The organism is Halomonas icarae, from assembly GCF_009901955.1.
Taxonomy (GTDB): Bacteria; Pseudomonadota; Gammaproteobacteria; order Pseudomonadales; family Halomonadaceae; genus Halomonas; species Halomonas icarae.
On sequence record NZ_WUTS01000001.1, the window covers coordinates 1,864,488 to 1,922,158 of the forward strand.

Annotated in this window: 55 protein-coding genes (2 of these 55 cut by a window edge); 28 read left to right on the plus strand and 27 right to left on the minus strand. The window is 61.3% G+C overall.

Features of this window, described 5'->3' with window-relative positions; translation table 11 throughout:
• A protein-coding gene (locus tag GRB80_RS08580) for a GMC family oxidoreductase (protein WP_161423269.1) crosses the window boundary here: on the minus strand, positions 1-301 show its 5' portion. Its footprint begins 1,346 nt before the window's first position; the window shows 301 of its 1,647 coding nt (coding positions 1-301); it begins with the start codon at positions 299-301; the stop codon falls past the left edge of the window.
• A 64-nt stretch (positions 302-365) separates the two neighbouring features.
• On the opposite strand from GRB80_RS08580, the gene GRB80_RS08585 reads away from it, so the two are divergent.
• The gene (locus GRB80_RS08585; protein ID WP_132041843.1) at positions 366-935 is read left to right on the plus strand and encodes a gamma-glutamylcyclotransferase; all 570 of its coding nucleotides are present in this window, start codon (positions 366-368) and stop codon (positions 933-935) included.
• Positions 936-1,010: 75 nt separating this feature from the next.
• A complete protein-coding gene (locus GRB80_RS08590) occupies positions 1,011-2,666 on the plus strand; it encodes an FMN-binding glutamate synthase family protein (RefSeq protein ID WP_161423270.1) in 1,656 nt (551 codons plus the stop codon).
• 108 nt (positions 2,667-2,774) lie between these two features.
• Here the strand turns inward: GRB80_RS08590 and GRB80_RS08595 are convergent, their stop codons facing one another.
• Entirely contained in the window at positions 2,775-3,341 is a 567-nt protein-coding gene (locus GRB80_RS08595) for an NnrU family protein (protein WP_161423271.1), read from the minus strand.
• A gap of 134 nt (positions 3,342-3,475) precedes the next feature.
• Between GRB80_RS08595 and GRB80_RS08600 the strand changes: the two genes are divergently transcribed.
• Positions 3,476-5,407 (plus strand): alkaline phosphatase D family protein, encoded by a 1,932-nt coding sequence (locus tag GRB80_RS08600; protein WP_237561946.1) that lies wholly within the window; start codon positions 3,476-3,478, stop codon positions 5,405-5,407.
• Here GRB80_RS08600 and GRB80_RS08605 read toward each other — a convergent pair.
• The gene (locus GRB80_RS08605) at positions 5,392-5,865 is read right to left on the minus strand and encodes a phosphatidylglycerophosphatase A family protein (protein ID WP_161423273.1); all 474 of its coding nucleotides are present in this window, start codon (positions 5,863-5,865) and stop codon (positions 5,392-5,394) included. The two genes, GRB80_RS08600 and GRB80_RS08605, sit on opposite strands and share 16 nt — an antisense overlap.
• Complete coding sequence (locus GRB80_RS08610; protein ID WP_161423274.1) at positions 5,865-6,626, minus strand: tellurite resistance TerB family protein; 762 nt, start codon at positions 6,624-6,626, stop codon at positions 5,865-5,867. The genes GRB80_RS08605 and GRB80_RS08610 overlap by 1 nt, the downstream gene beginning before the upstream one ends.
• Before the next feature lie 133 nt (positions 6,627-6,759).
• Between GRB80_RS08610 and GRB80_RS08615 the strand changes: the two genes are divergently transcribed.
• From GRB80_RS08615 to GRB80_RS08685, 15 genes are all read left to right on the plus strand, one after another.
• Positions 6,760-8,043: a threonine ammonia-lyase gene (locus GRB80_RS08615; RefSeq protein ID WP_237561947.1), complete on the plus strand. Its 1,284-nt coding sequence runs from the start codon at positions 6,760-6,762 to the stop codon at positions 8,041-8,043.
• Positions 8,044-8,224: 181 nt separating this feature from the next.
• A complete protein-coding gene (locus tag GRB80_RS08620) occupies positions 8,225-9,958 on the plus strand; it encodes an isocitrate/isopropylmalate family dehydrogenase (protein ID WP_161423275.1) in 1,734 nt (577 codons plus the stop codon).
• Positions 9,959-10,097: 139 nt separating this feature from the next.
• Entirely contained in the window at positions 10,098-10,340 is a 243-nt protein-coding gene (locus tag GRB80_RS08625; RefSeq protein ID WP_161423276.1) for a hypothetical protein, read from the plus strand.
• 59 nt (positions 10,341-10,399) lie between these two features.
• Positions 10,400-10,708 carry a monooxygenase gene (locus tag GRB80_RS08630; protein ID WP_132041855.1) on the plus strand — a complete coding sequence of 103 codons (309 nt, stop codon included), beginning with the start codon at positions 10,400-10,402 and terminating at the stop codon, positions 10,706-10,708.
• A gap of 311 nt (positions 10,709-11,019) precedes the next feature.
• A complete protein-coding gene (gene gcvT / locus GRB80_RS08635; RefSeq protein ID WP_161423277.1) occupies positions 11,020-12,135 on the plus strand; it encodes a glycine cleavage system aminomethyltransferase GcvT in 1,116 nt (371 codons plus the stop codon).
• Positions 12,136-12,311: 176 nt separating this feature from the next.
• Positions 12,312-13,535 carry a serine/threonine transporter SstT gene (gene sstT / locus GRB80_RS08640; RefSeq protein ID WP_161423278.1) on the plus strand — a complete coding sequence of 408 codons (1,224 nt, stop codon included), beginning with the start codon at positions 12,312-12,314 and terminating at the stop codon, positions 13,533-13,535.
• 64 nt (positions 13,536-13,599) lie between these two features.
• Positions 13,600-14,979: an L-serine ammonia-lyase gene (locus GRB80_RS08645; protein WP_161423279.1), complete on the plus strand. Its 1,380-nt coding sequence runs from the start codon at positions 13,600-13,602 to the stop codon at positions 14,977-14,979.
• Positions 14,980-15,207: 228 nt separating this feature from the next.
• The gene (locus tag GRB80_RS08650; protein WP_161423280.1) at positions 15,208-15,957 is read left to right on the plus strand and encodes a GntR family transcriptional regulator; all 750 of its coding nucleotides are present in this window, start codon (positions 15,208-15,210) and stop codon (positions 15,955-15,957) included.
• Between the two features lie 24 nt (positions 15,958-15,981).
• Positions 15,982-16,938: a Bug family tripartite tricarboxylate transporter substrate binding protein gene (locus GRB80_RS08655; RefSeq protein WP_161423281.1), complete on the plus strand. Its 957-nt coding sequence runs from the start codon at positions 15,982-15,984 to the stop codon at positions 16,936-16,938.
• A gap of 72 nt (positions 16,939-17,010) precedes the next feature.
• Positions 17,011-17,493: a tripartite tricarboxylate transporter TctB family protein gene (locus GRB80_RS08660; protein WP_161423282.1), complete on the plus strand. Its 483-nt coding sequence runs from the start codon at positions 17,011-17,013 to the stop codon at positions 17,491-17,493.
• Between the two features lie 13 nt (positions 17,494-17,506).
• Complete coding sequence (locus tag GRB80_RS08665; RefSeq protein WP_161423283.1) at positions 17,507-19,006, plus strand: tripartite tricarboxylate transporter permease; 1,500 nt, start codon at positions 17,507-17,509, stop codon at positions 19,004-19,006.
• A 17-nt stretch (positions 19,007-19,023) separates the two neighbouring features.
• Complete coding sequence (locus GRB80_RS08670) at positions 19,024-20,307, plus strand: hypothetical protein (protein ID WP_161423284.1); 1,284 nt, start codon at positions 19,024-19,026, stop codon at positions 20,305-20,307.
• 471 nt (positions 20,308-20,778) lie between these two features.
• Positions 20,779-21,018, plus strand: coding sequence for a hypothetical protein (locus tag GRB80_RS08675; RefSeq protein WP_132041863.1), 240 nt, complete (start codon positions 20,779-20,781; stop codon positions 21,016-21,018).
• Between the two features lie 30 nt (positions 21,019-21,048).
• The gene (locus tag GRB80_RS08680) at positions 21,049-21,765 is read left to right on the plus strand and encodes an AzlC family ABC transporter permease (RefSeq protein ID WP_132041864.1); all 717 of its coding nucleotides are present in this window, start codon (positions 21,049-21,051) and stop codon (positions 21,763-21,765) included.
• The gene (locus GRB80_RS08685; protein ID WP_161423285.1) at positions 21,755-22,081 is read left to right on the plus strand and encodes an AzlD family protein; all 327 of its coding nucleotides are present in this window, start codon (positions 21,755-21,757) and stop codon (positions 22,079-22,081) included. Before GRB80_RS08680 ends, GRB80_RS08685 begins: the two co-directional genes overlap by 11 nt.
• A 237-nt stretch (positions 22,082-22,318) precedes the next feature.
• Here the strand turns inward: GRB80_RS08685 and GRB80_RS08690 are convergent, their stop codons facing one another.
• Positions 22,319-22,744 (minus strand): OsmC family protein, encoded by a 426-nt coding sequence (locus tag GRB80_RS08690; protein WP_132041307.1) that lies wholly within the window; start codon positions 22,742-22,744, stop codon positions 22,319-22,321.
• Between the two features lie 249 nt (positions 22,745-22,993).
• On the opposite strand from GRB80_RS08690, the gene GRB80_RS08695 reads away from it, so the two are divergent.
• The 7 genes from GRB80_RS08695 (at position 22,994) to GRB80_RS08725 (ending at position 32,177) form a co-directional block, all read left to right on the plus strand.
• Positions 22,994-24,295, plus strand: a complete 1,302-nt coding sequence (locus GRB80_RS08695; protein ID WP_161423286.1) for a DUF3100 domain-containing protein — start codon at positions 22,994-22,996, stop codon at positions 24,293-24,295.
• A gap of 11 nt (positions 24,296-24,306) precedes the next feature.
• Complete coding sequence (locus GRB80_RS08700; protein ID WP_161423287.1) at positions 24,307-25,485, plus strand: M20 aminoacylase family protein; 1,179 nt, start codon at positions 24,307-24,309, stop codon at positions 25,483-25,485.
• Positions 25,486-25,603: 118 nt separating this feature from the next.
• Positions 25,604-26,590: an NAD(P)-dependent oxidoreductase gene (locus GRB80_RS08705; RefSeq protein ID WP_272922933.1), complete on the plus strand. Its 987-nt coding sequence runs from the start codon at positions 25,604-25,606 to the stop codon at positions 26,588-26,590.
• Positions 26,587-28,164: an aldehyde dehydrogenase family protein gene (locus GRB80_RS08710; protein ID WP_161423288.1), complete on the plus strand. Its 1,578-nt coding sequence runs from the start codon at positions 26,587-26,589 to the stop codon at positions 28,162-28,164. The genes GRB80_RS08705 and GRB80_RS08710 overlap by 4 nt, the downstream gene beginning before the upstream one ends.
• A 248-nt stretch (positions 28,165-28,412) precedes the next feature.
• Complete coding sequence (locus tag GRB80_RS08715) at positions 28,413-29,675, plus strand: aminotransferase family protein (RefSeq protein ID WP_161423289.1); 1,263 nt, start codon at positions 28,413-28,415, stop codon at positions 29,673-29,675.
• 84 nt (positions 29,676-29,759) lie between these two features.
• Entirely contained in the window at positions 29,760-31,241 is a 1,482-nt protein-coding gene (locus GRB80_RS08720) for an NAD-dependent succinate-semialdehyde dehydrogenase (protein ID WP_161423290.1), read from the plus strand.
• 273 nt (positions 31,242-31,514) lie between these two features.
• Positions 31,515-32,177: a GntR family transcriptional regulator gene (locus GRB80_RS08725; RefSeq protein WP_161423291.1), complete on the plus strand. Its 663-nt coding sequence runs from the start codon at positions 31,515-31,517 to the stop codon at positions 32,175-32,177.
• A 65-nt stretch (positions 32,178-32,242) separates the two neighbouring features.
• Here GRB80_RS08725 and GRB80_RS08730 read toward each other — a convergent pair whose 3' ends face one another.
• The 5 genes from GRB80_RS08730 to GRB80_RS08750 all read right to left on the minus strand — a co-directional run bounded on the left by GRB80_RS08730 (position 32,243) and on the right by GRB80_RS08750 (position 37,653).
• Complete coding sequence (locus tag GRB80_RS08730; protein ID WP_161423292.1) at positions 32,243-33,433, minus strand: FAD-dependent oxidoreductase; 1,191 nt, start codon at positions 33,431-33,433, stop codon at positions 32,243-32,245.
• Between the two features lie 176 nt (positions 33,434-33,609).
• Positions 33,610-34,887, minus strand: a complete 1,278-nt coding sequence (locus GRB80_RS08735) for a TRAP transporter large permease (protein ID WP_161423293.1) — start codon at positions 34,885-34,887, stop codon at positions 33,610-33,612.
• A 2-nt stretch (positions 34,888-34,889) separates the two neighbouring features.
• Entirely contained in the window at positions 34,890-35,423 is a 534-nt protein-coding gene (locus tag GRB80_RS08740; protein WP_161423294.1) for a TRAP transporter small permease, read from the minus strand.
• A gap of 82 nt (positions 35,424-35,505) precedes the next feature.
• Positions 35,506-36,531 (minus strand): TRAP transporter substrate-binding protein, encoded by a 1,026-nt coding sequence (locus GRB80_RS08745; RefSeq protein WP_161423295.1) that lies wholly within the window; start codon positions 36,529-36,531, stop codon positions 35,506-35,508.
• 189 nt (positions 36,532-36,720) lie between these two features.
• A complete protein-coding gene (locus GRB80_RS08750; protein WP_161423296.1) occupies positions 36,721-37,653 on the minus strand; it encodes a LysR family transcriptional regulator in 933 nt (310 codons plus the stop codon).
• Between the two features lie 109 nt (positions 37,654-37,762).
• On the opposite strand from GRB80_RS08750, the gene GRB80_RS08755 reads away from it, so the two are divergent.
• Positions 37,763-38,836 carry a tartrate dehydrogenase gene (locus GRB80_RS08755; RefSeq protein ID WP_161423297.1) on the plus strand — a complete coding sequence of 358 codons (1,074 nt, stop codon included), beginning with the start codon at positions 37,763-37,765 and terminating at the stop codon, positions 38,834-38,836.
• 6 nt (positions 38,837-38,842) lie between these two features.
• On the opposite strand, the gene GRB80_RS08760 is transcribed toward GRB80_RS08755, so the two are convergent.
• From GRB80_RS08760 to ltnD, 11 genes are all read right to left on the minus strand, one after another.
• Positions 38,843-39,769, minus strand: a complete 927-nt coding sequence (locus tag GRB80_RS08760) for a DMT family transporter (RefSeq protein WP_337194367.1) — start codon at positions 39,767-39,769, stop codon at positions 38,843-38,845.
• Positions 39,769-40,647, minus strand: a complete 879-nt coding sequence (locus GRB80_RS08765; protein WP_161423298.1) for an NAD(P)-dependent oxidoreductase — start codon at positions 40,645-40,647, stop codon at positions 39,769-39,771. The genes GRB80_RS08760 and GRB80_RS08765 overlap by 1 nt, the downstream gene beginning before the upstream one ends.
• 29 nt (positions 40,648-40,676) lie before the next feature.
• On the minus strand, positions 40,677-42,137 hold the full coding sequence (locus GRB80_RS08770; RefSeq protein ID WP_237561948.1) for an aldehyde dehydrogenase family protein: 1,461 nt from the start codon (positions 42,135-42,137) through the stop codon (positions 40,677-40,679).
• A 28-nt stretch (positions 42,138-42,165) separates the two neighbouring features.
• The gene (locus GRB80_RS08775) at positions 42,166-43,440 is read right to left on the minus strand and encodes a TRAP transporter large permease (protein WP_161423299.1); all 1,275 of its coding nucleotides are present in this window, start codon (positions 43,438-43,440) and stop codon (positions 42,166-42,168) included.
• Entirely contained in the window at positions 43,437-43,985 is a 549-nt protein-coding gene (locus GRB80_RS08780) for a TRAP transporter small permease (protein WP_161423300.1), read from the minus strand. The genes GRB80_RS08775 and GRB80_RS08780 overlap by 4 nt, the downstream gene beginning before the upstream one ends.
• A 65-nt stretch (positions 43,986-44,050) precedes the next feature.
• Entirely contained in the window at positions 44,051-45,043 is a 993-nt protein-coding gene (locus tag GRB80_RS08785) for a TRAP transporter substrate-binding protein (RefSeq protein WP_161423301.1), read from the minus strand.
• Between the two features lie 47 nt (positions 45,044-45,090).
• A complete protein-coding gene (denD, locus tag GRB80_RS08790; protein ID WP_309663499.1) occupies positions 45,091-46,098 on the minus strand; it encodes a D-erythronate dehydrogenase in 1,008 nt (335 codons plus the stop codon).
• A gap of 35 nt (positions 46,099-46,133) precedes the next feature.
• The gene (gene otnI, locus GRB80_RS08795) at positions 46,134-46,931 is read right to left on the minus strand and encodes a 2-oxo-tetronate isomerase (RefSeq protein ID WP_161423302.1); all 798 of its coding nucleotides are present in this window, start codon (positions 46,929-46,931) and stop codon (positions 46,134-46,136) included.
• 10 nt (positions 46,932-46,941) lie between these two features.
• A complete protein-coding gene (gene otnC, locus GRB80_RS08800; RefSeq protein ID WP_161423303.1) occupies positions 46,942-47,589 on the minus strand; it encodes a 3-oxo-tetronate 4-phosphate decarboxylase in 648 nt (215 codons plus the stop codon).
• Positions 47,573-48,892 (minus strand): 3-oxo-tetronate kinase, encoded by a 1,320-nt coding sequence (gene otnK, locus GRB80_RS08805; RefSeq protein WP_161423304.1) that lies wholly within the window; start codon positions 48,890-48,892, stop codon positions 47,573-47,575. The genes otnC and otnK overlap by 17 nt, the downstream gene beginning before the upstream one ends.
• A gap of 2 nt (positions 48,893-48,894) precedes the next feature.
• A complete protein-coding gene (ltnD, locus tag GRB80_RS08810) occupies positions 48,895-49,824 on the minus strand; it encodes an L-threonate dehydrogenase (RefSeq protein ID WP_309663501.1) in 930 nt (309 codons plus the stop codon).
• A gap of 128 nt (positions 49,825-49,952) precedes the next feature.
• Here ltnD and GRB80_RS08815 point away from each other — a divergent pair, with 128 nt between their 5' ends.
• Both GRB80_RS08815 and GRB80_RS08820 read left to right on the plus strand, forming a co-directional pair.
• Positions 49,953-50,978: a LacI family DNA-binding transcriptional regulator gene (locus GRB80_RS08815; RefSeq protein WP_161423306.1), complete on the plus strand. Its 1,026-nt coding sequence runs from the start codon at positions 49,953-49,955 to the stop codon at positions 50,976-50,978.
• A 232-nt stretch (positions 50,979-51,210) separates the two neighbouring features.
• Positions 51,211-51,990, plus strand: coding sequence for a transporter substrate-binding domain-containing protein (locus GRB80_RS08820; protein ID WP_161423307.1), 780 nt, complete (start codon positions 51,211-51,213; stop codon positions 51,988-51,990).
• 60 nt (positions 51,991-52,050) lie between these two features.
• On the opposite strand, the gene GRB80_RS08825 is transcribed toward GRB80_RS08820, so the two are convergent.
• From GRB80_RS08825 to GRB80_RS08850, 6 genes are all read right to left on the minus strand, one after another.
• Positions 52,051-52,983, minus strand: coding sequence for a LysR family transcriptional regulator (locus GRB80_RS08825; protein WP_161423308.1), 933 nt, complete (start codon positions 52,981-52,983; stop codon positions 52,051-52,053).
• 74 nt (positions 52,984-53,057) lie between these two features.
• A complete protein-coding gene (locus GRB80_RS08830) occupies positions 53,058-54,008 on the minus strand; it encodes a CobW family GTP-binding protein (protein ID WP_161423309.1) in 951 nt (316 codons plus the stop codon).
• A 137-nt stretch (positions 54,009-54,145) separates the two neighbouring features.
• Positions 54,146-55,468 (minus strand): TRAP transporter large permease, encoded by a 1,323-nt coding sequence (locus tag GRB80_RS08835; protein ID WP_161423310.1) that lies wholly within the window; start codon positions 55,466-55,468, stop codon positions 54,146-54,148.
• Entirely contained in the window at positions 55,455-56,021 is a 567-nt protein-coding gene (locus GRB80_RS08840; RefSeq protein ID WP_161423311.1) for a TRAP transporter small permease subunit, read from the minus strand. Before GRB80_RS08840 ends, GRB80_RS08835 begins: the two co-directional genes overlap by 14 nt.
• A gap of 14 nt (positions 56,022-56,035) precedes the next feature.
• Entirely contained in the window at positions 56,036-57,082 is a 1,047-nt protein-coding gene (gene dctP / locus GRB80_RS08845; protein WP_161423312.1) for a TRAP transporter substrate-binding protein DctP, read from the minus strand.
• Positions 57,083-57,111: 29 nt separating this feature from the next.
• Positions 57,112-57,671 carry the end of a zinc-binding metallopeptidase family protein gene (locus GRB80_RS08850; RefSeq protein ID WP_161423313.1) on the minus strand. Its footprint extends 1,048 nt past the window's final position, so 560 of the gene's 1,608 nt are visible here — the last part of the coding sequence; the start codon falls outside the window, past its right edge; the stop codon is at positions 57,112-57,114.

The following is a 57,671-nucleotide window of genomic DNA, read 5'->3' on the forward strand; positions in this document are numbered from 1 at the left end:
GGCCGCGCATATAAATCATGCCGTTGATGCTCGAGCAGCCGCCCAGTGTCCTGCCGCGCGGATAGATCAGTGAACGGCCATTGAGGCCGGCATCGGGCTCGGTGCGAAAACGCCAGTCGGTTCGCGGGTTGTCGATACAGTAGAGATAGCCCACCGGGATATGGATCCAGTGGTAGTTGTCGCGCCCTCCCGCTTCGATCAACAGCACCCGGTTGGTGGGGTCAGCGCTCAGGCGGTTGGCCATCAGGCATCCGGCGGTGCCGGCGCCTACTACGATATAGTCGAATTCTTGTTCAGCCATGGCGTGAGTTGTCGCAATATGTTGTGGTCATTGTTAGGCAATTAAGCAAACCATAAGGAGCGCAATGAGTCACGACACCACCCGACTTAACCGCGAACGAAACCACTTCGCCGGCCACGAGGCCATCTGGCTGTTTGGCTATGGCTCACTGATCTGGAAGGCCGGCTTCCCCTATCTGGAGCGGCGCCCGGCACATATTCACGGCTGGGTGCGACGCTTCTGGCAAGGCTCCCACGACCATCGCGGTACCCAGGCGGCCCCGGGCCGCGTGGCCACCCTGGTGCGCGAACCGGAGGCGGTCTGCCACGGCATGGCCTACCGCATCACCCCGGAGGTGCTCGCGCCGCTCGATGTGCGCGAGAAGAACGGCTACCTGCGCGAGGTCACCACGCTGTGCTTCGACGATGAGCTCGGCGGCAGCACCCAGGGGCTGGTCTACCTGGCCGGCGCCGACAACGCCGCCTATCTCGGCGAGGCGCCACTGGATGCCATCGCCGAACAGATCGCCGCCTCTCATGGCCCCAGTGGCCCCAACCGCGACTACCTGGTCAACCTGGCCGCGGCACTGCGCGAGCTCGAGGTCGAGGATGAGCACGTCTTCGCCCTGGCCGCTCGTCTGCCTCCGGCCGATTGACGCTGCCCTTAATGTTGCCCTGCACGCCCCCTGCAGTGAGCTCCCTCACCGAATCACCGAAAACCGGAGTGCGTCATGTTCCGCCTGTCACCTCTCGCATCGTTTCCCCTGCGTTTCAGCGCCTACGCACTCAGCCTGCTTGGCCTGATCGTCAGCCTGATCGGCCTTACCTTCGCCGACGCCGACTGGGGATGGGGCGTGCTCGTCTTCGGTCTGCTCACGGCGCTGGGCACCTATGATGTGTGCCAGCGCGGCCGCACGGTCAGCCGTAACTACCCGATCCTGGCCCATCTGCGCTACAACCTGGAGTCGTTCGGCCCCGAGATACGCCAGTACTTTATCCAGAGTGATACCGAGGAGGTGCCCTTCTCTCGCGAACAGCGCCGGCTGATCTACCAGCGCGCCAAGAATGTCAGCGACAAGCGCCCCTTCGGCTCGCTTCACCATATGCGCCACCCCGGCTACGAATGGATGAGTCCCTCCCTGGCGCCGGCTCATATCGATCCTTCCAGCCTGCGTCTCACCGTGGGAGCAGAACGCGCCAAACCCTACTCGGCCAGCGTGTTCAATATCTCGGCGATGAGCTTCGGCGCGCTGTCCGCCAACGCCATCAGTGCCCTCAACGATGGCGCCTGCGAAGGCGGCTTCTATCACGACACCGGCGAAGGGGCCATCTCGCCCTATCATCGTCGCGGCGGCGACCTGGTGTGGGAGATTGGATCGGGTTACTTCGGCTGCCGCAACGAGGCCGGCGACTTCGACCCCGAGCGCTTCCGCGAGAACGCCCGAGACAACGCCGTCAGGATGATCGAGATCAAGCTTTCCCAGGGCGCCAAGCCGGGTCACGGCGGTATCCTGCCCGGCGCCAAGGTCACCGAGGAGATCGCCAGCACCCGTGGCGTCCCCCCGGGGCGCGACGTCATCTCCCCGGCGGCTCACACTGCCTTCACCACCCCTCGCGAGCTGATCGACTTTATCGTGCGGTTGCGTGAACTGGCCGGCGACAAGCCGGTGGGCATCAAGCTGGCCATCGGCCCCCCCTGGGAGTGGTTCGCCATCGTCAAGGCGATGCTCGACACCGGCGAGCACCCCGACTTCGTGGTGGTCGACGGCGGTGAAGGCGGCACCGGCGCCGCCCCCCTGGAGTTCATCAACCGCCTGGGAATGCCGCTGGACGAGGCCCTGCTGCTGGTCCACAACACCCTGGTGGGGGCCGGCCTGAGAGATCGCGTATGCCTGGCCGCGGCCGGCAAGCTGGTCAATGCCTTCGATATCGCCCGCGCCATGGCGCTGGGAGCCGACTGGTGCAACGCTGCCCGGGGCTTCATATTTGCCCTGGGCTGCATCCAGGCCCGCAGCTGCCACACCGACCGCTGCCCCAGCGGCGTGGCCACCCAGGATACCCTGCGCGGCAGCCGCCTGGACGTGCCGACCAAGGCGCACCGGGTAGCAAGCTTCCATGCCAACACCGTTGCCGCCCTGGCCGAGATGCTCGGCGCCGCGGGGCTTCACCACTCCTCCGAGCTGGGGCCCGAGCACATCTCACACCGCCTCACTCGCCACGAGGTAAAGAGTTTCGCCGAGCTCCACGACTTCCTGACCCCGGGCGAGCTGCTGGTGGGCGGTGCCGAACGCCACCCGGTATTTCGCGACTACTGGGAGAGTGCCAGCGCCGACAGCTTCGCCCCACCCGAGACGCTGGCGAAGCTGCGCGACAGCAAGCTCTACTAGCCCACTCCACCATCCGACAGGAGGGCCCGGCGTTTGATGCGCCGGGCCCTCTTCAGCATGCCTGCGTTGTCTGCCGGGCAGCGCGCTGCGCGAAGGCGAGTGAACGCCTTACATCACCGGCACGCCGATCAGCCAAGTGTGCAGGTAGAACGCGAACACGAGATAGGCCACCAGGCCGACTACCACGGTCGTGACGGTGCCCGCCGCACTTGGGGCCGCCATCTCTACACGTGGACGACGGCGAGCCGACCGAAAATCGAGGATCGCCCACACCAGGAAGGCGCCGAACAACACGATATCGCCCAGCCGCCCGTTGGCCAACAGATGAGCGAAGGCCCACAGCTTCACGCCCAGGATCATCGGATGACCCAGCCTCGCCTTGAGGTGATTGCGCGGCACATACGCCGCCGCCAGCAGCACGAAGGCGGGTATCATGAACAGCGCCACCACATGACGCAGCGCCACCGGCGGCTGCCAGATCCACACTGGATCCAGGCGCGTCTGCCCATAGCCCCAGATCACCAAGGCCAGACCAAGAATCGAAACTACCGAGTAGGCCGCCTTCCAGGGCAGCTCACCCATTCGCCGTATCCGGGCGCCTCGCCAGTCATCGGCCAGAATGCGCACCGAGTGCGTCCCGAGAAAGATCAACAGGCCGATCAGCAGCACTGTCATGGTCGTATCTCCATCAATGAAAAAGGGGCGGCGTGGAACAAAGCCGCAGCCAGCGTAGTCGGTTGACTTGGCTGGGGCCAGGGACATCGATCGCCGGGGCTCACCGAACAGACTGACATCAGCAAAGGATGGCCATGCCGCAAGATTCGACTCCCCTGCCCGATGTGCTCGCCGGCCCTCTGCTACGCCGCCTGGCTCCCGACCGCCTGGTACTGTGGCTGGCCACCAGCCGCTCCCTGTCGCTATCGCTCGAGCTGGCTCCAACGAATGAGCCGCCTCGCCGGCTAGCCATTGCCGAAGAGCATTGCCGCCGAGTGCCGGTGGGGCGACTCGCCTGGCTGTATCTGATCGACCTGCCGCTGGAGGACCCGCTGCCTCGGGATACCCTGATCGCCTACGACCTTCGCCTGCATAAGGGTGGTCAGGAGCACGGCATTGCCGACTGGGGCCCACAGCTGCTCGATGCCGATGGCGAACTGCCCACCTTCGTGCTCGCCAGTCGCCACCACCGGCTGCTGCATGGCTCCTGTCGCAAGCCCCACCACGACGGCGGCGACGGCCTGGTGCGCGCCGAGGCCTGGCTGGCCGAGCGTCTCGCGACACCCGAGGAGCGCCCCGCCTGGCTGCTGATGACCGGCGACCAGGTCTATGCCGATGATGTCGCCGGCCCCATGCTGGTGGCGATTCATGCACTGATTCATCGCCTGGAACTGTTCGACGAGCCGCTGAAGGGTGCCGTGGTGGCCGATAGCCGGGCGTTGCATGGCGACGCCGCTTACTACTACGACCGCGAGTCGCTGCTGCCCGATGTCGAGAGTTCGGAGAACCTGCGAGAGCGCTTCTTCGGCGGCGTGCGCAAGCCGATATTCACCTCGGCCAATGCTCACAACCACCTGGCCACCTTCGCCGAGATGATCGCCATGTATCTGCTGGTGTGGTCGCCGACGCCATGGGAGCTGGTCGAGGTGGGACCGCCGACGCTCGACGTCGAGCAGACGGCGCTGTTTTGCGAACAACAGACGGTGATCGAGCGCTTTGTAGCGGGACTGCCGGCCTGTGCGCGCCTGCTCGCGCGGCTGCCCACCCTGATGATCTTCGATGATCACGATATCACCGACGACTGGAACCTCACCGCCGACTGGGAGCACACCGCCTACGGCCACCCCTTCTCGCGGCGCATCATCGGCAACGCCCTGCTGGGCTACCTGCTGTGCCAGGGCTGGGGCAACGACCCCGAACGCCTGGCCGAGCCACTGGATGAGTGCACGCGTGTGCTCAGGGCTGCCAGGGCGAATGACGGCTGGCTCGACGGCGAGGCCCTGGATGCCCTGATCCAGCGTCTGCTGCGCTTCGAGGGGTGGGAGTACCAGGTGCCGGGGGAGCCACCCCTGGTGGTGCTCGATACCCGAACCCGGCGCTGGCGCAGCGAGCGCAGTCCCAAACGCCCCTCGGGGCTGATGGACTGGGAGGCGCTCAGCGACTTCCAGCAGGCGTTACTGGGCCACCCCTCGACGATCATCGTCTCGCCAGCGCCGATGTTCGGCGTCAAGCTGATCGAGGTGATCCAGAAGCTCTTTACCCTGGCCGGCAAGCCACTGGTGGTCGATGCCGAGAACTGGATGGCCCATCGCGGCGCCGCCAGCGTGCTGCTCAATATCTTCCGCCACTCGCGCACCCCGGGAAACTACGTCATCCTCTCCGGCGACGTGCATTACTCGTTCGCCTACGACATCCGCATCCGCCAGCGCAGCCACGGACCGCGGCTCTGGCAGATCACCTCCAGCGGCATCAAGAACGCCTTCCCCGATACGCTGCTCGACTGGTTCGACCGCCTGAATCGCTGGCTCTATGCCCCCTGGTCGCCGCTCAACTGGTTCACCAAGCGCAGGCGTCTGGCGATCACACCACGCGACCCGGATCGCGCCCGCGCCGGCGAGCGGCTCTGGAACGGCAGCGGGATCGGCCTGGTCGACTTCGATGAACGGGGCCGTCCCCGCGACATCCGCCAGCTCGATGCCCGCGGCTTCGAGGTGCACTTTCCACCGGGATCTCAGCAGGAAGCCTGACGCCTCCGCCAGAGCATCAAGCCGCCGGCCATCACCAGCCAGGTCATGGCCGCGGCGATCACGTCGTCGAGCACGATGCCGACACCACCGGGCATGGCCTCGACCAGGCTCACCGGCGGCGGCTTGGTGGCGTCGAACACACGATAGACCACGAAGGCGGACGCCAGCGCCAGGGGCTGACGCGCCGCCGCCTGACCCACTACCGCCACCGGAAAGGCGACGATCTCGTCGAGCACGATACGACCGTCATCCTTGCCGCCCAGCGCCTGCTCGGCCAGGTGACATACCGGCACCGCGGCCAGCAGCAGCGCCAGCGTGACCACGACCTGTATCCGCCGAGTGCGTCCCAGCAGCCACCAGGCCAGCGGCAAGCCGAGCAGCGAGCCCAGCGTGCCCGAGGCCCAGGGCGAGAGCCCCAGACCCAAGCCGGTGGCCAGGGTCATCAAGGGGTCGATCATCAACCGGCCTCCCGGGCCTGGTGCTCGAGCTCCGCGGTCACCTCCCCCGGCAGCGACAGCGCACGACCCAGCTGGTCGAGCCAGGCGCGCTCCATGGCGTTCTGCTCGTCGACCACCGCCACGCTGATCAGGTACATCTCACGGGCCGCCTGGGGTGAATCGACCTGCGCCGCCAGCGCCTCGGCGTCCAGCGGCGCCTGGAGCTGACGCTCCACCCAGGCATGCAACTCCTGGTCGGCCCCCAGGGCATCGATCTGGCCGGCGATCAACTCCCGCTCCTGCTCGTCGATATGACCGTCGGCGCGGGCGGCCATGATCATCGCCTGCAGCAGCTCCAGGCTGCGCCGCTCGCGCGCCTCTCCCCCCAGCTGCTCCACCGGCTCACCCTCGGCGGGCGCAGCACTGCCCTGCCAGCTCGACGGGGAGGAGCCGTCGCGCGAGCTCTGCCACGCCTTCCAGGCCAGCGCTCCCACGCCGGCGATGGCGCCGTACTTGAGCGCCTTGCCGCCCAGCTTGCGGCCCCGCTTGGAGCCCACCAGCAGCCCCAGGGCGCCACCGCCCAGCAGGCTCTTGACATCGATTCCCGAGCCACTGCCCCGATTATCGTCCTCCTGACGATCACCGCCCTGGCCACCGCCAAACTGACGGGAGAGGCCGTCGAGCATCCCCTTGATATCCAGGCCCTGGCCGCCCTCGTTCGACCGACTGCCGGAACCACCGGCCTGCTTCATCAGCTGCTCGAGTATTCTGCTGGCATTCATCGCGCTCTCCTCATGGCTGATCACTCGCCCCAAGGGGGCATGGGTCGACTCTATCCCAGACATCGACCTTGCAACATCCGTTTCGCTATCCATTTCGACATGCCTTTCGACATCCTCCCCCTGAGACCGCATCATGAAAACCGGACAAGAAACAGGAGCCACCCTGGCCATGAGCGTCACTCTCGATGATATTCGCACCGCCGCCGAACGCATCCGTGGCAGCGTGGAGCGTACTCCCTGCCTGCTCTCGCACACCCTGTCCCGCATCGCCGGCTGCGAGCTCTACATCAAGTTCGAGAACCATCAGTTCACCGCCGCTTTCAAGGAGCGCGGCGCACTCAACCACCTGCTGACGCTAAGCGAGCAGGAGCGACAACGCGGCGTCATCGCCATGTCCGCCGGTAACCACGCCCAGGCGGTGGCCTACCACGCGGCACGCCTGGGCATCCGTGCCACCATCGTCATGCCTCGCCATACGCCTAACCTCAAGGTGCACAACACCCGCAAGCTCGGGGCGGAAGTTCACCTCGAGGGCGAAGGAGTGGCCGAGGCCGGCGAATATGCCCACCGCCTGGCCGCCGAACGTGACCTGGTGTTCGTGCACCCCTACGACGACGAACGCATCATCGCCGGCCAGGGCACCATCGCTCTGGAGATGCTCGAGGACGCCCCCGATCTCGACACCCTGGTGATACCCATCGGCGGCGGCGGGCTGATCAGTGGCAATGCCATCGCCGCCACCGAGCTCAAGCCCGATATCGAGATCGTGGGGGTACAGACCCAGCGCTTCCCCGCCATGCAGCAGGCGCTGGCCGGAGAGGAGATCAACTGCGGCCTGGCCACCCTGGCCGAGGGCATTGCGGTCAAGCAGCCCGGCAAACTGACCCTGCCCATCGTGCGCGAGCGGGTGCGCGACATCGTGCTGGTGGACGAGCCGGAGATCGAGCGCGCCATCCTGCTGCTGCTGGAGATCGAGAAGAGCGTGGCGGAGGGCGCCGGCGCCGCCGGCCTGGCCGCCGTGCTCTCTGACCCCGAACGCTACCGTGGTCGCAAGGTGGGATTGGTGCTGTGCGGGGGCAATATCGACATGCTGGCCCTCTCCTCGGTGATTCAGCGCGGCCTGGTGCGCACCGGACGAATCGTGCGCGTGCGTGTGGCGATTCCCGACGTACCCGGCGCCCTGGCCGAGCTGACCCGGCAGCTTGCCGAGCAGCACGCCAACGTCATCCATATCGCCCACCATCGCACCTTTACCGACCTCTCGCTGCGCGCCACCGAGGTAGAGGCCACCCTGGAGACCCTGGGCAGCGACCACACCCACGAGGTGATCGAGGCGCTGCGACGCGACGGCTATGATCCAGTACTGCCGGCCAACGAGGTCCACCCGGACGAGCGTTGGGCCGGCAGCGGGAGCTGACCCGCAACGGGTCCGCCTGGTGTGACCACCCAACAGGTTGTTCCACGAGAAGCGCCAGACCTGCCCTGAGCGATGCAGCCAATCGACGATGGCCCTGCCCCCCCCCCTTGGAGGCATGGCGCCATCGTGCCTTCCGGCGTACCCTATATGCCCCTTCAAGTACGCTAAAAGAGGCGAGGCGATGAGCAGCAAGATCAAGGTCGAGGCCCCCCTGGTCATTCTCCACGGTGACGAGATGGCTCAGGTAGCCTTCGAGAAGATTCTCGACACCTTCGTGACCTCCCGACTAGAGATCCCGCTCGTCGAGATCGACCTCTCCGCCGAGAACCGCCTGGTGACCAACGGCCAGGTGGTGATCGATGCCGTGGAGGCCCTCAAACGTTACGGTGTAGGCATCAAGAATGCCGGCATGACGGTCAATCGCACGCAGCTCGGCGAACTGCTCGCCAAGCACCCCGACATCGACAGCGCTCGACTCCATCCGCTGGCTACCAAGTCCCCCAACGGGGCCATCCGCAAGGGGATCGGCGGCAACATCACCCGCGAGGACATCCAGTTCCGCAACCTGCTGGTCAAGCGCCCCGAGTGGGTCGGCCGCGATATCGTGGTCGACACCATGGAGAGTGGCGGCATCAAGGAGAGCTTCAACGAACTCTCCGGCGCTACCGGCGTGGTCAAGCTGATGTTCGTGGGCTCCAGCGGTGACCCGGTGGAGCTCCACCGCCGCGAGGTGCAGAAGGGCGATCCCTGGCTGCTGGCGACCAATGACCTGGAAGACGTCAGGGCCTGGGCACACCGTTTCTTCCAGCGCGCCGTCGACGAAAAGCGCGATATCTATCTTGGCCTCAAGGACACCGTCATCGCCGGCTACGATGGCGTGATGCGTGCCGCCATCGAGACCATCTATGAAGAGCACTACCGCGAGCAGGTCGAGGCCCTGGGACTCAGCTACTTCTATGAGCTGATCGACGCTCAGGCCGCGCGCCTGGTCGCCAACCCGCCCGAGCGTGCTATCTGGGGCGTGCCCGACAACAACACCGGACGCAAGCTCTACAAGCTGGTCGAGCAGCTCAAGCAGTTCGGCATTCCCGACCGCAAGGCCCAGGTCTCAATCTCGCGCATGAGTGCCGGTGGCGGGGACCAGTACGGCAGCTTCAATGCTCCCGCCGCGGAGGACGGCATCCTCAAGGTAATCGTCGACGGTGAGGAGAAGCACGCTCGCCATATCAGGAAGGGCGACCCCATCCTGCTGATGTCCAACGATCATGTGGCGATCCGGGATTGGGTGCTGCAGGTGTTCCGCGATGCCTCGCGCAAGAACAAGGAGGTCTACTTCGGTCTCAAGCGCGAGTACATGGAGTATGACGAGGTGTTCAGCACCGTGATCACCGACGTGCGTCGCAAGCTGGCCGAAAACGACACCGCGCCGCCCTCCTTCATGATCATGCGACCCTCCAGCCAGCTGATCAAGATGATCACCGATCCGCCCCGCAACGCGCTCTACCCGGCACAGAACCTGGACGGCGATATCTTCTCGGATATCTCCGCCGCCCTGGGGGGCAGCCTGGCCACCGCCAGCTCGATCATCGAGAGCAAGGACGGCACCATGCTGTTCGAGGCGCCCCACGGCACGGCCCACGATCTCTACCTCAAGTACCTGGAGAGCGATGGCAAGGAGGCTCACTTCAACTCCTCCGCCCTGCTGTTCGCCGTGGCCAATGCCCTGGAGACCCTAGGAGAGCGTGAAGCGAATGCCACGCTGGTGGAGTACGCCCAGCGCCTCAAGGAGGCGCTGATCGACACCGTTGCTGCCGGCGTCATTACCGGTGATCTCAAGGGCAAGACCAGCGACCCGGCCAATGAGACCCTGGTCGATATGCAGGGCTTCCTCGACGCCGTGGCCAGCCGGCTCTGACCGCCTGACATCGCCGTTCGACACCGCGTTTGACCCATACGGGGCCTGCCTTTGGGCAGGCCCCGCTGCGTTGTGCCACTCGCCTCTGGTGTCAAAAATGCCGATACTGATTACCACCCCACCAGCCGGAGACTGCCCCATGAGCGAGCACGAGCGCACCATCATGGCCTTCGACGATCAGGGCCGTGAGGTGATGATCGACATCCAGGTTAGCGTCAAGGAACTCGGCGAACTGACCCACGCCGGACCGGTCAGCGGCCCTCCCAGCCTGCGCACCCGCGAAGGTCATCCGGTCAACTACCTGGGGGGTGGCGAGTTCTCGGTGACACTACCCGGTGAGGAGGAAGCGATCTTTCGCAGCGACGACCCCGAGTTCGTCTGACCCACGTCACGACTCTACCTGCCAGCATTCATCGACTTCCCAACGAAAGGAGGCCAAAGATGGCCGTAATTCTGCAGGTACACTTCCCTTTCGAGGGCCCCTTCGGCAAGGCAATGGTCAAGGCAATGACACCACTGGCCAGGTCCATCAACGATGAACCCGGCCTGATCTGGAAGATCTGGACGGAAGACCCCCAGGCCGGTCTTGCCGGCGGCGTCTACCTGTTTGCCACCCGCGAGGACGCCGAAGCCTATCGACAGATGCATACCGCACGCCTGGAAGGCATGGGCGTGACGGGTATCGAGGCGCAGATCCTCGAGACCAATGAGGCACTATCCGCCATCAACGATGGTCCGGTAGAGGGCTGAGCATCAGCAGCATGACCACCACCCGGCGGCACAGTGTTTCCAATAAGAAAACTCGACACCAAGCCGCGACGTACCACTGCCCGCCTCCTTCTCAAGCCGGCTATCAGGCTCGTGCCAGCGTGTTTCACGGCGCTCGCCACCCCCTTGCCAAGAGTGACTCACCTGCTCCTCATGCTCCAGCCGAGCGGGTATTCTTCTTGCCGCCCATTGTTTCCAATAGGAAACATCGTCTACCCTAGATACCGTGCTATCCGGTTGCCGCTACCCTTGTGGCACCCCGCTTCGTTATTTCCTGTTATCGGAGGCCCCCCATGAGCGAGTTGAAGCGCACCCCTCTTTACGACCTGCACGTCGAGCTGGGCGCCAAGCTGGTCCCCTTTGCCGGCTACGAGATGCCGGTTCAGTACCCGTTGGGCGTAAAGAAGGAGCATGAGCACACGCGCACCGCCTGCGGGCTGTTCGATGTCTCGCACATGGGCCAGCTGCTGCTGCGCGGCCCCGCCCCCGCCGAGGCGCTGGAGACCCTGGTCCCCTCGGATATTGTCGGCCTGCCGGAGGGCATGCAGCGCTATGCGATGTTCACCAACGACGCCGGCGGCATCCTCGACGACCTGATGGTGGCCAATACCGGCGCCGAACTCTATCTGGTGGTCAATGCCGCCTGCCGCGACCAGGATATCGCCCACCTGCGCGGCAACCTGCCCGCGGGGCACGAGATCGAGGAGCTGGATCGCGGCCTGATCGCCATCCAGGGACCGCAGACCGCCGAGGTGATGAAACGCCTCTGCCCCGCCGCCACCGAGCTGGTCTTCATGCAGCATGGCCACTTCGAGATCGACGGCATTCCGGTCTGGATCAGCCGCAGCGGCTACACCGGTGAAGACGGTTTCGAGATCTCGATGCCCGCCGACCAGACCGACGCCCTGACTCGCCGCCTGCTGGCCGAGCCGGAGGTCGAGGCGATCGGCCTCGGCGCCCGTGACTCCCTGCGCCTGGAGGCCGGCCTGTGTCTCTACGGCCACGATATCGACACCACCACCCTGCCGGTTGAGGCCGGGCTGATCTGGGCCATCGCCAAGCCACGCCGCAACGACGGCGAGCGCCCCGGCGGTTTCCCGGGTGCCGAAGCGATCCTCCATCAGGTCGAGGCCAAGGACCACACCCGCAAGCGGGTCGGTCTGCTCGGCGAGGGGCGTGCTCCCGTGCGTGAAGGCGCCCCGCTGGTCGACGCCGACGGCAACACCATCGGCACCGTGACCTCCGGCGGTTTCGGCCCCAGCGTCGGCAAGCCGGTCGCCATGGGATATCTGCCCATCGCCCATGCCGAGATAGGCACCACCGTCTACGCCGAGGTGCGCGGCAAGCGCCTGCCCATGACCGTCAGCAAGACCCCGTTTATCACCCCGGGCTACTACCGTGGCAAATAACGATCGCAGCAACTGATTGATCTACGCGGCACCGGTAAGGCGAACAACGCCTTCGGCCGCCACAGCAGTACCGCCTCCTGCCCTGGCGCCACCGCGCCGGGGCAGGCTGCCATGCCAGGGCCGCGGATCCGGCCCAAGGGCAATCCAGCACGCTTCCAACCAGCGAGAGACCCTCGATGACTTCCACCCTGAAAGCCCTCTTCGGCCCCCTGATGCGCCTGGGCCTGATTACCCAGATTGCCATCGGAATCGTCTGCGGCATCCTGCTCGCCGCCCTCTCTCCGGAGCTCGCGCTCTCGTTTTCACTGCTCGGCGAGCTGTTCGTCTCGGCCCTCAAGGCCGTGGCCCCGATCCTGGTCTTCGTGCTGGTGGCGGCCGCCATTACCGGTCATCGCAAGGGACAGCCCACTCATATTCGCGGCGTGCTGCTGCTCTATGTGATCGGCACCCTGGTGGCGGCGCTGGTCGCCGTGGTGGCAAGCTTCACCTTCCCCACCACCCTGACGCTCGATATGCCAGAAGTCAGCGGCAACCCGCCGGGTGGCATCATCGAGATCCTGCGCAACCTGCTGCTCAACGCCGTTGCCAACCCGGTCAGCGCCCTGATGGAGGCCAACTTCATCGCCATCCTGGCCTGGGCCATCGGCCTCGGCCTGATGCTGCGCCACGCCAGCGACACCACCCGTAACACCCTCAACGATCTCTCCGAGGCGGTCTCGGGCATCGTGCGCGTGGTCATCCGTTTCGCCCCCTTGGGCATCTTCGGCCTGGTCGCCAACACTCTGGCACAGGCGGGACTGGGCGCCCTGCTCGAGTATGGCCAGCTGCTGGGCGTCATCGTCGGCTGCATGCTGTTCGTGGCACTGGTGACCAACCCGCTGATCGTCTTCTGGCAGACCCGTCGCAACCCCTACCCACTGGTCTTCGCCTGCCTGCGCGGCAGCGCCATCACCGCCTTCTTCACGCGCAGCTCGGCGGCGAACATCCCGGTCAACATGGCGCTCTGCGAGCGCCTCGACCTGGACCCCGACACCTACGCCATCTCCATCCCGCTGGGCGCCACCGTCAACATGGCCGGCGCGGCGATCACCATCTCGGTGATCACCCTGGCCGCGGCCAATACCCTGGGGATCAGCGTCGACTTCCCCACGGCCCTGCTGCTGTGTGTGGTCTCGGCACTGGCCGCCTGTGGCGTCTCGGGCGTCGCCGGCGGCTCGCTGCTGCTGATTCCCATGGCCGCCAGCCTGTTCGGCATCTCCACCGATGTGGCGATGCAGGTCGTCGCCATCGGCTTCGTGATCAGCGTGGTGCAGGACTCCACCGAAACCGCGCTGAACTCCTCCACCGACGTGCTGTTTACCGCGGCCGCCTGTCGAACCGCGGAAAACCGCCAGAACTGACCCGTGTCACTCGAACAGCCGTCACATATCAAGCGGTCACTCAGACAATAAAAGGTGAATGACTATGTCCATCAGCGTCTTTGACCTGTTCAAGATCGGCGTGGGGCCCTCGAGCTCACACACCGTGGGCCCAATGCGGGCCGCCTACGACTTCGTCGGCGAGCTCAATGAGCGTGATCTGCTGACCCGTGTGGCCCGCGTGGAGGTCCAGCTCTACGGTTCGCTCTCCGCCACCGGCATCGGCCACGGCACCGATCACGCGGTGATCATGGGCCTGATGGGCGAGCGCCCCGACAGCATCAATCCCGATATCATCGCGCCGGCCATCGAGGAGCTGAAGGAGTCGGAGGCACTGCTCCTGGATGACCGCCACAGCGTCTCCTTCCGATGGATCCGTGACATGCAGCTGCTCGAGGAGAACCTGCCCCACCACCCCAACGCCATGCGCCTGATCGCCCATGGACACGGCGATGAGCTCTACCGCAATACCTACTACTCGGTGGGCGGCGGCTTCGTCGTCGACGAGGCCCAGGCCGCCGAAGGGGAGCTGGATACCGACCGGACCGAGCTGCCCTTCGACTTCCAGACCGGCGACGAGCTGTTGCGCATGTGCCATGAGCACGGCCTGCGCATCAGCGAGCTGATGCTTGAGAACGAGAAGGCGTGGCGCAGCGAAGCGGAGATCCGTAAGGGTCTGCTGACCATCTGGACGGCGATGCAGGCATGCATCAAGAAGGGCATGGAAGCCGAAGGCGTGCTTCCCGGCGGACTCAACGTCAAGCGTCGCGCCAGGAACCTGCACCAGCGCATGCTGGCCAGCGAGGATGACCACTCGCTGATCGCCTCCACCATGTCGGCCATGGATTGGGTCAACCTCTATGCGCTGGCGGTCAACGAGGAGAACGCTGCCGGCGGGCGCATGGTCACCGCGCCTACCAACGGCGCGGCGGGCATCATCCCGGCGGTGCTCCAGTACTATATGCAGTTCCGCCAGGGCGCGTGCGAGCGCGACGTGGTCGACTTCCTGCTGGCGGCCGGCGCCGTGGGCATCCTGTGCAAGAAGAACGCCTCCATCTCCGGTGCCGAAGTGGGCTGCCAGGGCGAGGTGGGTTCGGCCTGCGCCATGGCCGCCGCCGGTCTCACCGAGGTGATGGGTGGCAGCGTCGACCAGGTGGAGAACGCCGCCGAGATCGGCCTGGAGCACAACCTGGGCCTGACCTGTGACCCGGTGGGCGGCCTGGTGCAGGTGCCCTGCATCGAGCGCAACGCCATCGCCTCGGTGAAGGCGATCAACGCCGCCCAGATGGCGCTGCGTGGTGACGGCAAGCAGTTCATCTCGCTGGACAAGGTGATCCGCACCATGCGTGACACCGGCGCCGACATGCAGGACAAATACAAGGAGACCTCGAAGGGCGGCCTCGCCGTCAACGCCATCGAGTGTTGAGGCACTGAGGCAAGGCTCCTCCCGAAATGCAGCAGGCCGCCCAAGGGCGGCCTGCTGCGTTCTGAATCGGATAAACCGCGTCAACGCCTCAGGCGGAGCTGCGACCAATGTCTAACGCTAGACACGTCACTATTCCCCATTGGGCGATTGACCCCACCGGGTGTGTCGCTTTACCTTAACGCAACTGGTACGGACGTCCTGACATAAGGACGTCATAAGGACTCCATCATGACTTACACGACCGTCGACAAAACCAGCCCCATACCGCTCTACCTGCAGCTTGCCGAGATCCTGCAACAGCATATTGACAGTGGCGAGCTGGCCCAGGGCGACCCTCTGCCTTCCGAGCGGGTGCTGCGCGAGACCTATGATGTCAGCCGCTCCACCGTGCGGGAGGCGGTGCTGCACCTCAAGCAGAAGGGTACCGTCGAAACACGACGCGGCTCGGGCAACTTCGTGAAAGTGATTCCCACCGTGGATCGTGACCTGCTGGGGATTCACGACTTCGACGTGCAGATCGAACAAGGCGGTCACAGCAACCAGGTTCAGATCCTCCACTTCACGGAGGAGCACCACTCGTCGCGAGTTTCGCAACTGCTGCAAGTGGAACCCGACGCACCGTTGATCAAGGTCACACGATTGCGCCTGGCCGATGGCGAACCGCTGTTCATCGAGAAGATCTATCTCGCGAGTGCCCGCTTTCCTCACATGAAGCGGGAGGACTTCAGTAACACCCAGGTATTCACCAAGAAGATCATCCAGGACTACGGGATGGACATCGACGAGGTGGTCATACAGCTCGAACCTATCCTGCTCAATCGCAAGGAGATCGAGAACCTGGGGGTTAAGCGGCATCCCGCCGCCGGATTACTCAACGAACGAACCACCTACAACAAACGAGGAGAACCGATCGTTTTTTCCAAGTGGGTCTTCAGCAGCAACCGCTGCCGTCACATGTTGAAAATAAAAGCCAAATAAACCGCACAAGGTGTCCCGATGAAAATGAAACTACTCGTTAGCGCACTTGCCGCCGCCACCCTGCTTCCCACCACCGCCGCCCTGGCAGATGGCTACCCGGAAAAGCCAATCACCATGGTCGTCGCCTACTCTCCCGGCGGTGGCAATGACACCGTATCGCGCCTGATGGCCAAGCATATCGAGCCTTATCTAGGCACTCGCATGGTCGTGGAGAACCATCCCGGCGCAGGCGGTCAGGTCGGTTTCACTCGACTGGCTCGCGCCGATGCCGATGGCTACACTATTGGCCTGCTCAGCTCGCCCTCGCTGTTCATGATCGAGATGCTGCGCGACGGCGTGGCCTACAGCCTGGATGACTTCCAGGCCGTGGCCAACATCCAGTCCGATCCGATCCTGCTGGCGGTGAACGCCTCCAGCGACTATGCCGACCTTGCCGCGCTGACCGACAATATCGCTGCTAACCCCGGCTATGTAAACGTTGGTGGCGACGGTCCGCAATCCAATGTGCACCTGCAGGCTGCAGCATTCGAGTCGGTCCTCGAGTTGGACACCAACTTCATCAGCTACAGCGGCTCCGGTCCCACTGCCACGGCGCTGCTTGGCGATGAGGTGGACGCCGCCCTGCTTAGCACAAGCTCAGCGCTACAGTTCATCGAAGCCGGACGTATTCGCCCGCTGGCGGTTTTCGACAGCGCCCGTCACCCAGCGCTGCCTGATGTGCCGACTCTGGCCGAGGCGGCCGGTGCGGAGGTTCCCAGCGTAGGCACAGCCGTCCGCGGCGTGGCCGGACCTGCCGGCATTCCCCAGGAGCGACTGGCCCACCTGGAGTCGGCCTTCGAGCAGCTGCTGCAGGATGACGAGTTCCAGGCTGCGGCCGCGAATCTGGGCATCGTCACTCACTACCTGGACAGCAACGACTTCACCGAGATGCTCGATGCGTCCCGCGAGGCCACTGCCCAGTACATCGACTTCATGCAATAACCCTCCCCCGGGTATCACGGCAGGCCGCCTCTTCAGTGGCCTGCCCTTCGCCCGTTTCCTGAGGACGCTCCCTTGACCAGCACCCGTAAAAATCTAGTCCTGTCCAGCGCCTTTCTCGTGCTGGGCCTGGCGATCACCTGGGAAACATTCGACTACGGTGCCAAATCCGCGGTCTTTCTGCGCGGCCTTGCCGTGGCCTTGAGCCTGATGGCGTTGAGCTATCTGGCCATCAACCTGCTGCGCCGGCAACACCACAACTCCGACCAGCCGGACACCTCATCTCGGCCGTCGTGGCTGGCCAACCACGGCAATGCGCTCCTGATCTTCGGTGTGGTCGGTGGCTACGTCGCGCTCATGCAGATAGTGGGCTTTCTGCTCTCGACAATGCTGTTTGGTTATCTCACCCAGCTGGCTATCGCCCGCCGCCACCGCCTGCTCCATGTCGTCTATACGGTGCTGATGTCGGCCGCCATCTATCTGATCTTCTTCAAGCTCCTGGGGATCGCAGCGCCCGAAAGCCTCCTCTCCCTGGATCAAACGCTCAAGTTCCTGTAACGAGACTCCAGTCATGTTCGAAGCCATGTCGCTCGGCCTTGCCACCGCCTTTCAACCGGCAATGCTGCTCGCCGTTCTTGTCGGGGTCACGGCGGGCGTATTCATCGGGATGCTGCCCGGCCTGACCAGTACCATGGGGGTGGCACTGCTGATCCCCGTGACCTTCTCCTTTCCCCCTGCAGTGGGCCTTTCGCTACTCGGCGGCATTTATCTCGCCTCTACATTCAGTGGCTCAATCAGTGCCATTCTGCTGAACATACCCGGTACACCCTCGGCCGTGGCCACCTGCCAGGACGGCTTCCCCATGACCCAGCAGGGCAAGGCGGGGCGGGCCATCGGTCTGTCGGTGTATGCCTCCAGCCTGGGCGGCATCTTCAGTACTCTGGTGCTGCTGTTCATGGCCCCAGCCCTCTCCGAGCTGTCATTGATGCTGGGCGCGCCAGAATATTTCCTGTTGGCACTGTTCGGCGTCACCATCATCGCCTCCCTATCCGAGGGCGACATGCTCAAAAGCATGATGGGCGGCGTACTGGGGCTGATCATCAGCCTGGTGGGAATGCACCCCATGACCGGCGAAATGCGCCTTACCTTCGGCCTTCCGGCGCTCTACGACGGCATCCCGCTAGTGATCTCGCTAATCGGGCTCTACTCCATCCCCGAGGTGATCAGCATGCTCAATGCTGACGGCAAGGCCGAGCAGGAGACCCGCTCCAGCTTTACAGGCGCATTGTCATCGCTTCGCGACGTAGTGGCCCAGAAGGTCAACCTGATTCGCTCCTCCATTATCGGCACCATCGTCGGAATCGTGCCAGGCGCCGGCTCCAGCATCGCCAGCTTCATCGCCTACGACTCTGCCAAGCGCGCCTCGCGTCAACCGCAAATGTTTGGCAAGGGGTCCGAGGAAGGGCTGATTGCTGCAGAGTCGGCCAACAACGCCGTCACCGGCGGATCTCTGGTACCTCTACTAACCCTGGGCGTACCCGGAAACCCAGTGACTGCCGTGCTGATGGGCGGCCTGATCATTCATGGCCTGGCACCTGGCCCTGCGCTGTTCGAAAACACCCCCGACATCGCCTACGGCTTCATCTTCAGTCTGGTACTGAGCAACCTAATCTTCATCCCCATCGGGCTGCTGGTGGCCAAGTACTGCGTGAAGGTAATCCTTCTGCCCCGCGAAATTCTCGCCACGACGATCCTGGCGCTGGCGATTATCGGTGCATTCGCTCTTCGTGGTCAGGTCGGCGACGTATTGATGATGCTGGGCATTGGCATCGTCGGCTACCTGTTCACGGTGTTCTCCGTCTCTCGGGCACCCATGGTGCTGGGGCTGGTGTTGGGCGCCATGGCCGAATCGAACTTGTCCCGCGCGCTGATGCTGGTGCGTGGCGATACCGGCGAGCTGATTCTGCAGTTCCTCACCCGTCCGTTCTCCATCGGCCTGGTGCTGCTCTGCCTGCTCTCCATCTATCTGGGTTTCCGCAAAGGAAAGGTGGCCAAGCCCACCGCTCAATGAAAGCTAAAGGAATACGCATGACACGCTCTTCTTCCGCCATCGCCGCAATCCCCTGCTCCATCGCCAAGTTGGGCCGTGATGGCATGCACTATTTCTTCGGGTACTACAACAAAAGTACCTGGAACGCCCAGGGTACCCAGATCCTTGCCAATCGCGTGCCCTACATGGACCGCGACCTGACCCCCGAGCTCGAAGCCGAGGTGGGTTATTTCGACTCGGTGGGCGGTGACTTCCACACGATCGGAACTACCAGCGCCTGGAACTGGCAGATGGGCTGTCAATTACAGTGGCTGGAGGGGCAAGGCAAGCGCCAGGTCATCTACAACGTTCGACATACCACGCCCCAGGGAAAGTACCCGAATTTCGGCTCAGTTATTCATGATCTGGACAGCGGCGAGTCGCGGACCCTCGCCGACCCGATCTACTCGGTAGCGCCGGACAGTTCCTATGCGATCACCGTCGATTACCGTCGCCTCTACATCACTCATGAGACGATCGGCTACGCCGAGATTGAAGGCGAGAAGCTGCCCGTGGAGCACTGCCCGGCTGACGACGGTGTCTGCCGTGTGGACCTGGATACCGGCGACCTTCAGGTACTGGTAAGCTACGACGAGCTGAAGAACTTCCATTACCGCGACTCCATGGCCAACGCCATTCACTGGGTCAGCCATATCGAGATCAATCCGGCCTCGAACCGCATCCTGTTCCTGCATCGCTGGACCGAGCGCGTGGAAGACGAGACCTGCTTTCTCCACCGCTTGATCACCATCAACTCCGACGGCAGCGACATGCGACTGCTGGAGTGCTCCGACCACCCGCTGCCACAACTGGCTGAGGACTTCGACCCCAACGCCGTGGGCACCTACGACTACGAAAAGTCGGAGTATCAGATCTCCCACCCGCTGTGGAAAAGCGATGACGAGATCATCGTCTGGGGACCGCATGACGGAGAGATCCACTATCATCTCTATCATGACGCCCCCAATGGAAAAGTCAGCGTGGTCGGTCGCGGCATCCTCACCGAGAACGGCCACATGAGCTACTCTCCGGTGAACTCACGCTGGCTGTTAACCGATACCTACCCGGACGCTGAAACCAACATCCGTAAGCTGCTGATCTTCGATACCCAGGAGGAGCGAGCCATCGAGATCGGCGAGTTCTACACCTCGGATCTCAAGAAGGAGAACCGCTGCGACCTGCACCCTCGCTGGAATCATCAGGGCACTCAGGTCTGCATCGACTCCGTACATGACAACGAACGCCAGATGTACATCATCGACGTCACCCCCGTGATCAACTAAACACCAGCCTCTCAGGCAGCATGACAGCCTGATCCACTGCCCCCGGAAGCCCCCGGGGGCAATCCGTTCAAGCCCCCGGCACTGCACAAACTTGGTGACGCTGGCGCAGAACAAGCTCACCTCCTTCCCCCAATCACCGCCGCAAGCCCGCTCATGAGACAATGAAGGCACCCAGGCGCCTTCAAGGCAGCCATTGACAGCTCCTTACCACCGCCGTACTGTGAACTCAGCGCCGATTTGACTATCAGCTTGCGGGCGCTCTACAAGTTCCGCTAAAGCGACGCCCAGAGCCCGCTTTAGCCCATGCAAAGCGGGTTTTCTGTTTCTGGCCCTCGGGCCACCGCCGATTTAAGCACCAACTTGCGGGCGGAATATAAATGCAGCTAAAGCGGCGCACGGCTCCACTCCCCTGGGTCGGCGCTTGCCGACTACGCCAACCATCGTCTTACAGGGGAATGGGAGACCACCATCATGACCTACTCGATACAGACCACCGCTAAACGGCCCTCGAACACCCCGCGCGCCTGCCTCGCGGCACTGGACCTGACTCAGGAAGACCTCGTCCGTCCGGAGCTGCGCGACGATGTCATCCTCGCCAAGCGACTGCCGCGTCATGGAAACACCATCACCGGCCGGCATGATCCGCTGGTTGGCGGCCATCGAACCGGACGAACGGCTCTTGCTGTAACATCAACCAATCTAAATACCTGATCCGAGTACCAGGGCGTAGAGGAGCATGACATGGCACGCAAGGAGGCGACATTGCACCGGCTGGATCGAGCGCTGGTGTGGGATGGATTCAAGGCGCTGCTGCCCATCTCGCTATTCGTCACCATCTTCGGCATCGCCTTCGGCCTGGCCGCCACCCAGGCCGGGCTCGGTGACGGCACCATCATGCTGATGAGCACCCTGGTGTTCGCCGGCGCCTCCCAGTTTGCCGCCCTGGAGCTGTGGGAGCCGCAGATCCCGCTGTTCACCATGATGGTGACCGTCTTCGCCATCAATGCTCGACACCTGCTGATGGGGGCTACCCTCTACCCCTGGCTCGAACCGCTCCCGCCTGCCAAGCGCTACGGCATCATGCTGGTCGCCTCCGACGCCAACTGGGCCATGGCCACCCAGGCGTTCACCCGCGGCCGCCCTGGGCTCGGCCTGATGCTGGGTGGCGGCATCGCCCTGTGGTGTTTCTGGGTTCTCGGCACCTGGCTCGGCCTCAACGTGGGGGGTGCCATAAGCGATCCCGCCAGCCTGGGACTCGACATGGTGATGGGCTGCTTCCTGCTGGCCATGGTGGTGGGCGGCGAGAAGAACCTGCGCATGCTGCTGATCTGGGCGGTGGCCGCCGGCGCCTCGCTGCTCGCCTTCTACTATCTCCCGGACAACAGCCACGTGGTGGTGGGAGCCATCGCCGGTGGCCTGGCCGGCCTGACCTGGGGGAAGCGTGACCATGAGCATTGAGGCAACCGGTCTGGGAACCGTGATCATTATCCTGGCCATGGCGCTGGTCACTCTGGCGACTCGCTGGGGCGGTGTATTCGTGATGTCCTTCGTCCCCATCGGCTACCGCGTCAGGCGCTTCATCCACGCCATGTCGGGCTCTGTGCTGGTGGCGCTGCTCGCCCCACTGGCGGTAAGTGGCGACAACGGCGCCCGCCTGGCCCTGCTGACCACCGCGGTGATCATGCTGACGCTGAAGAAGCCGCTGCCGGCCATTGCCGGGGGCATCCTGGTGGCAGCGCTGTTCCGACAGCTCTGGCCCGCACTAAGTGCCTGATCTGAAGTTTTCGTGTAGTGTCGGTGTTTGGATCACTGACACGGATGAACCCATGGCAAGGCGCCCCATGTGCTTCATTGGTCGGACTGGCGACGAAAGCACCAGTACCGGGCTTGGCGGTGCCACTGTCGGCAGCAGCAAGCCCGGATGGCAATGCATGAACGATCACGGCATTAGTTACGACTGTAGTACTAAGCAGTAACTATGTCTCGCGGAAGGTTCCGGCGAGGCGCTCCGTCACTCTTTCAGTGTCGCCTCGAGGGTGATTCTCGCGGTCAGCAGCTTGGAGATCGGGCAGTTCTCCTTGGCGCCGTTGGCCGCCTCCTCGAAGGCCGCCTGATCGGCACCCGGCACGCGGCCCACGGTGGTCAGATGGACATCGGTAACCGTCAGGCTGTCCGGATCCAGGGTCACCTTGGCCTGGGTATCGATGCTGTCGGCGGTGTAGCCCGCCTCGCCCAGCACCAACGACAATGCCATGGAGAAACAGCCGGCATGAGCGGCTCCGATCAGCTCCTCGGGATTGGTGCCCGCGGCACCTTCGAAGCGGCGGCGGAAGTCATAGGGCGTCTCCTTGAGCGCGCCGCTACCGGTGGAGAGCGAGCCGCCCCCCTCCTTCAGGCTACCCTTCCACTGTGCACTTGCGGTGTTCTCGATGCTCATGACGTCTCCTTATACTTGGCTTATATGAGTCGGTCGTATCATCCTTCACCCCAGACTATGCAGATGAGTGACCCAAACGGCAAGGTGCCACTTACGCCAGGCACCTGCCGTGACAGCATGACGATTACCGGAGGCGTTCCAATAATCAGAACATCGAGCGGCTTTCATTAGCCCATGGGGCTTGCCAATACTGCGACGGGCACGCCGCTGGCATAGCGATATTACAAACCGACCCACCGAGGACGCCCCATGCCACTCTCTGCCCTGCTTAACTGGCGCCTTCACGCGCTGGTCGCCGCCGTCGCCCTACTCTCCGAGTTCATCGGCATCCAGCGTCTGCCGCTGGGCCCCGGCACCCTGCTTCTTCTGCCGCTCTTCTATGCCTTCATTCTTGGCGTGCTGCTCAACCCCCATGTAACCCGTACCGCCGGTCGAGTGGTTCCCCTGAGCGTCAGCGACGCCGCCGGGCCGTTGACCCTGCTGGCGATCATGCCCTTCATCGCCCGGTTCGGCTCGACCATCGGTCCGGCCATCGAAGACCTGATCGATGCCGGCCCCGCGCTGATCCTCCAGGAGCTGGGCAATCTCGGTACCATGCTGATCGCCATGCCGCTGGCGGTAGTGGTGTTCAAGATGGGCCGCGAGGCGATCGGCGCCACCTACTCCATCGCCCGGGAGCCCAACATCGCGGTCATCTCCGACAAGTATGGCCTCAAGGGACCGGAGGGCATCGGCGTCATGGGCACCTACGTGGTAGGTACCATGTTCGGCACCCTGTGGTTCGCGTTGATGGCGGGCTATCTCACCTCTCTGGAGATCTTCGACCCCCGTGCCCTGGCCATGGCCTGCGGCGTGGGAAGTGGCAGCATGGTCGCCGCCTGCTCGGCGGCCATCGCCGGCACCCTGCCCGAGCTCAAGGAGGAGCTGCTGGCCTTCTCCGGCGCCAGTAACCTGATGACGTACGCCACAGGCCTCTACCTGTCGCTGTTCGTCGCCCTGCCCATCGCCGAGAAGCTCTATTCCCTGCTCGCCGGCAAGCGCCAGGCCAAGGCGGTAGGCGCCCAGGTCAGCATGCCCACCGAAGAAGCCCCGAGCAGCGCACCGGAAGAGGAGCGCCCCGAGCGCAACCTGCCCAAGACCGCCATGGCCATGGCCGCCGCCTGCGCCGTGGCCTGGGTGGCCAACACCGTCAACGGCAGCGACCTGATCACCGCCTTGCCCGGCATGCTGATCCTCTATGTGATGACCATGCTGGGCCTGATCATCACTCGCTTCGCGCCCTTCTATCTACCTGGCGTGGCCTGGGTCTCGCTGGTCAGCATCGTCATGACCCTGCCCTGGTTCCCCGGCAACGCCTGGCTGATCGACCAGCTCAGCGCGGTCAACTTCCTGGCCATCGTCACCCCGGTGCTGGCCTACGCCGGCCTGGCGCTGACCAGGCGCGAGCTGGGCATGTTCCGCAAGGCCGGCTGGAAGCTGGTGATCATCGCACTGCTGGTGTTCACCGGCACCTTCCTCGCCTCCGCCCTGATCGCCGATCTGCTGCTGTGAGCCGTTTCGCCATGACCCAGACCCTGACCACTGTTCCCGACGTCGATACCCTGCGCGAGTGGCGCCATGACTTCCATCGCCACCCCGAGACCGCCTTCGCGGAGCATCGCACCAGTCAGCGCATCGCCGAGATCCTGACCGAGGCCGGGCTCGACATCGTCACCGGCCTGGGCGGCGGCACCGGCATCGTCGCCATCCTGGACGGCAAGCGCGGGCCTGGGCGCAGCATCGGCCTGCGCGCCGATATCGATGCCCTCGATGTCACGGAAGCCAGCGATGCCCCCCACGCCTCGCGGATTCCCGGCAAGATGCATGCCTGCGGCCATGACGGTCATACCACCATGCTGCTCGGCGCGGCCTGCCAGCTGGCCCGCAACCCCGATTTCGCCGGCCGCGTCCACTTCATCTTCCAGCCTGCGGAGGAGAGCGAGGGCGGCGGCCAGGTGATGGTCGAGGAGGGGCTGTTCGAGCGCTTCCCCATGGAGGCCGTCTACGGCCTCCACAACTGGCCAGGGCTGCCGGTGGGTGAGGCCGCGGTGCATGACTCCGCGGTGATGGCCGCCTTCGATGTCTTCACCCTGACCCTGACCGGCAAGGGGTGCCACGCCGCCATGCCGCATCTGGGCACCGATGTGGTGCTGGCCGCCTGCCAGCTGGTGTCGCAGCTGCAGGGGCTGATCAGCCGCGAGACGCCCGCGCACCAGACCGCGGTGCTCAGCGTGACCCAGCTCCATGCCGGCGACGCCTTCAACGTCATTCCCGAAACGGTAGAGCTGCGTGGCACCCTACGCTGCTTCGATGAACCCCTTCGCGCCCACCTGCAGCAGCGCTTCCACGACGCCGTCGAAGCGCTGGCCCGCTTCCATGGCTTGGGCGTGGCGTTCGACTACCAGCCCCGCTACCCGGCGACGATCAACACTCTGGAGCAGGCCCAGCACTGCGCCGCGGTTCTCGAGTCGCTGCCCGAGATCACCCGTGTGCATCACGACCTGCCGCCGAGCATGGCCTCCGAGGACTTCGCCTTCATGCTCAACGCTCGCCCCGGCGCCTATATCTGGCTGGGCAACGGCGAGGAGAGCGCGGCGCTGCACAATCCCCACTATGACTTCAACGACCACCTGACCCCGATCGGCGTGAACTACTGGGTGCAGCTGGTTCGTCAGCTACTCGACACACCGTCGGTCGACTGAGCGCCACCGCGCTCTCGCCGAACAAGACATTTCCCAAAGCCTGCCCGCCCGGACGCCTTGCGTCCGGCGCGGATGGCCGATCCTGGCCGTCAAAACGAGGTAGCCTCCGTCTCTCCCCCTGCCAACAACGCCATCTCACGACCGCCAGCTTCATGCATATCAACCACAAGACGCTCACCAGAAGGAGTGCATCGTGACCATCACCATCACCGTTATCGGATTGGGCAACATGGGCCGCGGCATGGCCCTGACCCTGCAGCGTGCCGGCTTCACCGTCCAGGGCAGCGACATCGATCCCGTCGCACGCCAGCGCCTTGCCGACGAAGGCCTCGCCACCCTGGCCCCCGAGGCGCTGGGCGCCAGCGACATCTACCTGCTGTCGCTGCCCACCTCGGCCCACGTCGAGCGGGTGCTCACCGAGTCGCCGGGGCTGCTCACCCTGGCGCCCAAGGGCAGCGTGATCATGGACACCTCCACCAGCGACCCCAGCGTGACTCGCCGCCTTGCCGCCCGGGTCGAGGCCGCCGGCCTCGAGTGGCTCGACGCCCCTGTCAGCGGCGGCCCGGCCGGTGCCATCGAAGGCAAGCTGGGCATGCTGCTGGGCGGCAGCGCCGCCACCGTGGCACGTCTCGAGCCGGTGCTAGACGCCCTCTCGGCCAAGGCCACCCACGTCGGCGGCCCCGGCAGCGGCCATGTGGTCAAGCTCGCCAACAACTACCTGTGCGCCGCTCATCTGCTGTCTACCGCCGAGGCCGTGGCCATGGCGCGCCGCGCCGGCGTCGACCCCGCCGCCTGTCTGCAGGGGCTGAACAGTGGCTCGGGACGCAGCGCGGTGAGCGAGGTCAACTTCCCGCGCTGGATTCTCTCCGAGACCTTCGACTCCGGCTTCAGTACGGGCCTGATGCGCAAGGACCTGCGCCTGGCGCGCCAGACCGCCGACGCCCTCGAGATGCCCGAGGGGCTGCTGGGCAAGGTGGTCGAGGCCTGGCATGCCGATACCGAGAACCTGTCCGACGGCGAGGACTTCAACGCCATAACCCGCTTGCTGCTCGACGCCGCCGAGCGCTATGCGTCGACCCATAACGATGAGGAGACACACCCGTGAGCAATGCCCTGAATCAGCGCGCCCGTGATGCCCTCGTGCTGCTGCTCGATGCCTACGGCATCGACCCCAGTGACCCGGCCACCAACTGGATTGCCGGAAACCTGGTGGCCGGCAAGGGTGAGACGATCACCCTGCTCGACCCTGTTACGGATCTGCCGCTGCTGACGTATCGGGATGCGGGGGCGGCATGTGTCAGCGAGGCCGTGAGCGCCGCCACGACGGCCCAGTCGGAGTGGATGGCGCTGAGCGCCAGCGAACGAGGCCGCCGCCTGCAGGCCGCGGCTCGTGGACTCGCCGGGCACGAGGATGAGCTGTCTCGGCTGGAGAGCCTGATCGCCGGCAAGCCGGTCAGCGACTGCCGCGGCGAGGTCGCCAAGGTGCGCGAGATGTTCGAGTACTACGCCGGCTGGTGCGACAAGCAGCATGGCGAGGTGATCGATGTCCCGACCACCCACCTGAATTACGTGCAGCGCATCCCCTACGGCGTGGTCGGCCAGATCACCCCCTGGAACGCCCCGATCTTCACCTGCGGCTGGCAGCTCGCCCCGGCCCTGGCGGCGGGTAACGCGGCGGTGCTCAAGCCCTCCGAACTCACCCCCCTCACCTCGGTGCTGCTTGCCATGCTGCTCGAGCACGGCGGCCAGCTACCGGCGGGGCTGATCGGCATCGTCAACGGCCTGGGCCACACTACCGGCCAGGCGCTGACGGCTCATGACGATATCGCCAAGCTGGTGTTCGTGGGCTCGCCCGAGACCGGCCAGAGGATCGCCGAAGCCGGCGCCCGGCGCCTGGTACCCAGCGTACTGGAGCTGGGCGGCAAGTCGGCCAACATCGTGTTCGACGACGCGGCTCTCGACGACGCGATCGGCGGCGCTCAGGCCGCCATCTTCGCCGGGGCGGGGCAAAGCTGCGTGGCCGGTTCGCGACTGCTGCTCCAGGAGAGCCTGCTGCCCGAGTTCACCACACGCCTGGCGCGCGCCGCCGAGGCGATACCCGTGGGGCTGCCCAGCGACGACGCCACGCGCATGGGGCCGCTGCAGAACGCGGCCCAGTATCGGCGCGTGCATGAGCTGATCGACGAGGCGCTGGCCCAGGGCGCCACCCTGTTGACCGGCGGCAAGCCCCCCGGCGACCTGCCGGCGGAGGCCGCCGAGGGCTACTTCCTGGCGCCGACCATTCTTACCGATGTCACCCCGGAGATGACCATCGCCAACGAGGAGGTGTTCGGCCCGGTGCTGGTGGTGATGAGTTTTCGTGATGAGCAGGAGGCAGTGGCACTGGCCAACGCGACCCGCTTCGGCCTGGCCGGCGCGGTATGGAGTCGCGACACCGCCAGGGCACTGCGTATCGCCCATCAGTTGCGCGCCGGCACCGTATGGGTCAACAGCTACAAGACCATCAATGTGATGTCGCCCTTCGGCGGACTGGGGGAGAGCGGCTACGGGCGCTCCAGCGGCCTCGACGGCCTGCGCGAATACACCCTGCCGCGCAGCGTCTGGGTGGAGACCGCCGCCCACGCCACCGCCGCCATGGGCTACGGTGACGGCCAGGCCCGGCCAGACAATTCCCGATAAGCTCCGGCTACAGAGCGAAAACGTAGCCAGCCGCTCAGTCGACCTGGCGCGATATCCCATACTCGGGAGCACCGAACCCCAAGCTTCTCAGGTGAGTAAACCACCATCGAAATATAGCAAGACCGACAATAGAGGGCTTGGACTGGACAGCCCATAGACTAACGATGCTATAGTGCCGCTGAAGATTGTACGACAATCTTCAGCGCATATCCTCCCGCCCTGCTCTCTGACAGAAATAGGTGCCAACAATGAAAACTCCTGCATTATGGAGCGCCCAGGCGCACATGCCATCCATCATCGATCGCCAGATTCGAGTGGTATCTGCGCAAGGCGCCTATCTCACCACCGACAAGGGCAGCCGACTCTTCGATGGAACCTCATCACTGTGGTATTCGAACATTGGCCATGGGCGTGAAGAGATGGCCCAGGTTGCCTACGAGCAGATGAGAACGCTCGATGCGTATCATGTGTTCGGACGCTATACGAATGATCGCGCCGTTGAGCTGTCGGAAAAGCTGGTCGACATCGCACCAATGGATAACGCCAAGGTGATTCTGAACAGCGGAGGCTCTGATGCCATTGACGTGGCCTTGAAGCTTGCACGTCGTTACTGGAACCACATTGGCCGCAAGACCAAGACGGTAATTATCAGCCGGGAGCACTCCTATCATGGGCTTCACGCCTACGGCACTAGTGTCGCCGGCCTTGATTTCAACCGAGAGGGGTACGGCACTGATTCGCTAGTCAGTGGTACCGAGCGAGTTGAAAAACATTCAACCACAGCCTTCGCCGAAGCCATCGAGCGAATCGGTGCGGAGAATATCGCCGCCTATATTGCCGAGCCCATCCTCGGCACCGGGGGTGTACACCCGCCTCAGGAAGGTTATTTTGAAGAAATTCAAAAGATGTGCCGTGACAACGAGATCCTCTTTATTGCCGACGAGGTCATAACCGGTTTCGGCCGCACCGGCAGCATGTTTGCTTCAACGCGCTATGGTCTGCAGCCGGATATCGTTACTTTCGCAAAAGGGGTCACCTCAGGATATGCAGCACTGGGCGGCATCTTCGTTGCTCCTCGCCTGTGGCAGCCCTTCTTCGAGCGAAACGCCAATGCTCCAATCTACCGCCACGGCACCACCTACTCAGGACACCCTGTCACAGCTGCCCTGGCACTGAAGAATCTTGAGATACTTGAGCAAGAGAGCCTGATTGAGCGTTCAGCACATCTCGAGCAGGTTTTATCCAATTCATTATCGGAGATCGAGTCACACGAGCTCGTGGCCAGCACTCGTGTAGGTGGCTTACTCGGAGCAATAGAGCTTCGCGATATAGCCCAGGCCGAGGTGATCACCGACCAGCTCCTTGACCTGGGCTTCATCAGCCGTCCCCTGAGGGGAAATAGCGTACAAATCAGCCCCCCCTTCATCTCCACGGATCAAGAGGTACGCAGTCTAGTCGAGGCAGTTCGATATCTTCTTGACGATATCCAGCCTGCTCGTATCCGAGCCTAGAGATTAGTGCATGCACACACATCCTGCGCACTGGTGCGCAGGATGTTCAGCTGATATAGACAAACAAGAAAAGGGAATAATAACATGAGCTTACTGGCCCCGTCACGAGAACGGCTTGCAGCTTCTGAACAGGCCCTGAAGAGTCTACAGGGCTACAGCAACAACAAGCCAACCGATACGGAATTCTCGGTTTTCGACCCATCGACAGAGCAACGCATTGCCACCTTACGAAACATGACGGCCCAGGAAGCTATCGTTGAGGTCAAAACGGCAGATAGTGCAGGACGTGCCTGGGCTAAAACGACACCGCGGCACCGTTCTGACACCCTCCATAACGTGTATTCGCTGCTAATGGAAAACCAGCACCGACTTGCCTATGTCATCAGCCGTGAGATGGGGAAACCCCTAGCGGAAGCTCAAGGAGAGGTGCAGTATGCTGCTGATTATGTCAGGTGGTACGCTGAAGAGCTGCTGCGCCCTGCCGGGGGGTATCGCGAAAACCCTGTGGGTGGCTCTACGATCCTGACCCGCCGCGCGCCTATCGGTCTGACACTGCTTATCGCGCCCTGGAACTTCCCCATGGCGATGATCACCCGCAAGATTGCCCCAGCCATCGCCGCGGGATGTGCATCGATTATTAAACCTGCGGCGTTAACTCCACTCACCACTCTTCTCACCGTCGATCTAATGGCGGAAGCCGGTGTGCCGCGCGAACTAATGCGTGTGGTTACAACCACTGAGCCTGCGGCCTTTAGTGAGGCAGTGCTTTCAGACCCCCGCATAAGAAAATTATCCTTCACCGGATCCACCGGCGTGGGCAGCACATTGATGCACCTGGCGGCGAAGAATATCGTCAAGAGTTCCATGGAGCTCGGTGGTAACGCCCCACTCATCGTATTTGATGATGCCGACCTGGAGCGTGCCGTAGAAGGTGCCATGTTGGCGAAGCTGCGTAATGGAGGACAATCCTGTGTGGCAGCCAACCGCTTCTATGTCCAAGACGGCATAGCCGACGCTTTCATCGAAGCCTTCACCGAGAAGATGTCAAAAGTCGCTGTCGGTGATGCCATCGCCGAGGGCGTTGGTCTTGGCCCGGTCATCAATCAAGAAGCCGTCGACAAGCTCCAGCATCTTGTAGACGACGCCATCGCCTTGGGTGCAGAGCTGAAAACTGGTGGCAAACAACCGGAAGGCGATGGTTACTTCTTCTTACCCACTGTTCTCGATCAGGTCCCGGCAGAAGCCGATATCGCCAACGCCGAGATTTTCGGCCCCGTAGCGGCCATATCATGCTTTTCCACCCAAGAGGAGGTGATCTGGCGGGCAAACGATACTCCCTTCGGCCTGGCAGGTTACGTGTTCACGGAAAATCTTGATCGCGCACTCAATGTTGCCGATGAGCTAGAGACCGGTCTGGTAGGCATCAATAACGGGGTACCCTCCAACCCAGCGGCTCCGTTCGGCGGGATGAAACAGTCAGGCCTTGGCCGCGAGGGCAGCCACGAAGGTCTCGAGGAGTATCAAGAGATTCGCTACTACAACATTGCTCGTCGTCCCACCGACTGACACACTTGGCTTGGAGGCTCTCCTTGCCTTGCGATGTCTGGCCTCCCTCTTACATTGCTGTCACCTACCCTTGTTCTGCTGTCGGCCAGGCGAGGGTAGTTGCAGGGCTGGAATCGACTCGCGAAAAGAAAAGTGCCGATACAACACAGACCCCCGACCCGCTATCATTACGCCATGAACTCATCCAGATAACAGCAGCCGAGAGCGTACAGCCAGGACCCTTCATTGAGTGTTGCACGTTACCCCCGGTTTCACAGCCCAAGGCCCTACCTCATGAGTACACCCAAGCTTCGCACTATCTCTGTCGTGGATGCTGTCGCCGAGCAACTCAGCGAGGCAATTTTTGACGGCACCTTTCAGCCCGGCGAGATACTGGTGGAGTCCCAGCTAGCCGCGCGCTATCAGGTACCTCGCCAGACCATTCGTTCAGCCATCGTGGTTCTCATTCATGATGGTATCCTGCGCCGAGAACCCAACAAGAGCGTATACGTTCCAGAATTTTCCGAAGCAGACCTTCATGACCTTTTTGCTGTTCGCCGTTTGGTCGAAATGGAAGCCATTCGTATTCTGGCGACTCGAAAAATCGTCCCCCAGGAAGCCGAGACCGCCATGCGGTTCATGGAGGTACTATATGACGAGAATGATTGGAATGAAATCCTCAGGCTCGACTTCAAGTTTCATCAGGCCATCATTGATGCTACCGATAGTCCCCGGCTGCAACGCTTTTACCGTAGCATCTCCGCCGAAAAACGGCTAGCACTGTGCTATTATCGGACTGCAGATACTTCACCACGGATCATAGTCCAAGAGCATAAGGAACTACTGGATGCACTTCGGACAGGAGATCCGGACACGGCCGCTGAAGCCGCTAGCCGCCATATTCAGGAGTCGGAAGCCCTGATCAACAGCACGATCAGGGCCCAGGAACACCAATAAGTAGCCTGCTGCTTCCAGGATATGGAACCAGAGCGTCCCAGGAAATTACCAGGTTACCGCTATGGCTATTCACAATTAGTCATGACCGAGTTCTCCGTGGTGATGCCTTGCTCAGGGTCCAGTATTGAAAAAACGGGGCTGGCTCGCTCAAGAAATCGGATATCTAGATCAGATTTTCCACTGATGACCAGTTGGCATCCAATTTCACCAATGGCAGGAGACACGCGAAAACCGTGCCCAGAAAAACCTGTCATGACTAGCACGTTAGCGTTCTGGGGATGTGGACGAATATACTCAAGCATGGATCTTGTGTAGCTCTCGACGAAGGTATCAATACGATACGGTCGCCGACTGATGCCGGGAAGCATTTCCTGCTGAATCCATTCGAATTTCTTTAGCTCTCTGATAAGGTCATCCCCCTCCAGCTGCCTGGGAAAGCGATCGGCATCACCGCTGACATAGTGGTTATTGAAACCGAGACCAAGTTTCACCGAACGGCGATCACGTGAGGGGATTCCATAGCAGTAGTGGGGTGCACATCTAAGGAAGGGTGGAAATCCTGTGAAATGGTTATCATCATATCCACTGAACCACATTGAAGTCAAGCGTCTGGTGACGACCTCACTGCGAATGTAAGGCACCAATTTCGACGACCACCCCCCACAGGAAACCACGACTCGATCAAATACCTGCCAGCCAGTGGCGGTCAGTATCCTAACAGGATCATCCGAGACATCGATCCTTGATATGGGGCTAAATTCATGAATCCTAGCCCCATGACGTCGTGCCAGCTCAGCCGTCACTTCGACTGTCCTTTCCGGTCGAATCACAGCGCCTGTGGTATCCCATAGGCCTAACGAGTTTTGACCAAACAGGATGTGAGGAAATTGCTTACGCAAGCGTGAAGCCCCAAGCAGTTCGTAAGGGACACCAAGCTCCCGGGCAGACTTGTAAGCGCACTGAATTTGTGCGTCCCCTTCTCTCCCATAGATCAATACACCCGTCGGATCGCGCAACACCTGGTTACTGGCAGACTCCAGCTTTCGCCAAGCGGTCGCGGCACGATCAATCAGCGCTGTATAGTTCGGCTCAACCAACTCCATATTCCAGTAAAGACGGCTTTCACCACCGGCTCCAGCCGACGGATGGCCGGGGTATGCCCTGTCGAAGCCATGTGCCTCGATTCCGCTAGTCTGGCTCAATTGCCAAAGGACCTGAATACCGATGGCCCCTAGGCCAATCACTGCGACTTTCATCAATTTTTCGCGAGATACCCAGCATCTATCACGTCTGGAGAAATGGCACTCTTACCGAAAGGGCTATTAGGATAATGCCACTATTGATGCCACTATCTACTCGCTCCTCCCTTGTCGTTGAAGGTGGGAGACAGAGGATGGCCAGAACACTTGTGGCCATCACACCAATCCGTGCATTAACTCAGCAAGTTTGGTAATAACAGCGATATCTGTGGTACATAAGCCACCAGGAAGAGAATAGCAATAAGAACTGCCACAAATGGCAAGGCAGCAACGCTCACCCTTTCGATTGACAACCCGCTGATCGCGCTGGCAACGTTCAAGTTGTCTCCCACTGGTGGTGTGGCGAACCCAATCATGGAAGCCATGATCATGACGATACCAAAATGAACAGGATCCATTCCCATCAGCGTGACAACAGGCACAAGAATGGGAGCCAACAGGATAATTCCGGCCAATGTCTCCATGAACATGCCAATGAAAAGAAGAAGCAACAGAATGACAGCTAGTATGACCCAGAATGGCACCGGCAATGCCCCAAGAAAATTGGCAATGAGTGTCGGGATTCTTTCCAGTGTCAGGATTCTTGCATAGGTAGATGCAGTGGCAATGATTACCAGAATCATGCCCGAGATTAGCAAGGTGGTTTTCAGCATCAGCGGGATCTCTGAAGTCTTCGCCTCTCTATACAATAGGCTCAGCACAAGACTATAGGCCACGGCGATACCCGATGCTTCCGTCGGAGTGAAGATACCGCCATAAATACCGCCCAAGACCACTACAGGCATTAATAGTGTCCACTTTGCCTTCCATAAGGCCTCTCCGCGCTGCCCCCAGTTCGCCCTTTCAGTATGACCGCCGTAGCCTTTTTTACTGCATATATAACGGCCAACAACATATAGCGAAAGCACGATCACCAAGCCGGGAATCAGACCGGCAAGAAAAAGATCACCGATGGAGGTGTTTGTGGTAATGCCATAAATGATCAACGGAATACTAGGTGGAATCACGATACCCACGCCACCAGCCGTAGCCAGTGTAGCAGCACTGAACCCCCTGCCGTAGCCCTCACGGATCATGGCAGGAATCATGATGCCACCGATGGCTGCTACCGTTGCCGGCCCAGAACCACTCAACATCGCAAAAACAGTGGTACCAACCAGGGTAACGGCCGGTAATCCCCCGGTAATGTGCCCTACAAACGTCTTGGCAGCATCGATCAGCCTCTTGGAGAGGCCTCCATACTCCATAATGACACCCGACAGTACAAAAAGGGGAACGGCAAGAAGAGAGTAAGAGTCGACCGCCCCAAACATGGTCTGTGTAAGATAATTTACCGGGACTACCTCAGTTATCATGACTGAGAGCATGGAGGCGATGCCCAATGCAAATGCAACGGGCATTCCGAGGATAAGAAGAATGATAAAGCTGATCGCCAGAATACTAATACCCATATTTAATCCACCTCGGACTGTGACGGGGGAATAGGAGAAAATGGGTTTCTAATCATATCCAAGAAAGAACGTACCGCATGTTGCGAGACACGGAAAGACATAAGAAAAAGCCCAAGAGGAAGTCCGATGTAGACAAGATACATGGGAATCTGCGAGCCTGGCGACAACTGCCCAGTCATGATCTGTCGGCTCACCATCTCATTAGAAAGAGTGAACATATAAACAAGAAAAGCCAGCCATGCCAGGAAAACAGCGAGACTGATGATACGCTGTAAGAGTGGAAACTTCCTTCCTATAAAATCCACAATCACACTAAACTTAACATGTCTCTGGTATTTTATGGCATAGCTGCCACTAAGATAGACAAACCACACAAGAGAGTACCGCGCAATCTCTTCAGACCATGCAGGTGGGCTGTTAAACACATACCGCATCACAACCTGGAAGATCACGAGCGAGGTAAAAATCACCAAGGCGACCGACGCCAGATAGATCTCTATGTACTCATCCAAATGTTTATATAGCCATTTCAGCATAAGTCAACTATCCAATTCCGGAATAAAGACGGCTTACCCCTACCCGAGACCTGCAGTCTGGATAGGGGTAGTTCAAAATGACTTACTGAATAGCTTCAAGGTAAGTGATATTACCTGCTGCCTCTAGAATAGCCTTGAGTTTATCAGTATCTACTTTATCAGCGTTTTCCTTGTAGAAAGGAATAGCTGAATCAATCCAGGCTTGACGCTCCTCATCTGTCAGGTCAGTGACCGTGCCACCTTCAGCCTCAATCTCAGCGCGAATCTCGTCGCTAACGGTCTTCTTGAGCGTACGAATCTTGTCGACTGCGGCATCGGCCGCTTCCTGAATGATCATCTGATCTTCTTCAGAGAGGCCCTCGAAGAAGTCTTTATTGATGAGAATGACTTCAGGATCATAGATATGACGAGTTTCTGTCAGATAGTTGGCGGGTTCAGTCAGGCGCGCTGAATAGAGCAGCTCATAGGGGTTTTCCACACCATCAACAACGCCTTGCTGCAGTGAGGTAAATACCTCGGGGAAAGACAGGGGTGTGGGTGCGGCTCCAATGCTTTCCCAGTAAGCGATATGCATCGGCACCTGCATGGTGCGCAGCTTGATCCCCTCCATATCTTCCGGCAATGTAACAGTACCATCCGTCATTGCCAGGTTACGGAAACCGTTTTCACCCCAACCGAGGGCAATCAAGCCACTGTCAGCCAAGCCTGCGAGCATTTCCTTCCCTAGCTCACTATCAAGCACCTTGTAGGCAGTCGCGGCATCCTCAAAAATAAAGGGGAAATCGAAGACTTCCAGGGACTTATCAAAGTTGGCAAGAACACCCACTGATGGAGCCGTCATCTCGATATCACCAAACTGAGTGGCCTCGATCATCTCGCGCTCACCACCAAGCTGGCTGTCCGGGTAGACCTGGACCTCAATACGCCCATCGGTGCGCTCGGTTACTTGCTCGGCAAATAGGTCGTAACCCTGATTTTGCGTGTCGTCTGGCGAGATCACGTTACCGAACTTAATCGTGTGAGTGTCCTCGGCAACAACGCTGCCCGACCAGACGGCGAGGCTTAGGGCAGCAACAGTTCCTGCAGCGATAAAACTGGTGTTACGCATCGTGTCGCACTCCTATTGTTGGTAGTCGTGTCTAGGTAGCTGTGCGGTAGCTGTTGTCTCTATTTTTGCGCTGACCGACGCTTGACCTCCCACACTGTCTAACAGTAACACAACTTTTACTGCCTGCAACTCATGCGATATCCGAAGCGCCATGCGTGATCAACGAACCACCTGGCCCACATCGCAGGCTCACCTCGCCCTGCCGTTGGTCTGGATACTTGCCACCCGCCGTGGTATCTCTTGCTGCAATAGATCAATAAAGGCCCGCAATCTGGCCGGTACGTTTCTACGCTGCAGGTAAACGGCATGAAAGTCGGCTCTAACCCCCTGCCATTGCGGCAGTAACTGAACCAGGCGACCAGCATCCAGGTGAGCCTGAATATCCCAGCAGGAGCGCAGAATCAGGCCATGGCCATCCAGGGCCAGGCTCACAATGACCTCACCATCATTGCTGGCCAGTGGGCCGGAGACCTTGACCGCCTGATCCTTGTGTTGACCTGAGCGATGGACAAAGCGCCACACCGCAAAGTCACTGTCATTCTCGCGCAATACCAGACATGGATGCTTCGACAGGTCCGCCGGCACCGATAACGGGGGCATTCGTTCTATATAACATGGTGCTGCACAAAGGATTCGACGATTCTCCAGGATGCGCTTGGCAACCAGTCTTGAATCCGGAAGCTCCCCAACACGAATGCAGATATCCACCCCCTGCTCACCAGGCGTCATGGGAAAGTTAGTGAGCTCAAGAATTCCCTCTACATTTGGGTGGCTGTCGCAGAAGCGCGATAACAGCGGAGCCACATGGCGGCGCCCAAAGCCAAAGGTGGCATTGATCTTGAGAGTTCCCGAAAGCGAGGCGCGCTGGGCGCTCAAGCCTTCCTCCAACTCCGCAAGCTCGTCGAGTATCGCTCCACCACCGGCCAGATATCGCTCTCCCTCCACCGTCAAGGAAAGGCGGCGCGTGGTTCGAGTAGCCAAACTGACTCCGAGGCGCGATTCAAGCTGCTTCAGCCGCTTGCTGACAGCCGACACAGACAACCCAAGATCACGCGCAGTCGCGGTCAAGCTACCAGCCAGCGCAAGGCGCTGGAAAAAGGCGAGGTCATCAATCTGTGACATCCAATTGTCCACTTCAAGTTAATAGTCTTTTGAATCTTATAACGATTATCTCTGGAGCGTCAGCGATTAGAGTGAAGGTACGTTCAAATGGATGGATAAGGATGCTCCCATGACCCACCGTATTGCCGTGATCCCCGGCGATGGCATCGGCAAAGAGGTAATGCCCGAAGGCGTGCGTGCCCTGAAGGCTGCTGCCGAACGCTTCGGCATCGACCTCGAGCTTGAGCCCTTCGGTTTCGCGAGTTGCGACTACTATGCCGAGCATGGCCAGATGCTCCCGGATGACTGGTTCGAGATCCTCGAGAAGTTCGATGCGATCTTTTACGGCGCCGTGGGCTGGCCCGAGACCGTGCCTGACCATATCTCACTATGGGGCTCACTGCTGCAGCTCCGCCGCCGCTTTGACCAGTACATCAACCTGCGACCTTGCAGGCTGTTACCAGGGATCCAAAGCCCCTTGGCAGGCCGCAAGCCCGGCGACATCGACTTCTACGTGGTCCGGGAAAACACCGAGGGTGAGTACTCAAGCGTAGGCGGCAAGATGTTTGAGGGCACCGAGCGTGAGATCGTGATCCAGGAAACGGTGATGACACGCCACGGTACTGATCGTGTTTTGAAGTTCGCCTATGAGCTAGCCCAGAGCCGTCCCCGTAAAAAGCTTACCTCTGCGACCAAATCCAACGGTATCGCCATCACCATGCCATGGTGGGACGAGCGTGTCTCGGAGATGAGTGGACACTACCCTGACGTGACCGTTGACCAGTTTCATATCGACATCCTTACCGCCAATTTCGTGATGCACCCGGATTGGTTTGATGTCGTCGTAGCGAGCAACCTGTTTGGCGATATCCTCTCCGACTTGGGACCCGCCTGCACCGGCACCATCGGCGTGGCCCCCTCGGCCAATATCAACCCCGAAGGTACCTTCCCTAGCCTTTTCGAACCGGTCCACGGCAGCGCTCCCGATATCGCGGGCAAAGGTATCGCCAACCCTATCGGCCAGATCTGGTCGGCAGCGATGATGCTTGAACACCTCGGCTATCAGGAAGCAGCAGGCGCCATCGTCGCCGCCTTCGAGGAGGTACTTAGCGAAGGCGATGTGACCCTGCTCACCCCCGATGTAGGCGGCCACGGCACCACGGAAAGCCTTGGCCTCGCCATTGCCGAACGCATCATGCGCTGAAGGCAGCTATTCGACGGCCAACGTTTTACTCACCCTCATCTCGAGATGTCGCTCGTAAAGCCCCTTGGCCGTCAGGGTTCCCAGCACAAGAGCACCGCCCACGAAGGCCACCGCGCTGGGGCGTTCTCCAAGAATGCCCCAGGCCCACAAGGTGCCGATAACGACTTCCAGGAGGAGTAGCAACCCGACCTCGGCCGCCGGCAGGTAGAGAGGGCCTCGTTGCAGGAGCGTCACTCCGGCGGGAACGATCACCAGGCACAACAGCACAACATAGATACCGCTGCTAATACTCGGCAACGAAATATGGCCACTCCCCATCAGCAGTAGCAGTGCACCACCGCTACCAACGATCAATCCGTTGAACACCAGCATCGGACTCATGTCGATACCCGGTCGCCGCCGGCACAATGTGAAATTCAGCGCCAGCGTGGTCGCTGCGATCAGGGCAAAGCCATTACCCAACCAACTTCCTGCCCCGACATCGTCGATGACGATCATGCCGATGCCCAGCATGCACGTCCCTATCGCCAGCCAGGTCCGCAACGGCAGTCGCTCGCCCAGGATCACCCGAGAGAACAATGCCGCGATCAAGGGTGCGGCGGCAAGAATCATCAGGACATTACCCGCCTTCGTGTACTGGTTACCCAATACAAAGCCGCAGGTGGTCATACTGAACAACAGCGCCACGGCAATCCCGGTGCCACCACATCGGCGATAGACACCCAGGGTATTACGACCATGGCGCGCCAAGTTGATCAGGAAGAAGCCCAGCCCGGACAGGAAGCCTCGCCACATCAGAATCTCGGCATCCGGCAGCGCCGCGAGCTTGATGAGCAAAGCATCCGGCGACATGATCAAGGCACCGCCTCCGGTCAGGAGTAGACCCCGTTGGCGCTGAGTTAGGCCTAGGCCCAGCTGAGCTTCTCCCATCATCAGTTGGCCTTGTCAGCCAACACACCAATCAGCTCTGGCACCAGTAGATCCTGCTGTTCGATGCTGCGATAGAGCCCCACCACGGCGTCAGCGACATCACGTTGTGCCCCCAGTGCCTCCGTCATGGCGTGATAATAGCCGAGGTCCTTCGTTGCATTGGCTACGCTGAACCGAAAGCCCGAGGGGTCTCCGCTTTCGATGAAAGGACGCATGCGTTCGAATACCACACCACCGCCTCCTCCCTTGCCAAGCACTTCCAGCAGTGCGCCATCCCCGATCCCCGCCCGACGAGAGGCCGCCGCCGCTTCAGCGAGTACCGCCGAGAAGCCTAGAGAGACGAAGTTGTGCAGCAACTTCAGGGTGTGGCCGGCACTGACATCCCCGGCATGGGCAATATTTTCCGCGAAAGACTCAAGCAACGGCCGTGTAGCGGTAAACAGCGCTTCAGAGGCACCGACAATCAGGTTCAAGCGCCCCTCTTCTGCCTCCTTCGGCGTTCGGGTCATGGCTGCATCCATGAAGCGGCCTCCGGCTTCCTCAATGCGCTTGGCAATCGAGCGGGTGGCACTGGGGATAGCCGTCGAGCAGTCGATGACCACCATCTCGGTCCGGATACCCTCCACCACGCCATCGGCCTCGAAGAGCACACTCTCCACTTGCGGTGTGCCGGTAACGCACAGGATGACCACATCTGAGCGTTCGGCCACCTCGCGTGGAGTGCCAGCCAGCTTCCCACCAGCTGACAGCAGATCATCCATTGGCTGGTTGCCGGGGTGGTCCAGAATCACCAGCGGGTAGTCGGCCTTCAGGATGTTGCGGGCGATTCCATGTCCCATCAGCCCAGCGCCAATCAAGCCAATACGCTGATTGCTTTGCATCTTATTCTCCTTTTCTACCGTCCGTGGCATCAGCCGTGATGTAGAGCCACTGTTTTGATACGGGTATAACTGCGCAGTCCTTCGAAACCTTTCTCGCGTCCATGGCCGGAGCGCCCCACGCCACCAAAGGGCAACTCGATACCGCCTGCCGCGCCATAGTTGTTGATAAAGACCTGACCACTTCGGATCCCCTTGGCCAGCCTCAACTGCCGGCCTCCATCACGGGTCCAGATACCGGCACACAAGCCAAAATCAGTGGCATTAGCTTGCGCCAGGGCTTCCGCTTCATCCTCGAAGACCTGCACCGCCAGAATGGGACCGAAAAGCTCCTCCTGAAGCACGTCATGCCCGGCGGGGATATCGGTGAGAAGACGCGGCACCACGAAATAACCACTAGCCAACTCGGACTCTGCCAGGCTGCCTTTTGCCAAGGTACGAATGCCGTCTCGCGCCGCCGCTTCCAAACGTGCCTCCAGCTTGGCTTTCTGGCGGGCATTGATCAGGGGTCCACAGTCTGCATCGGCCTCCCCCACATCGCAGCGCAGCGCCGTGAAGCGCTCGGCGAGTCGTTCAAGCACCTGGTCGGCAATCTCCCGCTGCACCAACAGACGACTGCCGGCCGAACAGGTTTGCCCGGCATTCTGGATGATGCCGCGCACCAGGAATGGCAACGCCGCGTCGAGGTCCGCGTCGGCAAACACCAGCTGGGGTGACTTGCCTCCCAACTCCATCGTGACGGGCACATGGTGTTCGGCGGCAGCCTGGGTCACCAGCGTGCCCGTCTCGGGTGAGCCGGTAAACGAAAGATGATCGACGTCAGGATGCCTCGACAGTGCAGCACCGGCCTCACTGCCCAGGCCGGGAACGACGTTGAGCACCCCCGGGGGCAGGCCCTGCGTCACCGCCAGCTCAGCCAGTCTCAGCACACTAAGACAGGCGTCCTCCGCCGGCTTGAGCACCACGGTGTTGCCGGCAGCCAGAGCCGCCGCCACACAGCGTCCGAAAATCTGGGCTGGATAGTTCCAGGGAATGATCTGCGCGCAGACCCCATAGGGTTCGCGCAGCGTCATGACGGCAAAGTCATTTTCAAACGGAATCGTCTCGCCATGCAGCTTGTCGGCGGCTCCGCCATAGAACCGGAAGTAGCGGGCACACGCGGAGATATCTCCGCGAGCCTGGGTCATCGGCTTCCCCGTATCGATACATTCGAGCCCGGCGAGCCGGTCGCAATCCGCCTCGATGGCGGCGGCAAAGGCCATGAGCCACTCGCCACGACGCCGTGCTGTCCACGACGACCAATCTCCTATACCACCCGCAAAGGCCAGCTTGGCGGCCTTGACGGCCGAGTCCACCTCGGCTGCCTGGCTACGTGCGATCCGGGTAATGACCTTACCGTAGGACGGTGTCTCGATATCCAGCGTGGCCTGAGTGGTGACCCAGTCACCTCCGATCAATGCCTGCTCACGGGGATACTCAAGCTGTTCCATCATGCATTACTCCTTGTTGTTATCAACGCTCTCAATAGAGCAGGTCCACCAGGCCAAGCGAGATCCACGGCATATAGGTGATCGCCAGGAGGCAGGCCAACACAACCAGTACAAACCGGAGCAGCCACGGTAGCAGTTGATCGATGGACAGCTTCGCCACTGCACAGGCGGCAAACAGGTTCACACCCAATGGTGGGGTGAACATGCCAAGCGCCAAATTGACCACCACGACCAGACCAAAATGCACGGGATCGATGCCGTACTGCATGGCGATCGGGGTGAAGATGGGGGCGAGCACGAGAATGGCGGCCGAGGTCTCGATGAACATGCCGATCACCAGCAGCATGACGTTGACCGCCAGCAGGAAGGTCCAGGGGCTCTCAAAAACCTGGGTGACCCACCCCGCCACCTGCATTGGCAACCCAGAACGACTGATCAGGAAACTGAAGAGCGCCGCGGCCGAGATGATCAGCATAACGGCGGCCGTCGAGATAACACTCTCCTTCAATATTGGAACCAATTCTGCCCAGCTAAGCTCACGGTAGATCAGTCCTCCCACAATTAGCGCATACACCACCGCAACGGCGGAGGCCTCGGTCGGGGTGAACACACCGCCGTAGATTCCGCCGATGACCACAACCGGCATCAACATCGCGGCCCAGGCACGCTTGAAGGCGGTGGGGAAGGCTTCACGGTCCTCTCTGTCTTTCAGCCCGTATCCTCTGACCTTGCAGAAAAGGTAAAGGAAGAGAAGCAGCGCGCCCCCGATCAGCAGGCCTGGCCCGATTCCCGCAATGAACAGTTTCCCGATGGAGGTGTCGGTGCTGACGCCATAGAGGATCAAGGGAATCGACGGGGGAATCAGCACGCCCAACTCTGCCGATGAGGCCTGGATCGAGGCTGCCAGCGGCCGCGGGTAGTCGTGCTTGACCATCGCCGGAATCAGAATGGAGCCAATCGCAAAGGTGGTCGCCACGCTGGATCCGGAAACGGCGGCAAACATCATGCATGTCAGCACGCAGGTCATCGCCAGGCCGCCCTGCAAGCCGCCGACAATAGACTTGGCCAGATCCACGAGGCGCCTGGAAATTCCACCGGCAGCCATCAAGTTGCCGGCCAATATGAAAAAGGGGATCGCCAGCAATGGGAAATTGTCGATACCGACAAACATCTGCTGCGGGACCAGCAGCAGAGGCAGCCGCGAGAAAAACTCGATACCGATGATCGACGCCAGCACGATGGAGACGGCAATCGGAACGCCCAAGGAGAAAAGGATGATCAGGGATAAGCCGATGGCAGCATTCATGAAGCGTCACTCCTGTCTGCCACAATGGGCGTTTCTTCCAAGATATCTTCTGTTACCGGCCCTACCGGTTCCATCCCCAGCGCTTGCGCGACAAGCCTCGCCATCACGGCAATCAGCGCAAACCCAGACCCAACCGGCATGGCGGCATAAGCCCAGGCAATCGAAATTTCCAGACCCGACAGCATCTGGCTACGCACGCGCAGCATCATGGCGATACCAAAGACAATCAGCACCATCAGCACGACGGCACAGCAAAGTGCGATAAACACCTCTATCCAGATCAGCTTCCGACTGGGCAACAGTCGAAAGATGACCTCCACCGACATCATGAAGCCACCACGAAACCCCGCGGCAGCCCCAAGGAAGACGCACCAGACCATGCTCGAACGCGAGATCACCTCCGACCAAGTCGACGGGGCATCAAACACGAAGCGGGTCAGCACCTGATAGAAGCCCAGGCTGACAGATATGATAAGCATTACGATCGCGCCTAATAGTGCAAGACGTGTCGTCTGCTGCTCAAAACGCAAGAAGAGTCGCAGCATCGCAGCCACCTTATCGCTATGGAAGGCACCCGGCCCTGTACGGACCGGGCTGACGTCATCGCGGGTTAGCAGCTACTGGCGCGAACGCGTTCCAGCATCTCACTGCCATACTGCTCGGTGTAGATCTCGTAGGCCGGCTGCACCGCCTCCTGGAAGGGGGCCTTGTCGATCTCGGTCTCGACAGTCATGCCGTTCTCGCGAAGCAGTTCGATGCCCTCGCGCTCGAGGCGAGAGACCTCTTCACGGGTTGCCTCGGCGGAGGCCCGGGCAGCCTCAATGAACCACCCACGCTCTTCGTCAGACAGGCCGTCGAGCAGGATTGGCGAGCCCAGGATGGCGGCCGGTGAATAGACATGCCCCGTGAGCGACAGGTGATCCTGTACCTCCCAGAACTTGGTCGCCACGATGACGGTAATCGGGTTCTCCTGACCGTCCACCGTGCCCTGCTGCAGCGCGGTAAACACTTCAGGAAACGCCATCGGCGTTGGGTGCACGCCCATCTGCTCGAAGGCCTCCATATGCACCTTGTTCTCCATGGTGCGCACCTTGAGCCCTTCTGCATCGGCGGGCGTCTTCACGGCTCGCTGACTGTTGGTCATGTGGCGGAAGCCATTTTCCGACCAGGCCAGGCCCACGATGTCGTGGTCGCTCATCTTGTCGAGCAGGTCCTGACCAAGATCGCTGTCCAATACGCAGCGAGCCTGATCGTAATCCTCGAACAGGAATGGCAGATCAAGCACATAGGTTTCCGGTACAAAGTTACCCAGCGGGCCAGTGGAGGTAATCACCACATCCACCGTGCCAATCTGGAGGCCCTCGATCAGCGCCCGTTCACCACCCAGGGCACCGGCCGTATGCTCGACGACTTCGAACTCGCCATCACTAAGACGCTCAAGTGTTTCCTTGAAGGCATCGGCACCCACGGAGTAGTGCGAGCTATCCGACAGGGTATGTCCCAGGTTGACGGTCTGCGCCGCCTGTACCTGAACAGCCAGCAAGGCCAGGCTGGCACCGGTGATGGCAGTGGTAAGCGTCTTGCGTGCAAAGTTGACTGTCATTGTTATTACCTCTGTTTGGTGAGTCACGCTTGAGCGACCGGTTAGGGTCAGTGGCGCTCTTCCTGAAACGCCTGGAGAATGTCGCGAAAGTCCCTATCGCGCTTGAAGCCCAGCGCATCGGCACGCCGGGTATGAAACCGCGTCGGCCAGCTACCGACGATAGACTGGATCCTGGGGTCCGGCTCATGCCGAATCCGATCCACGGCCTCTGAGCCAGCCACACTCCTGAGTGCTTCGATCATGTCGGCGACACTGACGGTGATACCAGGCAGCATGAACGCACGGAATGGCCCCACCGCCTCGCCATCAACCTCAGCACCATGTACCAGGGCCTCCACCACCTTGCCAGGCGACATCACGAAAAGCTCAAGATCGGTGGGTACCGGACAGACAGCCTCTTCACCGTTCAATGGTTCGCGCATGATGCTGGACGCGAAGCTGGACGCCGCCGCGTTGGGCCGGCCGGGTCGAATCACAATGGTAGGGAGGCGCAGTACGAGTCCATCAATGAGCCCGCGTCGGCTATAGTCGTTTATCAGCAACTCGGATACTGCCTTTTGCGCCCCGTAGGAGTTCTGCGGATGCAGCGCCGTCATGTCGTCCAGTGTCTCAGGCAGCTCCCCCCCATAAGCGGCTACGGAGCTCGCCATGATCAAGCGAGTGGCACAGAGGTCGCGATGACGACAACCCTCAAGCAAGGCTCGTGTGGCATCCAGATTGACTGCAAGGCCCAGGTCGAGATCACCTTCCGCAGCTGAGCTAACCACGGCGGCCAAGTGATAGATCACATCGGGCCGTGCATCGAGCATTTCATTGAAGGCCCCTGGGGCGGTGATATCCACTGCAAAGGAGACAATGTCGACATCTCCCGAATCGGGCACATCCACTTCTACCTGGTCGAGAAGCGTAAGCCTCGAGATCGTTTGACCGCGAAGCTGCCCACGCTCGAGAAGCTGACGAATCAGGCGTTGTCCAAGAAAACCGGCGGCACCGGTTACAGCAATATGCATGGTCTTGTGCGTCCTCTGAGTTGTACTTGTGTTTACCTGCTGCACTGGGATCTAGGCGTGTTGGCAGTAACGGACTGAACTTACTCCGGCCTTAGACCGAACGGCCTCCCCCAGGCCAGTCCTGCCCGGGTATTGCCAGCCGGACGATACTCGCATCCCACCCAGTCCACATAGCCAAGCTCCTTGAGGCGCTCGAAAACCGCGGGATAGTGCACCTCCCCGACATCCGGCTCATGACGCTCCGGAACACCGGCAATCTGAATGTGGCCGATGTGCTCGAACTGGCATTCAAGGTGACGTACCAAGTCACCTTCCATGATCTGGCAGTGGTAAAGATCGAACTGCAGGCGCAGGTTGGGCTCCCCCACCTCCTGCAACACCGCCATCGCCTGGTCTTGATGCGACAGGAAATATCGCGGCATGTCACGCGTATTGATCGGCTCTATCAACACCTCCCGCCCGAGCTTGGCGGCTTCCCGGGCCGCAAAACGTAGATTGGCGACATACGTTGCGTGATGGGCCTGCCGTGTACTCTCATCAGCACCTTCGGGAATCAGGCCCGCCATGGCATGCACTCGAGGGCAGTCCAGCGCTACCGCATAGCGCAGTGCCTCCGTCACCGAGTCACGAAACTCGGCTTCTCGGCCAGGTAGGCTTGCCACCCCCCGCTCCCCTGCCTCCCAGTCTCCCGGCGGCAGATTGAACAGTACCTGCTGCAAACCAGACGCTTCCAAGGCAGAGCGCAGCGTGTCGGGTGAATAGGCGTAAGGGAACAGGTACTCCACTCCGCTGAAGCCTGCGTCAGCGGCGGCAGCAAAGCGCTCTAGAAAATCATGCTCGGTGAACAACATGCTCAGGTTAGCCGCCAGGCGAATCATGGTGGGCTCCTTAATCACGGGGGAAACGTCTTTCTAGCTCAGCCACCTGTTCAGGCGTTAAAGCCCGAGGATTTTTACCATGCAGAAGCAGGAAGAGCTTGGCGGTCTCTTCCAGCTCCTCTGTCGCATATACCGCCGCCTCCAGGCTCTTCCCCGCCACGACCGGGCCGTGGTTGGCCAGTAACACCGCACTGTGCTGGCCCGCCAACCCGCGCACCGCATCACCAAGGGTGGGATCCCCAGGCACGTGATACGGCACCAGTGGTAACTTCCCTACGCGCATCACGTAGTACGCGGTCAGCGGAGGAATGCAATCGCACGGGTCAATATCAGGCAGGCAAGACACGGCCACCGAGTGCGTCGAGTGAAGATGCACTATTGCCTGAGACTGAGGACGCTCGGCGTACATTGCCATGTGCAGGAAGTGCTCCTTGGTGGGCTTGTCGCCATCCAGCCACTCCCCCTGTCGATCCAATCTCGAAATCGTGGCAGGGTCGAGGCGCCCCAGACAGGCATTGGTGGGGGTCATCAGCCAGCCACCATCATCCGTCCGAACGCTGATATTGCCGCTGGACCCCATCGTCAGCCCACGATCGAACAGAGACTGACCCAGCGTGGCGATCTGCTCACGGATTCGATGCTCATCGTGCCGACTCATGCCCCGCCCTCCCAGTCGTCAACTCATCGAGCACGCCGAAGGCGCGAGAGAAGAAATCCTCACCACCGAAGTTCCCGGACTTCAACGCCAACGACAATTGACCGTCGCACCCCGGCATGGGCGACTGGGTCCAAGGCACCCCTGGATCGATCTGGCCGCCGATGCGAAGCTGCCGCACCCCAAGCGCCGTCACGACCGCACCCGATGTTTCACCACCCGCGACCACAAGCCGACCCACTCCCTCATCGACCAGACAACTTGCCAGCTGCCCCATGGCGTGCTCTACCAGCTCGCCGGCTCGAGCCACACCCAGCGCATCCTGGGCTGCCTTGACGCGCTCGGGATCGGCAGATGCATAGATCAGTACCGGACCACCTGATGCCAGCTGCTCTCGCGCAAAGGCCAGCGCCTGTGCCAGATGCTCGTCCCCTTTCGACAGCGCCAAGGGATCAAGGGCGATACCAGGATAGTGTTCCAGGAAGCGGGCAACCTGAGCCAGGGTGGCACGTGAACAGCTGCCCGAAAGCACCAGCGCACTGCCTGTCGCCTTATCCAGGCGCCCCGGCTCGGCCACCGGCTGCAGCCAGCCACGACGACGATATTGATCCGGCAGCGCAAGACCCAACCCGGAACCGCCGGTGACCAGGGGATAGTCCACCACCGCGTCAGCCAGCACATCAAGATCATTTTCATCCAGGGTGTCGCATATCACATGTCGAACGCCCTGCTCGGCTAGGCTGCCCAGGTGCCGGCTTGTGGCATCAACGCCTTGCGACAAGACAGTACGAGACGTGAGACCGACCGGATGCGGTGTCTGACGAGCTAGAAAGCGCACCAGGTCCGCATCCGTCATGGGGGTAAGCGGATGGTGTTCCATACCGCTCTCATTGAGCAGACGATCCCCGACGAACAGGTGACCTTGATAGACAGTGCGTCCATTGATAGGAAATGCCGGCACCATCACCGTCTGACGACCGCTCAGGTGCTCCAGCAAGGCATCAGAGACTGGCCCAATGTTGCCCTCTTCCGTGGAGTCGAACGTGGAGCAGTACTTGAAGAAAATCTGACGAGTTCCCTGAGCTTGCAACCACTCCAGAGCTTCCAGAGATTGCGCAACGGCTTCATCAGCCGGAATGGAGCGTGACTTCAGTGCCACCACGACAGCATCGACGTCGGGCAACTCAATCGATGAGTCTGGGACGCCAAGAACCTGAACGCAGCGCATACCGGCGCGCACAAGATTGTTCGCCAGGTCGGTGGCGCCCGTAAAGTCGTCAGCGATGGCCCCCAGCAAAAGCGCCATGATTACACCTCCTCCGGATCATTTGCCGCTGCGGGAAGTTCGATGCCACCGAGCCGTTGATAGACCTTTATCACTGCCGAATCGTCATCACGACCGAACCCGGCACCCTTGGCCGCCGTAAACTGTTGGAGTGCGCTGGACGAAAGCGGCGTAGGCATGGCCAGGTCGCGGCCTGTTTCATGCACCAGGTTGAGGTCCTTGACGAAAATATCGACAGCGGAGAGCGGGGTGTAATCCCCTTTCAGAATGTGGGGAACACGGTTTTCAAACATCCAGGAGTTGCCGGCAGAGTGGGTGATGACCTCATACACCGTCTCGGGGTCCAGGCCGAGGCGTATACCTAAAGCCATCGCTTCCGCTGCCGTGGCAATGTGCACGCCGGCAAGCAGCTGGTTGACCAGCTTCATGCTAGAACCAACTCCCGGCCTATCCCCCAGCCTATACACGGTGGCAGCCATCGCGCCAAGCACCGGCTCGGCCTTGTCGAAGGCATTCTTGTCACCCGATGCCATCACTGACAGGTCACCGCTACGCGCCTTGGCGACACCACCACTCACAGGCGCATCCAGCATCGACAGCCCCATGGCATCCAAACGTTCACCCAGCTCCCGTGCAAAGGCAGGGGCCACCGTGGCGCACTGTATGATCAGGCTCCCCGGGGCTAGGTGCTTGGCCACCCCCTGGTCGCCATATAGGACCGTCTCCACCTGCTGTGCATTGACCACCAGCACCACCACAACCTGGCACCCGCCTAGTTCTGATGGAAGCGAGGCGCTTCGCCCCCCTTCGGCTTCAAAGGCGTGACGTGCCTGCTCGACGATGTCACAGCCCACGACATCCAGGCCGCGCTCGTGCATCGCAAGTGCACTACCTCTGCCCATGGCGCCCAGGCCAATCACACCGATGCGCAGGCTTTCGTTTGAATGGCTCACCGGACTCCCCCTGTTTGGTTGTCTTGTACTTGTTCCGGATGTAGCTGGTAGCGCTAGCATGTTAGCGCTAACATTGTTGTAGAGGATCGGCCTATTTCCATCAAGCCTCACGAGAGGGAGTGAGACTAATGTCTAAACACACGCCACGTCACCGCAAGGGAACAGACCAACCGACCCTGGCTCAGGTGGCAGAAATGGCTGGTGTCTCTTCCATCACGGCTTCTCGGGCACTGAACTCTCCGGAAAGGGTTAGCGATACGACCCGTCAACGCGTGCTGGACGCCATGGACCACCTGGGTTATGTGCCGAACCTCGTGGCGGGCAGCCTCGCCTCCTCCCGCTCGCGCTTTATCGCCGTCATCGTGCCGTCGCTGGCCAATGCGGTATTCATCGAGGTGATCAAGGGCCTGCAATCCACCTTCGAGTCGGCGGGCTATCAGATCCTGCTGGGCAACACGGATTACGATATCGAGCGAGAGCACCAACTGGTCAGAACGTTCCTGGGGTGGTCGTGCTCAGCGCTAGTCACGGCGGGTCTCCGGCATACCCATGCCTGCCACAAGCTGCTCAAGGACTGCGACCGCCCGGTGATGGAGGTGATGGAGCTGGGCGAGGCACTGGATCTCAACGTGGGGCTCGACCATGTGGCAGCGGGACGCACCATGGCACGCCACCTGCTCGACAAGGGGTATCGGCGACCGGTCTATGTAGGAGCCAGGCTCGATGACGATTACCGTGCTCAATTGCGTTACAGCGGCCATGCCGAGGTCTTGAGGGAGGCCGACATCGCACCGCTGGTGCTGGAGCTCGACCAGCTGGGCAGCCTGGAAGAGGGCATGAAGGGGCTCGAGCGTGTTCGAAACGAGCACCCCGACGCAGATGCCATCCACTTCGCCAACGATGACCTGGCCACCGGCGCCCTCCTTCACGCTCTTCGGCTCGGCATGCGAGTACCAGATGATATAGCGATTGCAGGCTTTAACGGATTACCACTGGGCCAGTTCACCACCCCTCGTTTGACAACCATTCAATCACCCCGAGATACCATCGGGCGACTGGCGGCCAAAGAAGTTCTCAGCCGCTTAGAAGGTAAGCGAGTGACGCGTCGACAGCATGACGTGGGCTTTGAGCTTGTCGTAGGCAACAGCACCTAAACCCCGCAATATCCAGTCTGGGCTTTTTGGAATCCACGCCACCGCCGCCATGGGCTACGGTGACGGCCAGGCCCAGCCAGACAATTCCCGATAAGCTCCGCCTTCACGTCACGCAACGCACACAAGGCCCGCTGACGCCGGGTCTTGTGTGCTAGCCCGGTCACATGCAGCGTGATAGATTTATCGAATACTCATATAAAATCGCCACATAGATATCATAAGGAACAATATAATGTTGCGACTCCCCTATACGCTTTCGATAACACTGGCCTCGCTGCTGATCGCCGTTTCGGCCCAGGCCGATGAGCCGCTTAAGCTCGCCGTGGATATTCCCTTCGAGCCCTTCGAGTATCGTCTGCCCGACGGCACCCTGACCGGTTTCGAGGTGGAGCTGGGCGAAGAGGTATGCCGACGTATCGAACGCCAATGCGAGTGGGTGGAGCAGGGGTGGGACGGCATCATCCCCGGCCTGTTGGCCCGCAAGTACGACGCCATCATGTCGTCGATGGCCATCACCGAGGAGCGCCGCAACAAGGTGCTATTCTCCGAGCCCTACTACAGCAACCCCAGCGTCTGGGTCACTCAGGCCGGCCAGGAGATCGATATCGAGGATCGCGATTCGCTGGAGGGGCTTTCGGTGGGCGTGCAGCGCGGTACCATCCGCGACAACTACATCACCGATACCTATGGCGATATCGTCGATGTGCGTCGCTATGCTACCGGCGAGGATCTGGCCCTGGACGTCAGGACGGGGCGTCTCGATGCCGCCTTCATGTATTATCCCTTGGCCCTGTCGGCGCTCGATGTCGACGCCGAGGGGAGCAATATCGTCACCAGCTCACCGCTGATCCGCGAGCCGAAGAGCTATTTCGGCCACGGCGTGGCGGTCGCCTTCCATCCGCGCAACGAGGCCCTGGCGGCACAGTTCAACGAGGCCTTGCGCGAGATCAAGCAGGACGGCACCTACGATGAGCTGATGCACAAGTACGTCGACTACGACATCAAGATCTAGCCCGTCGAACGTCGGAGCGGACACTGCCCCATCACCGATGGGGCAGTCACGCGCCCTTGATCAACTGCCGGGGCCGACATCATCGCAGCGAAAGGCACACATCCAGCGCTGCAGATGGCGCAGCAGCTGCAGGGTCACCCGCGGCATGCGCCGCCCCACCCGAGTAACCATGTGCGCATTGGCCTGAGTGAAGTGCTTGCCCACCAGATCGCGCGCCACCAACGCTCCCTCCTCCAGCTCCCTGGCAGCGGCAAATCGCGGCAACAGCGTCAGGCACAGCGCGGCGCGCGCCGAATGCTTGAGCACCTCCAGCGAGCCGGTCTGGATGCCAACCAGGGGGCGCTGGTTGGCCTCACGAAACGCCAGATCCACCAGCTCGCGCACCCCGTGCCCGGAATGCCACAGCGCCAGGGGGTACTCGGCCAGGGTGTCCAAGGCAATGGGCGCGCGACTCTCCCTCGCCAGTGGATGACTGGGTGACATCAGCAGCACCAGCGGCTGGCGGGTGGATTGCCAGAACCGCAGATGGGGGTGCACCTGTTCGTGGTACATCAGGCCGATATCCACCTCGTCGTTGACCACCGTCTCGATGATCTCCCGCGTGCTGCCGGTATCGATCTTCAGGCGGACCCCCCGATGCGACTCGGTAAAGTCTCGCAATGGCTGATTGATCAGATCACCGACGAAGCCCTCTCCCACATGCAGCGTGATCTGGCCGGTTTCCAGCCGTTGGTGGGCATCGAGGGCATCACTGAAATGGCGATCCAGCAACGTGCGCCGCTGACAGTAGTCGAGCAGCAGTTCACCCTCCGGGGTCGGGCAGACGCCGTCGCGACGCCGCTCCAACAGGGTGACATCCAGCGCCGATTCCAGCAGCGCAATCTGGCGACTGACCGCCGAGGGGGCGATATCCAGTCGAGCCGCCGCCCCGCGAATGGAGCCGGTTTCGACCGTCAGCTGGAAGTAGATCAGTCGTTGATGGGGAATTTCCATGGTGGAACGTGCCGCGCCTCAGCCTGAAACAGGAGGCACCAAGCCTAGCATGAGGCTAACGGGCGCGGCGTATATCAGGTCTCCAGCGCCTTGAGACGAGGCTCGAGCCACGTCCACAACGCCGTGTCATCCTCGCCGATAAACACCAGTCGACTGTCGCTTGCCGCCGATGGTGCCAGCTCGCGGCTAGTCACCCGGCCAGCGGCGCGCTGCAGCGCCAGCACACGCCCCCCCTCAAGGCTTACCACGCCCTTGAAGCGCAGCACCTGAGGGGGAAGTGCCTCGATCAACTCACGCAGCGGCTCGGCACGGACCGCGCCGGCATGCTGCCAGTGTTCGGTCCTGAGCCCCAGCGCCGCCACGCTTGTCGCCGCCGCGTCTGCCGTCCGGGGTACCCGTGGTTGGCGTTCGTCGGCCTCCCCCGACGCCGGCCACAGCACGAAGTCGGCAGGCAGTGCGGCCTCGGTGGTGCGCAAGTGACGGGTGTCGGGCAGCAGCAGCGTCTCCTCGAGCCGTGCCAACCGTGGCTCATCCACGAGATCGACCTTATTGATCACCACCAGGTCCGCCACCTCGACCTGTGCCGTCACCAGCTGGCGAAGCGGTACACTCAGGCTCTCGCTATCGAGGGCAGCATCCACCAGCGTGATCACGCCGTCGAGGTGCGCCCGGGCACGAATCCGCGGATAGTGCAGCACGTTAACCACCCGCGCCGGATCCGAGACGCCGCTACATTCGATCAACAGATGATCCAGACTATCACCACGCCGGGCGAGCAGAGACTCGATGGCTCCCGATAGCTCGCCCTGCAGGCTACAGCACACACAGCCGTTGCTCAGCGCGATCATGTCGTCGCGGCGCTCATCGATCAACGTCTCGTCGATATTGAGGGCGCCGAAGTCATTGACCATCACCCCCAGGCGACGCCCACCGGCATGCTCCAGCAGGTGATTGATAAGGGTGGTCTTGCCGGCACCAAGGAACCCGGCGACCACCGTCACCCCCAGCTCGGTCGTTGTGCTCACGGCCACCTCCTTAGTTACGGGACTTGATAGTTACGGAACCTGATAGAGCTTCGATACCTGGTATCGGGCAGCAATCATCTCCTGCTGCCGCCAGACAGTTGATCGAAGGTTGTCATGGCGGCTTATTGAGTTGGTATCTAATCGAAGATCAGCCCCGGCAGCCACAGTGCAATTTGGGGAAACAGCACCAACAGCACGATGCCCAGGATCTGCATGGCCAAAAACGGCACCACCGAACGGTAGAGATCGCCGGTGGTTACCTCGGGGGGCGCCACCGACCGCATATAGAACAGGTTGTAACCAAACGGTGGCGTCAGATAGGCGCTCTGCATGGCCAGCACGAACAGGGTGGCAAACCATATCGGATCGAAGCCCAGTGCCTTGATGATCGGCACGTAGAGCGGCACCGTGATAAACAGGATCGCCGAGTCGTCGAGGAACATCCCCAACACAAGATAGCTGAGCAGGATCACCGTCAGCACCAGGTAGGGACTCAACTCGGCGGCCATGACCTGTGCAACGATTGCCTGCCCCGCTCCCAGCGCAATATAGATCTTGGAGAAGATCACCGCGCCAATCATGATCCACATCAGCATGCCCATGATGCGTGCGGTGCTGTAGAGTGCCCCGCTGAGCATGGGGATATTGAGCCGGCCATGCACCAGTGCACACAACATGGCACCGGATGCACCCAACGCCGAGGCCTCGGTGGGCGACGCCACCCCGGTGGCCATGGTGCCTAGCACCACGGCAATCAGCCCACCGGGCAGGATCATGGCATTGAGCGCCTTGATCTTGTCCCAGGTGCCCAGTCGTTCAGAGGCGTCGATGGGCGGCCCCATCTCCGGGTTGCGGTAGCAACGTATGCCGATATAAACGATATAGATACCCGCCAGCATCAACCCTGGCATCACCCCGGCGGCGAACAATTTGCCCACCGACTCACGCGTCAGGAAGGCGTAGAGGATCATCACCAGCGATGGCGGAATCAGAAATCCTAGCGCCCCCCCGGCCATCACGGCTCCCGCCGACAGCTGCTTGCTGTAGCCGCGCTTGAGCATGGCCGGCAGCGCAATAAGCCCGAGGCTGACCGTCGCCGCACCGGTGATGCCCACCATCGCGGCAATCAGCGCGCAGATCACCACGGTCCCCATTCCGAGACCGCCGCGCACGCCGCCCATTATCTTGTAGACCATGCCGAACAGGTCGTCGGCGATGCCGGATCGCTCCAGGATCATGCCCATCAGAATGAACAACGGCAGGGCGACCAGGATGAACTCGTTCATCAGGCCGAACACCGATGGCAGCATGATACCCAGACTATCCGGCCCCCAGATCCAGTAGCCAAAGCCTACGCCGACCCCCATCAGGGTCCAGGCCAGCGGCACGCCGACAAACATCAGCCCCAGCATGGCACCGAACATCAGCAGCGTGAGCAGGATGGGATCAATGCTCCCCATGGGAATCCTCGCGGGTATCGGTGGTATTTTTTTCGCCATCGCGCTCTACAGGGTGGCCCAGCAGCGTACAGAGATGGCGTGCGGTATTGGCCAGCATCTGCAACATAAGTAGCGCCACCGCGACCGGAATCATCGCCTTTACCGGCCAGATGATCGGCGCCCAGGTGCTGCGAAACGAGCGTTCCTGAATGGCAATGGACTGCAGTGCGAACTCCGCCGCGCTATTGAGCAGCAGCCCCAGGATGCATAATGCAAACAGGCCGATGCAGAAGGAGATCAGCGCCTGCCCCTTGGCCGACAGATGCTGATAGAAGATGTCGATCCGTACGTGGCCCTGCCACTTCTCGGTATAGGCTCCGGCCAGGATGGCATAGACGCCATACGTCATTGTCGAGGCCTCATGTGCCCAACTGGTAGGCGAGCTCAACAACTGGCGTGCCGCCACCTCGAACACCAGGACGACCACCAGCACGAAGCCCAACCAGGCGATGAACCGCCCGAGCCACTCGCTCAGGCGGTCTTGCCAACGGATCCAGGCATGAAAAAACGCCATGGTCTGTCTCCCACTCAATCGAGACGTCCCTTGTCACGGGCAAGGTCACGTACCATCTCGATAGCCTCGGCGGCCACTGGCGACTTCTCGGCCTCGGTGTCCCAGACCTCCTGGGCCGCCTCGGTCATCGCCAGTACGTCATCGTCGGGCAAGGAAGTAACCTCGAAGCGGTGCGCCTCTTCCTCATTCCACTCGACGAACTTCTGATGGCGATAATCGGCCCACTCAGCAGTGACCTCCATGAAGGTATCCTGCAGCTCCTCCGACATGCGGTTCCAGGTATTCTGGTTGACCAGAATATTGTCGACGAAGCCCGGGTAGAGCATGTTCAAGTCGGTGTAGTGGGTCGCCACCTCGTCGAGCTTGAGCACCGAATAGTCATAGGGACCACCGTAGATCAGGCCATCGATGGTGTTGGTGCTCAGGGCGATGTAGAACTCCTGAGGCGGGATGTAGACGGTGGGAATATCGAAGTGCTCGAGCACGGCAGACACGGAAGGCGTGGCACGAACCTTGAGCTCGCTCATGTCCTCGAGGGAGTTCACCGGCTCCTTGGTCAGCAGATCGAAGCGACCGCCGAAGATCGGCACCGTATACTGCACGCCTTGACGAGCATAGTTCTCGCTTAGCAGGTCGCCCAGACCACGCTCGCTCCATAGCTCCTTGGCTTCCTCGAGGCTGGTCCACGCCATGGGAATACCGGACTCCAGGACGGCGGTGTCCATCTGCCCTCCCCAGTAGCCGGCATAACCGTAGATGGCCTGCAGGGTGCCGCTACGCAGTGCAACGAACATCTGGTCGTTGGGTACCAGCTCTCCGCCGCGGAAGATCTTGAGCTGGATGCGGCCATCGCTGGCCTCGGCCAGCATCTCCTGGTAGCGCTCGAAGATGGGATCCTCTTCGGTGCCTGTATATCGTTGCATGCGAATCTCGACAACGTCACCATCCTCGGCCATCACGGCTCCCGATACGACACTAAGGCCGCCGGCCAGGGCGAGCCCTGCCAAGGTGCTGGTTACCGAAGCGGCCACACCGCCCATCGCGAACTTGTTGTTATGCATCTCGAAACTCTCCTGCTAAGGGATGGGTATCACGCTTTATCGGGATGAGTATCCGCCGCGCTAGCGGGGATCACCCAGTCATGTTCACCACGCGGCGTGGTGACATATTCAGGCCAGCGGAACTGCAGCGGCGGCTCATAATCGCACAGCGGCGCCATCCAGTCCTCGCCACCGATGCCTCCGCCGGTGCGCTCGACAAATTCGGCACGCGCCTGCTCTAGCGCACCTGGCTCCTGGAACAGGTCCAGCAGCGTCAGTCCTACCGTCTTGGCGGCGGTGGCGATCATCGGATCGATGCAGGGCGCCAGGCCACCCAGAGCATTCATCGTCCAGGCTGGATAGGCACGCCCATCATCGCGGGGTGCGAGAGTGGGCCGGCCAATGTAGAGGCGAACCGTCGGCGCATGCCAGGAGTACTCGGTGTAGTCGTCCGAGGTGAAATGGGTCTGACTGGGTGCCAACATCTGGCGCAACTCATGCTCGGCCTCCTGGGGCGGACGCAGCCGCTCGATATCGGCCAGGAAGGGACGCTCCATCGGCGTCATGCCCAGGCTTTCCTGGATCTGGCGAGCCTGGGCCCCGGCCTCCT

Coding starts and splice junctions, on each gene's coding strand:
- GRB80_RS08730 (WP_161423292.1), bottom strand. CDS start 33,433: ATGAAAGTCGCAGTGATTGGCCTAGGGGCCATCGGTATTCAGGTCCTT.
- GRB80_RS08615 (WP_237561947.1), top strand. CDS start 6,760: ATGAAAACCGGACAAGAAACAGGAGCCACCCTGGCCATGAGCGTCACT.
- otnC (WP_161423303.1), bottom strand. CDS start 47,589: ATGAGTCGGCACGATGAGCATCGAATCCGTGAGCAGATCGCCACGCTG.
- otnI (WP_161423302.1), bottom strand. CDS start 46,931: ATGATTCGCCTGGCGGCTAACCTGAGCATGTTGTTCACCGAGCATGAT.
- GRB80_RS08765 (WP_161423298.1), bottom strand. CDS start 40,647: ATGCAAAGCAATCAGCGTATTGGCTTGATTGGCGCTGGGCTGATGGGA.
- GRB80_RS08775 (WP_161423299.1), bottom strand. CDS start 43,440: ATGAATGCTGCCATCGGCTTATCCCTGATCATCCTTTTCTCCTTGGGC.
- GRB80_RS08655 (WP_161423281.1), top strand. CDS start 15,982: ATGAAACTACTCGTTAGCGCACTTGCCGCCGCCACCCTGCTTCCCACC.
- GRB80_RS08725 (WP_161423291.1), top strand. CDS start 31,515: ATGAGTACACCCAAGCTTCGCACTATCTCTGTCGTGGATGCTGTCGCC.
- GRB80_RS08595 (WP_161423271.1), bottom strand. CDS start 3,341: ATGACAGTGCTGCTGATCGGCCTGTTGATCTTTCTCGGGACGCACTCG.
- GRB80_RS08715 (WP_161423289.1), top strand. CDS start 28,413: ATGAAAACTCCTGCATTATGGAGCGCCCAGGCGCACATGCCATCCATC.
- GRB80_RS08735 (WP_161423293.1), bottom strand. CDS start 34,887: ATGGGTATTAGTATTCTGGCGATCAGCTTTATCATTCTTCTTATCCTC.
- GRB80_RS08835 (WP_161423310.1), bottom strand. CDS start 55,468: ATGGGGAGCATTGATCCCATCCTGCTCACGCTGCTGATGTTCGGTGCC.
- GRB80_RS08620 (WP_161423275.1), top strand. CDS start 8,225: ATGAGCAGCAAGATCAAGGTCGAGGCCCCCCTGGTCATTCTCCACGGT.
- GRB80_RS08680 (WP_132041864.1), top strand. CDS start 21,049: ATGGCACGCAAGGAGGCGACATTGCACCGGCTGGATCGAGCGCTGGTG.
- gcvT (WP_161423277.1), top strand. CDS start 11,020: ATGAGCGAGTTGAAGCGCACCCCTCTTTACGACCTGCACGTCGAGCTG.
- GRB80_RS08820 (WP_161423307.1), top strand. CDS start 51,211: ATGTTGCGACTCCCCTATACGCTTTCGATAACACTGGCCTCGCTGCTG.
- sstT (WP_161423278.1), top strand. CDS start 12,312: ATGACTTCCACCCTGAAAGCCCTCTTCGGCCCCCTGATGCGCCTGGGC.
- GRB80_RS08755 (WP_161423297.1), top strand. CDS start 37,763: ATGACCCACCGTATTGCCGTGATCCCCGGCGATGGCATCGGCAAAGAG.
- GRB80_RS08840 (WP_161423311.1), bottom strand. CDS start 56,021: ATGGCGTTTTTTCATGCCTGGATCCGTTGGCAAGACCGCCTGAGCGAG.
- GRB80_RS08630 (WP_132041855.1), top strand. CDS start 10,400: ATGGCCGTAATTCTGCAGGTACACTTCCCTTTCGAGGGCCCCTTCGGC.
- GRB80_RS08610 (WP_161423274.1), bottom strand. CDS start 6,626: ATGAATGCCAGCAGAATACTCGAGCAGCTGATGAAGCAGGCCGGTGGT.
- GRB80_RS08675 (WP_132041863.1), top strand. CDS start 20,779: ATGACCTACTCGATACAGACCACCGCTAAACGGCCCTCGAACACCCCG.
- GRB80_RS08760 (WP_337194367.1), bottom strand. CDS start 39,769: ATGATGGGAGAAGCTCAGCTGGGCCTAGGCCTAACTCAGCGCCAACGG.
- GRB80_RS08700 (WP_161423287.1), top strand. CDS start 24,307: ATGACCCAGACCCTGACCACTGTTCCCGACGTCGATACCCTGCGCGAG.
- GRB80_RS08770 (WP_237561948.1), bottom strand. CDS start 42,137: ATGATGGAACAGCTTGAGTATCCCCGTGAGCAGGCATTGATCGGAGGT.
- GRB80_RS08740 (WP_161423294.1), bottom strand. CDS start 35,423: ATGCTGAAATGGCTATATAAACATTTGGATGAGTACATAGAGATCTAT.
- GRB80_RS08665 (WP_161423283.1), top strand. CDS start 17,507: ATGTTCGAAGCCATGTCGCTCGGCCTTGCCACCGCCTTTCAACCGGCA.
- otnK (WP_161423304.1), bottom strand. CDS start 48,892: ATGGCGCTTTTGCTGGGGGCCATCGCTGACGACTTTACGGGCGCCACC.
- GRB80_RS08690 (WP_132041307.1), bottom strand. CDS start 22,744: ATGAGCATCGAGAACACCGCAAGTGCACAGTGGAAGGGTAGCCTGAAG.
- GRB80_RS08605 (WP_161423273.1), bottom strand. CDS start 5,865: ATGATCGACCCCTTGATGACCCTGGCCACCGGCTTGGGTCTGGGGCTC.
- GRB80_RS08815 (WP_161423306.1), top strand. CDS start 49,953: ATGTCTAAACACACGCCACGTCACCGCAAGGGAACAGACCAACCGACC.
- GRB80_RS08745 (WP_161423295.1), bottom strand. CDS start 36,531: ATGCGTAACACCAGTTTTATCGCTGCAGGAACTGTTGCTGCCCTAAGC.
- GRB80_RS08585 (WP_132041843.1), top strand. CDS start 366: ATGAGTCACGACACCACCCGACTTAACCGCGAACGAAACCACTTCGCC.
- GRB80_RS08750 (WP_161423296.1), bottom strand. CDS start 37,653: ATGTCACAGATTGATGACCTCGCCTTTTTCCAGCGCCTTGCGCTGGCT.
- GRB80_RS08720 (WP_161423290.1), top strand. CDS start 29,760: ATGAGCTTACTGGCCCCGTCACGAGAACGGCTTGCAGCTTCTGAACAG.
- GRB80_RS08670 (WP_161423284.1), top strand. CDS start 19,024: ATGACACGCTCTTCTTCCGCCATCGCCGCAATCCCCTGCTCCATCGCC.
- GRB80_RS08645 (WP_161423279.1), top strand. CDS start 13,600: ATGTCCATCAGCGTCTTTGACCTGTTCAAGATCGGCGTGGGGCCCTCG.
- GRB80_RS08785 (WP_161423301.1), bottom strand. CDS start 45,043: ATGACAGTCAACTTTGCACGCAAGACGCTTACCACTGCCATCACCGGT.
- dctP (WP_161423312.1), bottom strand. CDS start 57,082: ATGCATAACAACAAGTTCGCGATGGGCGGTGTGGCCGCTTCGGTAACC.
- GRB80_RS08825 (WP_161423308.1), bottom strand. CDS start 52,983: ATGGAAATTCCCCATCAACGACTGATCTACTTCCAGCTGACGGTCGAA.
- GRB80_RS08600 (WP_237561946.1), top strand. CDS start 3,476: ATGCCGCAAGATTCGACTCCCCTGCCCGATGTGCTCGCCGGCCCTCTG.
- GRB80_RS08590 (WP_161423270.1), top strand. CDS start 1,011: ATGTTCCGCCTGTCACCTCTCGCATCGTTTCCCCTGCGTTTCAGCGCC.
- GRB80_RS08695 (WP_161423286.1), top strand. CDS start 22,994: ATGCCACTCTCTGCCCTGCTTAACTGGCGCCTTCACGCGCTGGTCGCC.
- GRB80_RS08780 (WP_161423300.1), bottom strand. CDS start 43,985: ATGCTGCGACTCTTCTTGCGTTTTGAGCAGCAGACGACACGTCTTGCA.
- GRB80_RS08685 (WP_161423285.1), top strand. CDS start 21,755: ATGAGCATTGAGGCAACCGGTCTGGGAACCGTGATCATTATCCTGGCC.
- GRB80_RS08650 (WP_161423280.1), top strand. CDS start 15,208: ATGACTTACACGACCGTCGACAAAACCAGCCCCATACCGCTCTACCTG.
- GRB80_RS08625 (WP_161423276.1), top strand. CDS start 10,098: ATGAGCGAGCACGAGCGCACCATCATGGCCTTCGACGATCAGGGCCGT.